Source organism: Carboxydothermus islandicus, from assembly GCF_001950325.1.
Taxonomy (GTDB): domain Bacteria; phylum Bacillota; class Z-2901; order Carboxydothermales; family Carboxydothermaceae; genus Carboxydothermus; species Carboxydothermus islandicus.
Map to the genome: position 1 here is coordinate 57,672 of NZ_BDJL01000038.1, position 57,671 is coordinate 115,342.

The following is a 57,671-nucleotide window of genomic DNA, read 5'->3' on the forward strand; positions in this document are numbered from 1 at the left end:
TCCCACCCGTTGCCTATTTAAAATGGGAGCAGCTTTAGCTACTATTAAACAAATTTACAGTGGTCGACCGTAAGTCGTATGTTACCAACCACTTACCACCAACCACATACCACTATTAAAAAAGCCGTATAGCCATCCCAAAGGATGGCAATACGGCGTTCTTAGTCTCCAGCCAGTTTATTTTGTTTTACTCCTCTACTTCCCAGTCCCGGGCACGGGTTACTGCCCGCTGCCAGCCTTTATATAATTTTTCTCTCGTTTCCACATCCATAGTCGGTTCAAAACGGCGGCTTACTTTATACTTGGCAACCAGTTCTTTCTTATCGACCCAGAACCCAACGGCCAAACCTGCTAAGTAAGCAGCACCCATGGCGGTAGTTTCAATGTTTACCGGCCGTTCTACCGGAACTCCCAGGATATCGGCCTGAAACTGCATTAAGAGATTGTTAGCAACAGCACCGCCATCTACTTTGAGAGTCTGAAGTTTAATGCCCGAGTCAGCTTCCATTGCTGATAAAACATCCCGGGTTTGATAGGCCATAGATTCTAATGCAGCTCTTACGATGTGGTATTTATTAGTACCCCGGGTTAAGCCTACAATCGTGCCCCGCGCCCGCATATCCCAGTAGGGAGCCCCAAGTCCGGCAAAGGCAGGAACGATGTATACCCCACCGGTATCGGGCACTTTAGAAGCAAAATATTCCGAATCGGCTGCGCTTTCAATAAGTTTTAGCCCATCTCTCAACCACTGAATGACTGCACCGGCAATAAAGATACTTCCTTCCAGGGCATATTCTACCTTACCGTCAATCCCCCAGGCAATGGTGGTTAAGAGACCATTTTTCGATTCATAAACTTTGTCACCGGTGTTCATCAGCATAAAGCAACCGGTACCATAGGTATTTTTAGCCATTCCCGGTTCAAAGCAGGTTTGACCAAATAAGGCCGCCTGCTGGTCTCCGGCAATACCGGAAATCGGAATAGCATGACCAAAGAAAACATTAGGATCGGTTTCCCCGTAAATGTAACTTGAAGGCTTTACTTCCGGAAGCATCGAGGCCGGAATGCCAAGTTCCGCTAAAAGTTCTTCGTCCCACTTAAGCTCCCGGATATTGTAAATCATCGTCCGGGAAGCATTGGAATAGTCGGTAACATGGACTTTTCCGCCGGTTAACTTCCAGACAAGCCAGGTATCAATGGTGCCAAATAACAGTTCGCCTCTTTCGGCTTTTTCCCGGGCACCTTTGACATTATCTAAAATCCACTTAATCTTTGTGCCCGAGAAATAAGCATCAATAACCAGACCGGTCTTATAACGAACCTTTTCTTCTAAGCCTTTTGCTTTTAACTCATCGCAAATCCCTGCAGTTCTCCGGCACTGCCAGACAATCGCATTATATACAGGCTTTCCGGTATTTCTATCCCAAACTACCGTGGTTTCCCGCTGGTTGGTAATACCAATAGCCGCAATTTCTTCAGGGTTTACGTTGTAACGGGCCATTAACTCGGCAATAACCCCGTACTGAGTGCTCCAGATTTCTTCCGGATCATGTTCAACCCAGCCCGGCTTGGGATAATGCTGGGTAAACTCCTTCTGGGCTACGCCCACGATATTGCTGTCCCGGTCAAATAAGATTGCCCGGCAGCTGGTGGTACCCTGGTCAAGAGCCAGAACATACTTTTTCGTCATGAAATTCCCTCCCGGTTTGTATTATACTTGATTAAAATACCATTTGATATAAAATCGCCCCAATTAAACCACCAATGATAGGCCCTACGATCGGCACCCAGGAGTAAGCCCAGTCAGAACTTCCTTTGCCGGGAATAGGTAAGATTGCGTGAGCAATTCTGGGGCCTAAGTCCCGGGCCGGGTTAATTGCATAGCCTGTAGGACCACCAAGGGATAAACCTAATGCCCACACCAAAATACCTACCAAAAGGGGAGCTAAACCAGATGCAGCAGGTTCTTTATTTACGCCTAAAGCAAGTACCCCGAAAACTAAAGTAGTCGTTCCAATAATCTCTGTTAGAAGGTTTGCGGGATAATTTCTAATAGCAGGGCCCGTACTAAATACCCCTAATTTTGCTCCTGGATCATCGGTTTCCGCCCAGTGGGGAAGGTATGCTAACCACACAAGGACAGCACCAATAAATGCGCCTAATATTTGAGCGACAATGTACATCGGAACTTTAGCCCAGGGAAACTGTCCAAGATAAGCTAAAGCAATGGTTACCGCAGGATTTAAATGGGCACCACTTAATTTTCCGGTAGCATAAACGGCAATAGCCACCCCAAAAGCCCAGCCAGCAGTAATCACAATCCAGCCGGAATTTTGACCTTTCGACTTGTTTAAAACAACGTTTGCGACAACACCGCCACCAAATAAGATGATAATTGCCACACCAATCAATTCACCAATAAATGCTGTCATTTTCTTTTTCCCTCCTGAAATTTTTGTTTAAAGTATTTTAGGAAACAGTGTTAGTAGCCCCCTCTTTTCTGTTATCCCCTCCTTATTTTTTTAATAAATAGAAAAGCCCTCCCTGGATACAGTAAGCCTGTACCCAATTGGAGGGCTCTCCATTTCTCCAGCCCGCATACAGTATCCATTAACATTGGCAAAACAAAAAGAGCCTTTAAGTAAAAAGCATCTCCCTTTACTTAAAAGGCTCTCCTGTTCTCCCGCCACAAATCTTCATCTGCTATTAAGTGTAGTCTAAGAAGAGTAATTTGTCAATATATTTTTACAATTCTAAAAATGTTCATTTTTTCACAATTATTAAACATTACTTAAAAACCAAAGCGCTGTTTTATTGGTACTTACCGCTGTAAAACCTTTGGACAATGCTTCCTTTAAATCCTCTTCCCCTTGAATTAGCCCTCCGCCAATCACCGGAAGGCGGGAAGTTTCTTTAATTTCCCTGATGATTTTTGCTGGAACGGTAGCTGGAAGGATTTCCACTCCATGAGGTTTTGATTCAGCAAGCTGCTTTAAGCCACTTCTAACCGCTTCCGAATCAATGATAAAAAGCCTTTGAATGGCAACAATTCCTTCTTTTTTAGCCTGCCGGGCAATTGAAGTTTTTGTGGTAATTATCCCTTCCACCCCGGCTTTGACCAAATACTTGACCGCTGCTTCATCTTTTCCCAATCCTTCAATTAAATCAAAGTGGACAATCAACTTTTTCCCGGCAGCTCTGGCATGTTTTAAATAGTCTCCCAGGGAGTTAATATCCCCAAACAGCAAAAACATTATTTTTACCGAAGGAATATTTAAAACTTCACGAAAATCTTCAGGATTTCTTAACGCGGGGATTACCTTTTGCTGGTTAATTAAATCTATTAGCACTTTTAATTTTACCTCCCTTAAGAGTCTTTCTACCATTTAAAGTTTACTACTTTTTTAAAAAAAAGCAAAAATTTTTTAAAGCCTCTATAGGTAAGATGATAATCACCAACTCAAAAAAATAAGCCCTGAAGCTTGCCATACCGTCATGCCCGATTAACTACACCTAAAAAACAAAAAGGCTCTGGTTACACCAAAGCCTTTTTGTTCAATTCTAAACCAACCTTTTTAAAATAATATTCTCGACAAGCTTAAACCTTAACTATTTCCACCCGGGTATCCAATTCACTGGCTCCGCCGCCAATAGGATCGGACAAACAAGCATTTTTCAATGTTACATCTACCAGTTGAACGGCATTGGCAGCAAAACCAGTACCCCTTCCCAAAGCAAAACCGATATCATTTTTTCCTGCCACCCATTGGGTATGCCCGTAGGGTTGAACGGCATCAATTTTTTTACCGTCAATCCAAACGGGAGATGCGCCATAAGCAAAGTGGCCGTAATTATAGCTGCATCCCACTACTCCGGGTTTAATGCCATTAGTTACCAGGGCCTTACCTTGCACTTCAAAGTTTGGAGATATAATTTTAATGGTATCTCCGGAACTAATCCCGCGTTTTTTGGCATCTACCGGATTAATCCAAACGTAATTTTCCGCCTCTATTTCCCGTAGCCAGGCATCGCTGATAGTACGGTGCTGTCCGATATGTCTTGCTTTCCAGTTAATGAAAATAAGAGGATAATCAGCATTCTCCACCTTTTTTCCGTTATAATAAGCGATTTCTTCAATCCTGGGCAGGCCGTCTAAAGGTTTACCGGTAAATGAATGTTTTCCTTTGGCCACTTTTTCGGCGTAGAAATTAACCTCAGAAGCTAATTTATACTTAAGGTACGGACCGTCATATTCATTCCCCTGCTCTTCAAATCTACCTCCCCGATTAAGAACATAGACCACCCGACGCCACTCTTCCGGCTTTACCGCCCGTTTCCAGGCCTCCAGATCAAAAAACTTCCCCAACGCTCTTTTTCTTGCCCTTTCAAAGATTAACAGTTCTTTGTCATCCGCTTCCGGTACGGGCTTTTTCCCATCATAGGCAATATTGGCCACCAGCTTAAGGTAAAAGTCCTCGGCCCTGTCCAGGGAACTCCCATCCGGAAAAGCCCCGGCTCCCACCCCCGGCAACTTTAACTCCTTGGCCAGGTCAATAAAGAAATCTTCCATCTGCCGGGCTTCAGGATAAACCCGGGTTACCGGTTGTTGAATATGGGTTTCTTTCAGGGGGAAATTAGGATAGATAACTTCAAATCCCCAGCGTTCCAGGTAAGTTAAATCAGGTAAAATATAATCGGCATAAGCAGCTGTTTCACTGATAACCACATCGGATACCACCAAAAGGGGTATAGCTTTCTGATCTTTTAAAATCTCTCTGTGGGCCATCCCAACAGGCACCGACAATATGGGAGAGAACCGATGAATAAACAGGGCCTTGATAGGATAAGGATAACCTTCAGCAGCACTGGGTAAAGCCTCATGAATATTGTTAGCGGAATACTGGAACCAGGGACGCTTGGCCGGGTAACCATCCCGCTCAAAAAGTGTTGTCTTTTCATAAACAACCTTGTTCCGTACCAGCGGAATGCCCCAGGCTTTAAATCCTTTCGGTACTTTTAACAGATCATACCTGCCCTCGAAAGGATTAAACTTCGCCCCGGTAGTCATACTGCCCCCTTTCCAGTCATAGTTACCGATCAGGTGGTTAAGGCAGTTAATAGCCCGCAGATTATAGAAACCATTGGTATGCATTGCCGGGCCCCGGTAGGAGGTAATAGCCGCTTTTTTCCCATGAGAAGTAAACTCCCGGGCCAGTTCGATAATCAGCTGCGGGTCGATTTCGCAAATCCTGGCATATTCCTCAATGGTGTACTCCATAACCCGCTCTTTAAACAGGGTAAACACCGACTTGACATGGATACCGTTAATGACCGTATCCACTTCCAATTGTCCTTCGGTAGCCTGGTCATGGGGTACAGGCTTGCCATTCTGGATTACCACAAACTGTTCTTCCGTTCCAATCCCGAGATCACTGGCCCTTAGCTTTGGCTTTCCTTTTGCGGTCAAATTGACCAAATAAGTTGCATCGGACCAGGTCGGTTCCCCGTCAGCTTTTGCTGCCTCCTTGTTGGGATTGGTTAAATATCTTAAGTCATAACGCTCGTTTTCTATAATCCAGCGGGCCATACCCAGAGCTAAAGCCGCGTCGGTTCCCGGTTTAATCGGTACCCAGATATGAGCCTTTTCAGCAATCCGGCTCAATCTTGGGTCCACCACCGCCAGCTTCATCCCTCTTTTGAGAGCATTCATAATTTTGGGCGCAAGCCAGGTAGGTCCTTTGTTGGCCACCAGCGGGTCCGTTCCCCAGACAATAAGAAACTCAGCATTATCCACATCGGCGTACATTCGCTTTTTCGGTTTTTCTGAATTAAACGATTGCACATTCCCGATTACACCGCTGACACCACAAACACCAGCATGGTCAAGACTGTTAATGCTGCCAAGGGTCTGGCTCCAGAATCGTTCTTTGAAAAAATCCCGCCGGTCACCAAAAAAGCCTACAATTTGATTAGCCTTGGGTCCCAGATCCGGATGTTTAGTGTCGATAAGCACATCTTTATACTTTGCATCAAATTCTTCCTGGGACATCTCTCCTTTTTTCACCTTTTCCCAATCGGCCATTACCTCCTCTTCGGAAACAAAGGCCCAGATGCTCTTTAGCCCTGGAGTTCCCAGATCGGGGCTGCCATAGACAATTTCCTTTAACGCTTGCTCCCAGCTAATACTTTGCCATTGCCCGCTTCCCCTGGGACCAACCCTTTTCAGAGGCGTTTGCACTCGCAAAGCATCATAAGCAGTTTGGATGCCGGCCTGGCCTTTAAGACAGGTCCGTCCACCCCTAAAACCTCGTCCCTCCTTGGCTATATCACCGCTACCTTTAGCTGCTTCATCCACAGGAGTCTTGTACGGAATCTGTCCAAAAGGTTGCATATTAAGGGGACTATAAGGATTGCCGGCTATCTTTCTAATATAAGAAGTAGGACCGTTTCCTTTAGCAGGGGTGATTACCGCTTTTATTGTACAATGGGTATTACACTGTTCACAGGTGGTATAGATAACATCTTCGGCACCGTAGTCTAAGGTTTCTTTACCCGTCCCGTGAGGATCATCTAAAAACCAGGATTCAACCGCTGACTGTTCCGACCCTAAAGCTGCAGTTGCCATTAAACCTACCCCCGTCAGAACAGCGCTGGTTTTAAGAAAACTTCTTCGGCTGATTTTAGCCGGCTTCTTTTGTTGATCCATATTATTTTCCCTCCCTTAATTCTTCAACAGTATCTATTGGTAATGCTTTAATGGCTACCGTATATAAAAACAGGCCAAAAGCCACTATTCCTAAACTACTAAGCCATTCAACCGGAGAAGGATAATAATAACCCCAGGGTAACCCCTGTAACACCGGTACAATTAAAGGGGGTACCACAATGTTAAACCGTACGCCTAAAATGCCTATTACTACCAAAATAGCCGCCAAGGTAATAGCATTTACCGATTCCTTCAGCCTGGGGTTAAAGAAAATAAACAACGGAACAACTACTCCCAAAAATATTTGTATCCCCCAGAATAACCAGGAAAACGGGCCTTGAAAAATAGTTTCGATGGTAGCCAGTTCCGTATCTTGTAGCCCATAGGCTCCAACAAAAAATTCAAAGAATTCCATACCCGCTTCTATAAGGAGAAAAAAGGCTAAGAGTCCGGCCAGGGATTTAACCATTTCCTTATCAACCTCACGTCCCATCAACTTGGTCCGGATCACATAAAACACCAGTAAGAGAGCGATACTCGCGACCAGAGCAGATACAACTAAGATTACCGGGAGAAGTCCGCTATTCCAGAAGGGCCGGGCTTTAACCCCTGCAAAAAGCATACCTTCCCCCCCTAAAACTCCGAAAATAGCAATGGGAATTCCAATTGAGCCTAAAATTTTCAACCATTTGTGGTCACGTTTTTTGGACTCTTCGCTTAGGTCGGTACTGCCAAAAGTAAGGAAGCGGGCCAGAGCTGCTTGCCACCCTGTTCCTTTAGCAACCCGAATTAAATCCTGTCGCATGGATAAATAGAGTTCAGCAATTAATAAGCCAATATAAATTACATAAAAACGAACTTCCCAGGCCAGCATGCTGGTAAAATTCCAGTAACGGAAGGTATGCCAGAAGCGTTCCATCCTTCCCAGATCCAATAAGATAAAACACAAGGCCACAACCATACTAATAATGGACACCAGCAAGGCATCCCGTCCAATTTTCTCATAGTGTTCTATTTTAAAAACGTAAAACATAGTAGACAGGAGAAAAGTGCCGACGCTTAAACCCACAAAAAAGATATAAAAGGCTACCCAGGCCCCCCAGGTCGTCTCACTGGTCAAATTAGTAGCGACCAATCCGACCCGAATTCGTTCGATAATCGCCCAGCCACCGAGTGCCATTAATAAGACGAGTACCCCATACCAGGCTTTAGTCAATCGTTCGCTGTTTTTCACCGCACTCACATCCTCCTCTTAATCGTTTACAATTATTTCAGGTAGATGACTCTGGGTTTAGTCCCCATCTCTTCTTTAAGAACAAAAGCCCTTGGGCTTGCTGCCAATTTAGAGACCACACTTTCCGGATCGTTAAGATCGCCAAAATAGCGGGCATCTCCCGGACAAACCTCAACACAGGCCGGTTCTTCTCCGCGCAACAACCGGTGATAGCAGAACGTGCATTTGCGAACATTCCCTATTGGAGATTTACCCTTCTCCCGTTTGCCCCGGTCGACACCGTATTCCGGAGCCTGCACCTCATTACATCCAACCATCTCCTGGCTGTAATCCAATCCAAAGTCAAAATACCTGGCTCCATAAGGGCAACTTATAATACAATAGCGGCAACCGATACAGCGGTCATAGTCAATAGCGGTTATCCCGTTTTCCATTTTATAAGTCGCTTTTACCGGGCAAACCTGAACACAGGGAGGCCGGTCACACTGCATACAGGGTCTGGGCACATGAACCCTGGTAACACTGGGAAAAGTTCCCCTCTCCTCCGTAATTACGATATTGTAAGTCACTCCCGGCGGAGTCCGGTTCTCTGCTTTACAGGCCACCGTACAAGCATCACAACCAATACATTTTTGCAAATCAATTACCATTGCCCATTTTTTATCAGCGCTCACTGCTTATTCCCCTTTCCAATCACAAAGTAAGCTGTTACTGTTAAAACCAAGCGTTCCAGTCTTACGAATCCCCCAAAAACTTACTTCAATGTTAGTTTTAACCGCAGTCCGGAACTGATAAACTTTAACACTCTTTTCACAAACCTTAGCAGTAATCCACACCACTAAATATTTTTGAACCTAAACGGTAAATTCCATTTTATAACTCCCCGGAGAGTTTATTTTTTCGTTTATTAGAAAAGCAAATATCATGCCAGCACCAAAAAGCTTTAAAAACTGGACAATAATAAAAAACCCCCTGACATTTTGTCATACTATCGTGTCAAAATGTCAGGGGTACAGTTTAAGTTATTTCTTTAATTGATATTCCTCAATTTTACGATAAAGATTGCGAACGCTAATTCCCAGCAGTTCGGCAGCTTTGGTTTTATTCCATTGAACCGCCTCCAAAACCTGTTTGATATATCTTTTTTCCATTTCTTCCAGAGTATAAATCTTTTTCGGTTCCTCTTCACGGGGAAGACAGCCAAAAAGGTCTTCCTTTTGAATTTTATTCCCGGTACTGAGTAGCAGCCCCCGTTCCAGGATATTGAAAAGTTCCCGGACATTCCCGGGATAATCATAACTCATGAGAGCCTTCATGGCCTCCGGAGTAAGTTCCTTTTTTACTCCGTTACCCACCTTTTGCAAAAAATACTCTACTAATAAGGGTATATCTTCTTTCCGTTCCCGCAGAGGGGGAACCCGAATCTTGATGACATTCAGCCGGTAATATAGATCTTCCCGGAAATTACCTTTAGCTACTTCTTCTTCCAGATTTCGGTTGGTAGCCGCTATTACCCTGACATCCACTTTGCGTAAACGGACATCGCCGACTCTCCGAAACTCACCGGTTTCCAAAAATCTTAACAGTTTTACCTGTAGTCCCAGTTCCATTTCACCGATCTCATCCAAAAATAGAGTCCCGCGGTGAGCGCTTTCAATTAAACCCATTTTTGTGGTTAAGGCTCCGGTAAAAGCTCCTTTTTCATAACCGAAGAGCTCGCTTTCCAGAAGTTGGGCCGGTAAGGCTCCGGAGTTGATAGCAACCAATGGTTGCTGAGCTCTATTGCTCCACTGGTGAATTGCATTGACAATTAATTCCTTACCGGTACCGCTTTCTCCTTCAATCAGCACCGGTGAGTCGGAAGCCGCCACCTTTTTCGCTAACTCCAGCACCCTGGTAATAGCCTGACTTTTACCAACAATTATTTTGGAACTTCTATCCCTGCGCAAAACTTCTTTCATTCCCAAATTTTCTTCCAGTAACTGCCTTTTCTCATATGCTTTTTGCAGGGTAATCTCCAGCTCTGCCAGATTACAGGGCTTGGTTAAATAATCATAAGCCCCAAGCTTCATCGCTCCAATGGCAGATTCTATGGTACCGTGCCCGGTAAGGATAATCACCTGAAGATTTTCATCTAATTGCCTGGCCCGTTGCAGCAGTTCTATTCCATCCATTCCCGGCATTTTAATATCAAAAATTGCTAAATGAAAAGTTTCTTCCTTTAAAAATTGGAGTGCCTCTTCACCGGTTCCCGCTCCCTTAACTTCATAGCCTTTCCGGTTTAATCGTTGAATAAGCAAATCCCGAAAATTTTCCTCATCATCAACTACCAGAACTTTAATTGTTTCCTTCATCTTTCTCACCTTCTTTCCGCTCTAACGGTAAAATAATAGTTACCGTTGTTCCCTTACCTAACCGGCTGCTAATTTGAATATCCCCTTTCATTTCTTTAATAATACCGTAACAAATCGATAGTCCAAGTCCGGTACCTTTACCCAACGGTTTTGTAGTATAGAAAGGATCAAAAACTTTCTTCAGCTCCTCCTGGGCAATGCCTGTTCCGGTGTCAATTATTTTAATTACTAAATCTTTTTCTCTTTTTTCAGTAACCAGTTTAAGCCGACCTCCCGTTGTTTCCATAGCATCCAGAGCATTACCGATAATATTGAGCAAAACCTGTTGTAGCTGGGAAAGGTCCCCTTTAACCACAGGCAAATCTACATTAAATTCTTTCTCAACCTGGATGCCGAGTTGTTTAATCCGGTGATTAACCAGGGCTAAAGTATCTTCCAGCAATTCGTTAAGATTTATATCAACCATATGACCGGCAGGTTGTCTGGCAAAATTCAACAAACTTCCGGTAATTTTTTTGCACCTTTCGATCTGTTTACAGATTACCTGTAAGTATCTCGCCAATTCCCCGGAGCTGTGAAGCTCCTTTACATCTTCTTCACTAATCCGCTCTAACAGGTCCTCAGCATAAGCCGAAACAGTAGCTAAGGGATTATTAATTTCATGGGCTATTCCAGCAGCCAGTAGACCTAAAGCTGCCATTTTTTCCGTTTGAATAAGCTCTGCAGATTTTTGCTTTATCTGTTGCGTCATAAAGTTAAAAGCATCTACCAATTGACCGATTTCATCATTGGTAGTTTTAGGCAAGACCAAGTTCAATTCGCCGGCAGCCACTCGTTTGGCCCCTTGTTCCAAGACTTCTATAGGTTTGGTAAACCGCAAAGCAAAAAGAATACTGATTATGACAACCAAAACTACCACTAAAATAGTTACTATTAGAAACTTGATTTTCAAGGCAGTAACAGGCTGATAAGCCTCACGGACCGGTATTTCCACTACTGTTGCCCAGCCTAATTGTTTAATGGGAGCATAAACCCCCAATACTTCCTCGCCGGTAAAGGATACATATCTTAAAGGTAATCTGCCTCCATTCTCTTTCCCCTCCATAAAACGGCGGACAGCAAGGCTGGAGCTTACCGGCGTTTGTTTTAAAACCTGACTGAAATCTTCATGGGCAACTAATTTACCCTCTCTATTAACTACAAAAATGTCGCCTTTTTGGTTACCGTACTTGGCCAGGACGGTATTCATAATAGCTCTTAAATTAACTTGAACATAAAAACCACCTTTAACTTCCCGGGTCAGCAAATTTTTAACAGGGATAATTAAACTGACCATAGTACGCTGGTCAGAAGTCTGATAGCTTTTGACCATCCCTTCTTTGCTTAAGAGTTCCGGGTCCACTTGGGACAGTTTTTGGGTAGTAATTACTTCCCGTTTGGATACCCGGGCAACCTCTCTTCCCCAGGCATCCAATAGACTAATATCTTCAACGGCCGGTATATCCCGTAAAAAGATATAAAGGAATTTTTCCTGGCTTTCCCGATCCTGCTGCAAAAGCGCTTCCCCGAAAACATTACCGGCAGCGGAAATTTTATCTTCTATTCCGGAAATTACCTGACCGATGTCTATAGCTATCCCCTTTACCAGATCAGTGTTCCGTTGCTGGATGGATACCAGCATATCCTGTTCGGCGGCCCGGACATTGAGATACCCCAGGGAAGCCAGAGGAACAATAGACATTATAATACCAAAAGCTAAAACCTTTACTTTTATTCGATTCCAGATATTCATCCCTAATCGCCTCAATCTCATTTAATAATCGTTTTGGCAAAATTCAATCCGGTTTCGTTAAGCTTAAGTCCCAACTTCTTTGCTGTACGCAGATTTACCACCAATTCCAGATTATCCGGTGTTTCTACAGGAATCTGCTCCGGCTGTTGGCCATGCAAAACTTTGGCTACGATCCTGGCCCCCTGGTACCCCTGGTTGTACATGGAAACTCCATAAGCTGCAAAATAACCCCGGTCCGCCTCCTGTTCAAAGATACCCATAACTGGAATCTTATTTTGCAGAGAAAGGGTTAATAAATCCTGTGTTAAAGTTTCCAGCAAAAAACTGGACAAAGGGAGAATAGCATCAAATCCCTGAAGAGATTGACGGTTCAGTTTTGCTTTTAATTCTGCCCGTGAACTTACCTCGATAGTTTTAATCTCTATCCCTAAATCTTTGGCCGTCTCTCGAACAATTTTCAAACTGGCATAACCGGGAGGTACCTTGGGGTCATAGAGAACTATAACCTTATTCACCGCCGGCAGCAACTTCTTTAACAACTCCAACCTTTTTCCGGCCAATTCCCCGTGATAATTATCTACACCGGTAATTTGTCCCCCCGGCTTAATAAAGCTTTTTACCAGACCGCGTTCTACAGAAGAAGCAACTCCAATAAATACAATAGGGATATTCTGCTCCCGGACTACCGTTTTTAAAACATCCGCTTCCACACCCCCTGCTGCAACCAGCACATCCGGTTTCTCATGGACTAACTTCTGAGCCAAAGGCAGTAGCTGTTCCCGCTCACCTTCGGCATTTAAAATAACATAGGTAACATCTTTTCCTTCGGTAAACCCCAGTTCGGCCAAACCTTGTTTTAAGCCAATAATTTTTTCTTCCCGATCTCTGCTGGCTGCCAGGATACCTACAGTCCGCTGAGTTTTTCCGGTTGTTACCCCGATTTGACAACCAGCAAAAAAAATTAACCCGGTTACTATTGATAATAGTAAGGTAATTTTTTTCACCATACCAAAAAACACCTCTTTAATAATAACGGCTTTTGACTTTATAATAGCATAGATACCGTAAAAGCAAAAAAGGGCCGTTTTAAAAGTACTTTCGACCATAAGAACAAAACCCTTAGCACCTAAGAAAAAAAGGCTCCTGGTTAATCCAGGAGCCTCAAGTACTTAATGTTATTAATTTCTTTTTTCCTTTTGCCAAATAAAGGGCCTCATCAGCAGTTTTAAAAAGCTGGTCTTTATCGTTTAAGACGTCTTCCTTCATTGAAGCAATACCAATACTTACGGAAATCTTAACCCGGCTTTGCCCAAAAGCAAAATCATAGTCTTCTATCCGGGTTTTAATGCGTTGGGCAATATTTAAAGCTTCCTGTTCTTCAGTTTCCCAAAGCACAACCGCAAATTCATCTCCACCCCAGCGAACGATAATATCTACTTTTCTGGTAACATTTTTTAGAATCTCGGCGACCTTTTGCAATACAGCATCTCCTGCAAGGTGCCCGTAAAGGTCGTTTATATTTTTAAAATTATCAAGGTCAATTAAGAGTAAGGAAATTGGGCCTTTGGTTTTTATTTTATTTAACATCTTATTAAAATAATTTCGATTAAATAACCCGGTAAGCGCGTCGGTATTTGCTTGAACGCTTACTTCTTTAAAAAGCAGACTAAGCCCTATAGCCCAAACTATCTGAAATATTAAGAAAATGTTCCAGATCAAATCTCCATCCTTCTTTAAAAAATATAATATAAATGTTAAAAGCAATCCTCCGATTAATAGTAAATTAAAGGCCAAGCTCTTTCTTCCCGTTCGCACTTCCTTTTTGCCCCCACCTTAGCAAATTTACCCCCGTACGTTTTTTATTTTAATACATAAAAAGCTTTTTGCAAATAAAATATTTATGCTATTTGCCTTCTTTTTGACTACTGTTTTTATTAAAGTGTTCCACTATGTACTGATCTACCTTTTGGCTGATTTTCAGGATAATTTCTTTATTCATGTTCATCCTGGCAGCATTATGTAAAATATTTCTGGCAACTTCAATTTTATCCACTTTACCCACCCCGCTCACTCCCTTTATTTTTTACATCATTTTACATAATTTCAGGCTATTTGCCAATAATATTTTTATGCTAATTGCAAATTTTTCTTGACAACAAATTTCGATAAAGTTATATCCACAGGGAGTGAGTAAAGTTGGAAATTGATATTAAAGCTATCGGGCAAAGAATTCGAGAAGAAAGGGAAAAGCTTGAGCTTTCCCGGGAAGAAATTGCCGAACTCCTCGGGCTCTCCGATTATTACGTAGGACAAATAGAACGAGGAGAACGACAAATGAGCCTTCCCGTCTTAGTAAACATGGCAAAATGTTTGCATTTGTCACTGGATTATCTAATCTTCGGCAAAACCACCACCGATATTGCTGGAGTTCAGGAAGAAACCGGTACTTATAATTTGCCCCAAAACATCGACCAGGAACTACTATATTTACTGCAAAAATGCTCTTATAGGGAACTAAAATTAATTAAAAAGCTCATAAAAACTATTCTTCCTTACCTGGGAAAAAATTTATAAATAGCAAAAAAGCCGGTCATTTAGAAAAAAACCGGCTTTTTAATTTACTTTTTAATTTTGACCGTCGCCGAAAGGCCCGGAACAAGCCCTTCTGGCTTTTCCAAAAGCTTAATTTTTACCGGTATCCGTTGACTTACCTTGGTAAAACTACCGGTAAAGCTATCGGCCGAAAAGAGGTTAAAAGTAGATTGGGTAGCTTTACCAATAGACTCTACCCTGCCAGATAAGACTTTACCCCCCAGAGCATCCACGTAAATTTTAACCGAACCTCCAACCTTAACCCCGCTGATCTCTTTCTCCAGAATGTTAGCGGTAACGTAGAGGTTATTAAAATCTGCTAAAGATACAGCAGCCTGGCCTGGAGCCAAAATCTCCCCGGGCTTTATCCAGACTTTGACTACCTGGCCTTTTACCGGTGCCTTTACTTCAGTAGCCTCCAGGTTTAACCTGGCAAGTTTTAAAGCTGCTTCCTGTACCTTAACCTGAGCTTCTACCGCTTTGATGTCTTCGAGCTGGGCACCGTTTAGGGCCAGATCAAGCTTACTTTTAGCTGCCTTTACGCCAGCTTGGGCAGTATTCATCTGGGTCTTGGCCGCTAACTGCTGGTACTTTAACTGGGCAATTTGTTTTAAAAGTTCATTGGCCTGGTCTTTTACCTCCTGAGGGGTAGCTGGATTTGCCAGTAATGGTTTTAAAGCATCATATTTTTTCTGAAGGTCATCTATGTCTTTACTTAGCTGCTCGTATGTTTCCTTGGCCCCATTATAGCCAGCCAGCGCTTGTTCGTATAAAGCCCTGGCTGCGTTTACATCCTCAACCCTGGCTCCTTTTAACACCTTTTTTAACTGCATTTGAGCTGCACTTAATCCCCCCTGGGCCTGCTCTAACTGAGCTTTGGCTAAATCATCCTCAAATTTTACTAAAAGCTCACCTGCTTTTACCTCATCACCTTCCTGAACTTTCACTTCCTTTACCTTACCGCCGGTTTTGCCGCCAATACTGTAAATATCGGCAGTCACCCTGGCATCATCGGTAGTAACGTAATTTTTACTGTCAAGATAAGCATAAATTCCATAACCGGCTCCTAAAAGCACTATAACCAAAACTATTGCTAAAAACTTTTTCTTCACACCCGGCACCTCCCTTTAAAATTCCGCCACAGGTAATTTTTCTTTTTCTTCCTGGGGTTTTCTTTCTTCTTTTAAAAAGAAAGTAAGGATAACCCCAAAAACCATAATAAAAGCAGTAACCAGGATCGCATCGGTAATCGCTTTAGCATACGCTACCTGATAAAGGCGCATCGCAATTACCCCCATAGCTCCTTTGACCGAAACAAGAGGTGAAACCCCCATAATGCTTAAGCCACTTTTAAGGAAATTAACGGTATCCTGAAATACCGGAGAAGCCTGATTCAACCCTTCCACCATGCGGGCAGTGTGAAAAGCTACCCGTTGCTGGGTAATTGTGGTGATAATCGCCACCCCCAGTGAGCTACTTACCTGACGTAAGGTATTATTGATGGCCGAAGCTCTCCCCACCTGATAATTAGGCAGAGCATTCATGCCAGCAGTATTTACCGGCATCATCGAAAAACCAATCCCCATCGCCCGGATGATTAATAAAGTTTGCAACCACCAGAGTTCGGTATTAATGTGCGTAAGAGATAGGCCATAGGAACTTATAATTGCCAGAGTTAACCCAAATAGCACTACCGGCTTTGCCCCAAAACGGTCAAAAAGACGTCCCGCAATAGGCATCACCAAACCAGAAGCCAACGCCGCCGGAAGCATGATAAGCCCCGTATCCATCGGCGGATAACCCCGTAAATTTTCAAAGAAAATGGGAAAAAGAAAAAGGCCGCCAAAAAGTCCCATGGTATTAATCATGGTAATAATTAAGCTCATCGAAAAAGTAGGGTTTTTTAAGACGCTTAAATCGAGAAGAGGTTCAGGACTTTTTAGCTCGAAGTAAGCAAAAAGCGTAAGGGACAAAGCGGAAAGCCAGAAAAGGAACAGTATTTTGGCCGAACTCCAGCCCCAATCGGTCCCTTTACTCAGCGCTAAAAGGAGGGCAAAAAATCCCACCGATGAGGTGATAAAACCCGGTAAATCAAAAGTAGCATGGGGCCGGCGCACCGATTCTTTTAAAAACAGCACCGCCATAACCATGCCAAAAAGACCGATGGGAATATTAATGGTAAAAATTAGCCGCCAGTTAAAATACTCCACTAAATAGCCACTCAGGGTAGGGCCTATGGCCGGGGCTACCATTACCGATATCCCCCAGATCCCCAACGCCATCCCCCGTTCTTCCTTGGGAAAGGTGTTGAAAATAATGGTCATGGACGCAGGCATCATCATTCCGCCGCCTATAGCCTGCACTACACGGGCAGCAATCATCGAGTTATTGCTCCAGGCAAAACCACATAAAGCAGAGCCCAAAGTAAAGAAAAAGAGAGCAGCAATGTACAATCTTTTATAACCGTAAGTATCCCCCAGGTAGCCGGTAACGGGAATGACCACCCCCATCACCAGCATATAACCGGTTAAAACCCACTGGATTTCTTCAGTACCTACGGCAAAAACCTGCATCATCTTGGGAATGGCAATATTGACGATGGAGGTGTCGAGGATAGCCATGAAAGTGCCTATAACCACCACAAACATGGTAAGCCATTTATTTTCTCCAAAATTATGCCGCTGGTACTCCAAGCTCTCACCCTCTTTACAGTTCAAGTTTTTGTTGTAGCTCCTTAATCTTTTTCCAGTAGTGTTCTTTAACCTCAGGTTCTATTTCACTGAGAAAAGCATTAAAAAGTTTTGGCAAGTCATGATGATGGAAAAAATGGTGTTCTGCTAAATGGACTACTACCGGATGCCTGGTCCAAATGCCAATAGTCTCGTTTTCCGCTCCTTCTTCAGCTAAAAGGAGCTCATCACCGTCAACTATTAGTTGAAACCCTGAACTACCCCTTTTTTTTAAAATCGTTTTCTCGGCTGTTAAGACCACAGGATTAAATTCCCGTAGTTCTTCCCCCCTCCCAATTAAAGTTAGTTCAACGGTTACCTGCCGTTGCCTTGCGTTTTTAAGCTCTTCCTGGTATGGTATAACCATTGCGGTGGAAGCTAAAAGTTTAATATTTTTTTTCGCTTTGCGGATCATTTCCCGAATTCTTCCGGCAATTTGCTCGCCATTTAAATGGATTACCCTTTCTTTCGCACCTGCAGGAGTTACGGCTTCCAAAGCTTTTTTCGCTTCGCTAATCTTTAAGGAAAACTCCTCTTTTAGCCGCTCCAAATATTCAGTAGGAGGTTCAGCTATATACTTTACCGGCTCCCCCTGGATCTTCTGCACCGCACCTTTTTCTATAAGCTTATTCAAGGTCTGGTATATCATTGACCGGGGAATCCCTGAATTTTTAGCCACTTCGTAACCGGTAGCTTCCCCCAAGTTTAGTAAAGCGAGGTAAGCTTTTGCTTCATATTCGCTAAAGCCCAAAGCCTTTAACTTTTCTAACAATAAAATCTCCCTCCATAGTAGTTATATGTATAACTACTTTAAAATTTTAGCTATTATTCGGAAAAAAGGCAAGAAGAATTTTTATTATAAATCTCGAGAAATTTTATAAAGTTTCTATGTTCATAAGCAGCAAATAAAAATATAAACTTATGGCAAAGAGGCTGCTGGTTATAGCCAGAAGCCTCTTTTTTTATCTTTTAAAAAATGCTCAAATAAAGGTTTTTGCTTATTTTTCAAGCTTATTGGTATAAATATTTTTTATTATTAACTTCTAAAATCCCAAAAGTTCATGTTTCTTTCGTAACATTTTTGCAATATTTAACCTATAAAATCAAAAAAAACAAAAGAAAGGATGGTATTAAATGAACAAAAAAAACCTGAGATTTATTCGCTGGGTGATTTTGGCGGTGATACTTGTTTATATTACTTTTGCCGCCTATTTACACCAAACCGCTGAAGGTACATATCCCTCCATCCACGCCCTCTGCCCCTATGGCGGTCTTGAATCTCTTTATGCTCTGCTCTTTTCCGGAAGTTTTATAAAGAAAATCTTTACCGGAACTATGGTACTTTTAGTTCTAAGCGTTCTTATCACTTTTCTCTTCCGCCGCAGTTTCTGCGGGTTAATCTGCCCCTTCGGCTCCTTACAAGAATTTTTTGCTCTTCTTGGTCAGAAAATCTTTGGTAGAAGATTTAATATGCCGGAAATAATCGACAAACCCCTTCGCAACTTAAAATATCTTATACTTCTTCTTACCCTTGGTTTTGCCTGGTATACCGGCTCTCTTTGGATGTCACCCTACGACCCATACTCTGCTTATGGCCACCTTTCGGCCGGTCTTGAAACCTTAATGGAAGAAAGCCTGATAGGTTTTATTTTACTGATAGTCACTATTGTAGGTTCTTTACTGTATGACCGTTTCTTTTGTAAATATCTTTGCCCGGCAGGCGCCTTTTACGGACTTTTAGCCAAACTTAGCCCATATAAAATTATCAGAAACGATGAGCAGTGTATCCACTGTCAAATCTGTAATAAAGCTTGCCCGATGAATATTAAAGTGGATCAGGAAATAGTTATCACCAGTTCAGAATGTATAAACTGTAACGAATGTCTAAACGTTTGTCCCAAAAAAGATGTTCTTACTCCAAAACTTAACAAAAAATCTTTATCCACAGCCGTAGTGTTACTCCTCTCTTTAGGAATTTTCTTTGGAGGTATTTCCTTAGCTAAAGCTTCCGGAATTTATACTGTAACTCCGGCTCCTGTTACCAGTGGTTCAATTCAAAGCGTAGAACAAATAAAAGGTTCTATGACCTTAGAAGAGGTGGCTAAAGGTTTAAATATAAATATTGATGAGCTATATGAGAAAGTGGGAATACCTAAAACAGTACCTGCAAATACCAAGTTAAAAGACTTATCCCAGTATGTTGACGGTGTGACACCGGAAACGGTGCGGGAAAAACTTGAAAATAAATAAAGGTATAATTCTTGACAACTCCTTAACATTTTCCTGAAAGGTTCTCATTACTTTCCTGTTATGCTTTAAGTAAGCTCCAAACGAGGAGCAAAAAATAAAAATTTTTAAGGAGGTAGATAGGATGAAAAAACAAAACTGGTTCAAAAAATTAGCAGCAGGTTTAGTAGTAGGAGGCCTTTTGCTGACCGCAGTACCGGCCACTATCTTTGCCGCCGATACCACCACCACTCCCGCGTTAGTTCAAACCATGAAGGGATACGGAGCACGGCTTGGCCAAACTTTTGGGAGTATGCGGGATTCCATCGCCAAGTTTTTAGGAATCGACACTACAACTTTAATTACTGAACGGCAAAGCGGTAAATCCTTAGCCCAAATTGCCCAGGAAAAAGGTAAAAGTGAAACTGACCTGGTAAACTTCATCGTCAAAGAAAGAACCGCTCAATTAGACCAGCTTGTCAAAGACGGGAAAATTACTCAAGCTCAAGCGGATTTAGCAAAATCCCAGATGGTTGAGCGGGTAAAAGCCAACATCAACAAAACCACTGTTGGCGGCAATGGTTATGGCAAGGGAAGAAGTATGGGACAAGGTAAAGGCCAGTTTAAGGGCCAGGGCCGCGGACAGGCAGGCAACTGCATCTATACAACCCCCGGCACTACAAACTAAATAAAAAAGCACCTTAAAGCAAAGAGGCTCCTGGGAAACCAGAAGCCTCTTACTTTTCTCCTATCTTTTAGCTTATTCGCATTTTACCCTTTTCGGTGGCAACAGCTTTTTTGGCCAGGAAAATGACACTAAAAGTTTACTCAATTAAAATTAATCCAAAACAGGTTTCCTGTTCCTCTTTATCCCGCAAAACCTCAAGGTTAAACCCCGCTGCCCGGGCAGTAGCGTAAACATCTATCCCGCAGGCTTCCATAGAAGGCCGGGCTTCCAGGGGATGCCGGCAGCGCTCTAAATTACACTCAGTGCAGAGCTTGCAGGGGCCAGCTCCCAGTCCAAAAGCTTTATAAAATCCACGTAAAAAGATCTCCCGCTCTATTTTAACCACCAGCGGAGTGGTTCTGGGAAGAGAATTGGTCATTATCAGTACCCCGTAATGGTAGCTGTTTAAAATTTCCCTGGTCTCTTTATAAGAAGGAGTCCTGGGCGGACAGCAGTGGGTAGCATTGTAGCTGTCACAGCCGTAGCGGCATTTTAAAGTAACCCAGGGAGCAGTTACTACCTGCTCGGTGGAGATTATTTTTGCATCCTCCGCTCCTAAGTCTTTGGCAATTTGGCATAATTCCAGGTAATTTTTCACCGAAACCATCCCTTTTGCCCATTTTTCCATCATTCTTTTTTTCGACAAAAAACATTAATTTCCTTTAACGAATAATCTTAAATTTTTTAACCAGTAGGTCAGTTTTTCCGACTCTGAAGTCTATTCATTTTCTGATCAGCCTAACCCGATTCAACTTTCCAGTAAAAATTGTGTTTATTAAAAAACTTTAATATAATTTCCATGAAAACACATCTGACAGAGCTAGATGATGGTTTAAATTTGGAAATGAAACGCTTACATAAGACCGCAATACCGTGGGTGATTGGAGGCTAATATGCGAATGGTTACTGTGGTCAACTTTTAGCTATTGCCATGCAGGAGATTGGTCTTAACATTCTCCTGCTTTTTGTTTACTTTTCTCTTGCTTGTACGTCTTTATAAATGAGAATGGCTTTAAGGAGGAGGGGTTAATGTGGCAGGAATTGTACCGAATTGTATATCACTATTTACTTAAACTTGGGTTATCCCATGCCGATGCGGAAGATATAGCACAAGAAGTCCTATTGTCTACATACCTACATTTAGACAGCATCCATGAAGGAAATTTGAAATTTTATGTTTTGGCCACGGCAAAAAATAAGTACATTGACTTTTTAAGAAAGAATAAAAGGGAATTCACTGTACCATCTCTTGGCGAATTTGATGTAAACAACTTCTCAGAAATTCATCAAATCGAAAATAGAGAAGTGATAAAAAAAGCAATTTGTAAGCTTAATCTTACCGAGCAAAAACTTTTTTATATGAAGTACTATTTAGGAATGACAAATCCTGAAATTTCATCTTTGCTTAAAATTAGTCCCGATTCAGTTAAGACAATGCTGTGGAGATTAAGAAAAAAGGTAAAGGAATATTTAAAAAAGGAGGAAGAAAATTAAATGGCTGAATATGAAAATTTTGAAAATGTTAATAATAACATACATTTTGACGAAAAAGCTTTTTTACGTAAAGCTCGTTTTATAAGCATCCTTCGTATTACATTAATTTCTTTAGGAGTAACAATTGGTATATTTGTATTGTCCTTTGTAATTCCAGAAATAATGCTGCAAAATCAAGAAAACCGCATTGATAGTATCTATCCAGAACTTCTTAAATTCAGCGAACCCAACACCTTTGTCCTTTCAGGAGAAAGTTATAATGTTAGATTGTTTGGCCGCCAAAAAAAATATTATCTATTAAGATTGATAGGCAATAAACCTTATCCGGCCGGAGCAATAACTGTTGATTTTGATGTTTGGGGTGGAGAACAAATTAAGGGAAACCAAGCCTTTACTCTCCCAGAAAGAGAAAAAGAATATCTTGCACCCTATGCTGTACCAAAATTAAAATTTTTCCACCCAGCTGCAAATTACGAAAAAATTATTAGAGAATTTAATACGCTGGAAAATGTCCCAAAAGATTACTCTGTGGAAATGGCCCTCTCATTCAAGAAGCCTTTAACACTTGATGAAATGAAAACCATTATACCTGGTGATTTAAAGTTAATGTGGGGAACTGTATGTGTTTTTTCAGAAAAAGATTATGCGAAAAACAGTTATCTTTCCGAAAGATTGGTTGGAAATCCCTACCTTGATAAAACCAATGGAGAAAAACAATTACTCAAAGAACTTGAATGGCTCAGCAATATTCCTAGTCATCATGCGAAGAATCTAAAAAGAACCGTAAGCTACTTGAAAGAAAATGGTATTAAATATTATGGGGTAGTTGTAGTAGGAAATCCAGATACCCTTGCAAAATTATCTTCCAATCCAATGATAAGAGCTGCGGTTTTAGGCGTAGTAACAAGACCATAGTAGTATCATGATAATCGTAGGAACAACTCTTTACCTTAAACCTTTTCTTGACAAATGTATAAACATTGTATAAACTTAAATTGAAAGTGAGGCGATTTTATGTATACTACCATTCAAAAGTGGGGCAACAGTCATGCCCTTAGGATTCCTAAGGCTATTTTAGAAAAAGTTTCCCTTCAAGAAAACGATAAAGTCGAAATAATTGTAGACCAAGATGCAATCCTCATCCGTAAAGCCAAACCTAAATATAAAAATCTCGATGAACTTTTTGCTAACTATCAGGGAAATTATCACTGTGAAGAAGTCGATACCGGTTCACCCGTTGGAAATGAGGTGTGATAATGGCCTATATTCCCCGGCAAGGCGACATCATCTACCTTGATTTTAATCCCCAGGCCGGCCACGAACAGGCCGGAAGAAGACCAGCTTTAGTCATCAGTAACGAAAGTTTTTACAAATATACAAAATTAGCAGTAGTTTGTCCTATTACCAATACAGACAAAGCCTTTCCACTCCACGTTCCGCTTGATGACCGAACTTCCACTACCGGAGTGATTCTTTGCGAACACATAAAATCATTAGACCTTAACGCCCGCAAGGCAAGTTTTAAAGAACAGTTACCTGCCGATTTGTTAGAAGAGGTTTTGGAACGTATTCAGCTTTTTTTTTAAATATATTTTTCGTAGGGGCAGCTCCTGCTGCCAAAATCTTTTTAGCTGGCTAAAGCTAGCCCATACATTGGCATCACGTCGACAGGAGTCGACCATACCAATAATAACGCCGGCAGGAGCCGACCTTACTATTATTTAAAAACGGACTTCAACCCGAAATTTTAAAGTCAGCAACTCCAACTTCTAATAGACAATCCCTACAGTTATATGATTTTAAGTTTTTACTTTTTCGAATAAATTATAGACGATTACTCCAACCATACTGCCGATTACGTTTAGTATTACATCATCGATATCAAAATTTCCGATGCCGGTAATCAGCTGGATTATTTCAAATAATAAACTTAAAATTAAAGAAATCAAAATTATTTTTTTAAATTTATTACCCTTATCTAGTAATCTGAGTAAAAGAAAACCAAGGGGTATAAAAGCAGCAATATTAGCGATAATATTTATCCTGCTTATACCTGATTTTGACCAATTAATTACATAGTAGCATATGGTTTTAAAGGGGATAATGTTGCTGTGTAAAAGTCTTATTTTTAAAGTGGAAAAATCAGTTTGTTTAACTGTACTTAATATCACCACAAGCGGATATTTAAAAAGAATTACCTTGAATAAAACCGCGAGATAAATAATGAAAACAAATCTTAAGATATATTCCTGCTTTTTATTAATTTATACCACTCCTTTATTTAAACCCTACTGACTCTACAGAAAAAGCTTTCGTCCATTGGCTTTTAACCACTCTTTTTTCTCCTTATAATCATGCAAAAAATATCCGACCCTTTGCCAGAACTTTGGCGAATGGTTTTTGTATTTTAAATGGCAGAGTTCATGGACTACGATGTAGTCAATAACCCCAATTGGTGCCATGATTAGCCGCCAGTTGTAGTTGATATTCCCTTTAGAAGAGCAACTCCCCCAGAGGCTTTTCTGGTCTTTAATCCGGATATTATTAGGGTATAAATTTAGCTTTTGTGCATAATAGTTAGTTCGCTCCAAAAGTCTTTCCCTGGCTCTTTGTTTATGCCAGGCGGTAATCTCCTGGCGTACTACCTCCGGCCAGGTACTTTTATCTATGCTTTCCGGTAGATAAACCATAAGCCGGCCGCGATAAAGGCGCACTTCCGGCCTGGTAAAATTCCCTGTTATAATTTTCAGCCGGATATTTCGCCCAAGGTATAAAAAACTTTCCCCGGAAACGTACTCTTTGGGCAGTACCGCTTCCCGCTGCCTCTGCACCTGCTTTAACTTTTCACTAATCCAGCGGGCTTTTTCCAAAACCACCTTTTCAACAAAATTATCGGGAACTGAAAAGGTGGCAGTCACCACCACTTTCCCTTCCGGCGATATAATAATCCCGATGTGCTTTTTCTTTTTCCGAATCACCTGATAGGTAATAACTTCATCCCGGTAGCGTATTTGCGGCATAATGACCTACCTTCTAAGGTATATGATATTTCAAAAATTATTACTTTTTCTTTGTAATTTCCCTAAAGTCAGCTGTTGTATATCTTCTAATCTCCATAACTTTTTGCTCCTTCTAAATTACAACTCCCTATGGCCACTTTAAAGTTTAGAAAATATATTCTAGTATAGAACGATTTTAGAGGGCAGCTCAAGCGGTTTCTGCAGCTGTTTAAAGTTTTTTGGCTATTATGACCCGGGCAGCGTGGCGGTGAGGAATACCGCTGGAATTGCAGTCAAAAATATATTCATAGGTGTCAAGCATAATCCAGTCCTGGTAATAACTTTGGAGTTCTTCCCGGCCGTATAAATATTCGTTTTTACCCCAGTCGGGGGCTATCTCCACCTCCGGATGCTCAATAAAGGTAAAAAGGACATGGAGCCCTCCCTCCCGGGTGAAAGCTTTAAAATGCTCAAACTGTCGTTTTCTATTTTCTGGTTTTAAATACTGAAGCGTACCGATAGAATAAATAATATCTACTTTTTCCGGCAGTATCAGTTCGTTTATGTTCGCTTCTAAAGTCGTTATCGCTACTTTTTCCTTAAGTGCAAGTTTTTGCGCCTTTTTTAACCCCGCCGGTGAAATATCTACCGCCAGCACTTGAAAACCTTCCTTAGCAAAAAGACGCTATCCCTACCTTCTCCCGCCCCTAAATCTACCAGCAGTAAATCTTTCCGCAAAGGCTCGGCAATGTAATACAGCACTTTTTTTGCTAAATCATTGGGCTCGGTTCCCCAGTAATACTCCTCCTTTAAGTAAATTTCCTGCAGTTGTTCTTTATCCAAAGCTAACGCCTCCTAAAAGTTTTTAAAATCATTTTCTTTGTGGAGAAGATTTTGAGCTTTTTTCTTCTTTCCATTATAATTAGTTTAAGAATTTTATGGCACAATGGTTGGGAAGTGATCTTTTGGTTTTTCATCCCTATGGACAAATAATTTTTAGTTCGGTAATCGTTTATCTCTTTATTGTTTTGCTAATTCGGCTCTTTGGAAAGCAAGAATTAGCCCAGCTTTCAATATTTGACCTGGTTTTTATAATGTTAATCGGAAATGCTGTGCAAAATGCCATGGTCGGCAGTGATACAACTTTATCCGGAGGCCTTGTAGCTGCTGCTTCCCTCTTTTTTGTAAACTACCTTGTTAAATATATAACCTACCGCTTCCCAAAGTTTGGCAAAATGATCCAGGGAGAAGCAGTAATGTTAATTTATCAGGGTAAAATAATCAAAGAAAATATGGCCAAAGCTAAGATCTCTTTAAAAGAAATAGAAGAAGCCATCCGCGAACACGGTGTTTCTTCCATAGAAGATGTCGACTTAGCCGTTTTAGAAATTGACGGCAGCATAAGTGTTCTCTCCAATGAATTTAGACGGAAAACCTCAAAAAAACGTAAAGCTCCTGTCTATATCCGTTTGCTTAATTGCACTAATCAGCATTAAAAGCGGATATTTAAAAAGAATTCTTTTGATTAACGCTAAAAGATAATCTAAAAAAAAGCTTAAAAATATCTATTCGCTGAATCTTCATCCGAAAACAGTTTACCGGAATCATTCTGCTGCTCTCATGGTACCTATCGGTACCGCTTTATGAAAGAAAAGAATTTTAATCAGGGCGAACTTCTATCTTACTTATATATTTGGATATATTGAGCAGGAAAGTTCAGAAAAAAAGCGAATTTGTTAGTTAATAATAAGTTATAAAAACTTTCAGCACGGATTAGGTAGCCGGTACCTGAGGAAAAATCTTTGCAATATTGAGTATTTTCCTCTTGCAAAAAACACCTTACTTCGTTTTTCTTAAAATCAATACTCCCAAATAAATTTACAATCTCGGCAAGTGTAACCTTCCTAGTATTTATGCAAAGCCAGCTCTTACTGACAATTTTCTGGTAAAACCACCAAAATTATAATTCTTCAAATTCATTTATAAATAAGTCCTCTCCATATTTCTTTTTTCTTTTTTCAGCAGTTCTGTAACAATAATCATCATCCCTTGGTGAAATAGCAATAATATTCATAATTTTTTTGTCTCTTACAAGGGTATACACAACCCTGATTCCTATGCCTTTGTATTTTATTTTAAAAAAACCTGTTAAATTATTCCCCTGTTTTTTACCAAGGGGTTTGCCATATCCTCCTTCACTTTGAGGAAGAGGGTTCGAACTAACTTTTTCAATACCAGCATATACAATAGTTCTGATATTTTTATCTAATTTATATAAATCCTTCTTCGCCTCTGGTATGAAAGTTATACGCCACATCTTACTCAATCTCCACAGTTTCCGCTAACTTTCTTAATTCTTCTCTTGATAGTCCGTCCTCTTTAAGAATGTCTTCAAAGGATATAAAATTTTCTTCTTTTAAGTTTTTTGTCCTTTCAATAGCCAGCTGCAGAAGTTCTAAGTCCTCCTGTGCTTCCATTAGTTCATCATACTGGTCAATAGGAATTATAACCGCCTGAGGTTTATTGTTTTTTATTACTATATAATGCTCTTTCTTATTGGCAACTTCTTCTATTATTTTCGATGCCTTACCTCTGCCCAAGTCACTAACCGAAATCATGTGTGAAACCAGTTTTTTAAGGTTAGAAAACCTTTTCCTTCTCACAGTTGCAACACCATCTTTTAACATGGTTTATTCCTCCTTACTATTTTATTCTTAGCTTAATTTAAGTATACAGATTTTACCAAAGTTTTTCAATTATTTTTTACTGAAATTTTTAATGAAAATTTTATTTTTAATATTTGCTTCTTTCTACTACTTATATATCAGGGCAGGCTTTCACCTGCTAAAAAAGCAGGCTTACGCCTTCCTTGCGCTTTTTTCCCTTCAATATTACAGCGCCCTATCGACACTTTAAACTGGTGAAATTCAGCAATCATTTATATTTTTCTTTTTTCCTGCCAAAAAGAAAAATCGGCCAAATAATATTTGGGCCGATTTTTTACAAATTATATTATTTACATAAATCGTTTAACATTTCTTCATAGGTTTCTTTGGAAATTTCGCCTCTAGCATATCTTTCCTTTAAAATTTCTTCATGGGTTTTCCCTGAAACGACTTTACTAAGAATATCATTGCCGGTTAGGTTTTTATAATTTTTATAAATAAAGTAAACTATAACAGCTCCAAACAGAAAAATAAAAAACATCATAATTTACACCTCCCATCTAATCAACAAATTTAGCCAAACTGGAATTTTCCTTTATTTCTTGAGGTCTTCTAATGCTTTTAAATATTCTTCTCTATTTATTTCACCTCGGGCATATTGTTCTTTTAATATTTCTTCTGCTGTTGACCGCCGGTTGGAAAGGGTTAATGAACTGCTATGATTATTTACAGCTAATCGTTTAAAGATAACTATTGCTACAACTATAACTACAACTATAACTACCATTAGGATAAATAGATTTATAAGAAAATCACCAGGGAAATATCCAAATCCATAGCCATAGCCATTACCATACCCATTACCGTAACCCGGAAAAAATCTCCACATCATTGCTATCGCCTCCTTTTAAGCCCATTATAAAGTTGGATTGTTTCTAAAGTGTTGCATGATTATTGCAATTTAATCATATTTCCGTTTTTTAAAAGCTCCCGTCCCCAAAAACGCCAAAAAAAGGATAAGTAGCGTAAGTCCTTCATTTTCAGGGCTTCGCACTTATCCCTTTACTATTCTTTATACTTTTTCCCTTAACCCTCGATTTGCTCAAAATGCCTTTCTCTCATAAAGAGGACCGACAAGGACCATGAACTCAGCAAGATGATTAAGGTTAAACCGGACAATAGAGCAACCAGAAGGTAGGTAGGGGAGGATTGGTTCAAATCCACGATACCCCAGAAGTTATGTTTCTTTCCCAGATTATGTACCATTGGTACGACCGCGACCACAAGGATGGCAACCTAATGTTATTTTTAACCGTGTAAATCATGATATCCTCTAAGGAAGGTGTTTCGTAAATCACTTGATATAGTGCTGATTGATTTTAGTAGCTCTGGGGACACTTCCGAAATTTGCAGCCCTGGCAACTATTATTCCAGCTCCCGTTTTAAGGGAGCTGTTAATTTAAAAAAAACCTTTATCAAACACCTTTGCATTTTCTTCAAAGGAACAACTTTTAATTGTGCTTCATAATAATCGAAATGCTAATCTTTATATGAGTCAATGTAAATTACTTAATAATCGTTAGTGCCTTTTCTAAATATTCATTCCAGTATTCATCGTCAGTTTCTATATCATGCATCCAATAGTACATCATAATTAATTCCAACTCTTGCTTATGACCTCTAATAAAAGCTTTATTGGACACCCTTGTATATAATGAATCTAAATTAAATAGATTCTTTTTCTGCTTGTAGTCATAATCATAAGGAAAATAAGGATTATCAGATTTCTTTTTATGCGTTGCAGGCCATTTCTTATAGTCATCAGAAAATTTAATAACATATGTGTATGCAAAAGCTGGAATACTTACATTATATTTTGCTTGAGTCTTCTCAATCCAGTCACTTATTGATTGAGTGAAAAAAGGGAGTTCATTGTATTTCATCGCTGAAATACTTTTGACTCTATGATAATCCTTAATAAATAGGAATAACATTTCGGTCTGATCTTTTAAAAATGGATATTTTTTTATCAATTTAGAATAACATTCATATGAAGCGCTTCTAAATTCACTCTCAGTACTATAGAGCAAAAATATGTCGTTTTCATCAAGAATTTTGCCTATAATTCTATGCATGTATTTCCCATATTCATCATATATATTTACAAGCCAATCTTGAATATCTTTATCATATTCCCGTAATTGCTTCCGAAAAGCATCAAGTCTTTCATTATTGAGAATTGTTTGATTCTCAACCTCAGTAATATCTAAGTAATTATTAAAATATTCAAAGATATAATCCACACATAGCTTTATATTGTCAATTCTTTTCTCAACATCGAATTCATTTAGCTTATCTTCTTTTTTTCTTTTAGCAATGTATTCTTCAATTGTCAGCATACCATGCACCTCATACAATTAAATTTCTGTTATTTAGCAAATTATCTTCTCCAAAACCCTCGGAAATTTTTCAAAATAAAACAGCGGTTTAGCCTTTTTAGACCCCAAATATTTTGCTATAATTTTTGCAAAATATTTGGGGTGATTTATTTTGATGATTTTTTACGATTTTGGCTTATCTGTCCGGGAATATGCTCACCGGGGCAAAAAGAATGATTTCCCTGAGGTTGACATTTGCCCGCATTGTAAGGGGCATATTCGACTGCTGCGGCATGGGTTTTATAATAGAAATACCATTACTAATAATAATATTTTTTACATCCCTATCTGTCGTTTGAAATGTCCTTTCTGTGGTAAAACCGTATCTCTTATCCCTTCCTTTTTGTTTCCCTATTTACAGCATACCATTACTACCATTTTGGTTAAACTTAAGAATTTTTTCTGTTATCGAAAATTCACGGGATACCGCCAATTGATAGAGTTTTTAAGTCAGAGGTTCATGAAAAATCTGCTCCTCATTGAAATTTTTTTCCGGGATATTGGCTTTAGGGGTGTTTTCCCTTTTAAGCTAAAAGAAAAAGCCATAAAGTTGGTGGAAATGCTCCTGGCTTTTGCAAAGCCCCCCTCCGAAGAAGGGGCAACGGACATTTTCCGCTTAACTTTATGGCAAATTAATTCTATCCTTTTTTATCCTCCTGAAAACTATTTTTTTAGTGTGTTGGATTTTCCAAGTAGGTTAATCAGTTAAATTCCGTATCAATACTTTTTTGCATTTCCTCCAAATTTAATTCTGGCAATTTCTTCGTCTTTGATATTTCAAACATTTCTAATTTCATATAATCATGGTTAATAATTTTCCAATTACCTTTTTCTTTTTTCAGTTCAAAAGTATTTATCCCGGAACTAATAAACGGAGGATAAGCTTGCTGATTATCAATTTCCAATACTAAAATTACCTCAGCTTTATTATTTTTTACTTCAATTTTCTTATAATTAAAAGTTACTGGAAACCGCCTTTTTTCCACATAACCATATTTCTTTTCATCAATATATTTTCTTCGTGCCACAAGACTTTTTAAAGCGATTACTTTATTTTGATTTTGAATCTTTGTCATATCTAAAAATGGTGTAATATCTTTATATTCTAACTCTAAATAAGCTTTATACTGGGTATCATAAAATTTCTCTATTGTTTCCTTGATCTCGATGTCATAAGAATAGCCGTATATACTTGTATTTTGACTTATAATCATAAATAAAAATAATAAAGAAAAAATTAAATATCTTTTTGAAATATTCTTCATAATTTCCCTCCTTTTTTCATTTTTAGGAATATATTCCCGCTTATTACTATACGATAATCTTTTTTATATGTCAAGATAATTTTTGAATTTTTCTGTAAATTTAAAATAAAGAGCCACCATGTTAAATCCCCGTTTCTGGTAAAAACGAATCGCCTTTAGATTATCATTGGTAGTGATAAGCCAGACTCTTTTACATCCTTGCTTTTTTGCCTCACTTAGCACACAATCAATTAGTTTACTGCCTATACCCTGATTTTCTTTTAAACTATCAAGGGATACGATTTCACACTCCCCGTTTTCTATATGATAAGTTATTAATCCCTCTATTTTTCCCTCATTTAAAGCTACAAAACCCGGAAGTTTATCTACATAATGCACCTTACCTTTAGCTACCATTATCGGCGCACCCCAGTGCTCGGTAAAAAAATTAAAAACTTCTTTTCTTATGGTTTATCAATAGGTTTAATTTCCATGGTACCACTCTTTTATCTAAGTTCAATAAAAACTGTTCTTACCTAATAAATTCACTTTTTTCTGAATGGGTATGCACTCGAAGAATCCCTACTATGTCAAATGTGAATTGGAAAATGCCCTATCTAAAAAAAGCCAAGCAGAAATCAGGACAAATATTTTTTCCTACAGTTCCCCTTTTAGCCCAATAACATCTGCTACTTTCTGCATACCTTTTAAAGTTTCTTCAATTAATTTATCCAATTCCATCCCCAGCATTTTTGCCCCCTCTTCAATAACCTCTCTATTTACTCCTGCGGCAAAACCCTTTTGCTTCCATTTTTTCTTTACCGATTTTACCTCGAGATCCAGGATACTTTTACTTGGCCGCATAAGAGCAGTCGCAGTAATCAATCCCGTTAATTCGTCAATTGCATATAGTACTTTTTCCATCCTTTCCACCGGTTCAACATCAGTACAAATCTTCCAGCCATGGCTTTCTATTGCCCGAATGTAATCTTCCGGCCAGTTTCTTTCGGTCAATATTTCTCTTACTTTCTTACAATGTTCATCAGGATACATTTCATAATCAAGGTCATGAACTAATCCGATAATTCCCCATTTTTCCTTATCTTCTTCGCCAAAAAGTTCGGCAAAGTGCAGCATTACCGCTTCAACCGCCAGAGCATGTTTAATCAAACTTTCACTTTTGTTATACTCTTTAAAAAGTTTAAATGCTTCTTCCCTGTTGGGAACAATTTTTTTCATTACCTACCCCCCTCTTTCCGGCTAAAATTATCTTGGTAATTGTTAAGCCTTGGATATCTTAAATCTAATTATATTAAGTCTTCATCTTATAATAAGTCTTCATCTTAAGGTTCTTCGACAAAAAACAGTGAGTTTCCTTCCTTATCTGGGGCCTTGAAATTGGTAGTTAATTACGAGTTACGCAAAACTTTAAGGTAATAAATTATAAAAGCGCACCTTTTGGTGCGCCTGTAAGTTAAACTCTTTTAATATACTGGCCGGTACGGGTGTCAATTTGCAGTACATCGCCCACTTCCACAAAGAACGGAACCTGAACCACGTAGCCGGTTTCTAAAGTTGCCGGTTTGCTGCCACCGGAAGCAGTATCTCCTTTAATTCCCGGAGGGGTGTCGATTACTTTTAGCTCGACAAAGTTGGGAAGTTCCACCCCGATAACCTTGTCTTTGAAAAACAGTACCCAGAGGTTGGTGTTTTCTTTAACGTAATTAATGGCATCGCCAAACTGCTCTCTGGTCAGCGGAAACTGGTCATAGGTTTCCATATCCATGCAGTAGAAGTTATCGCCATCATTGTAGAGATACTGCACTTCCCGACGGTCTACGTGGGCTTTGGGAACTTTTTCACCGGCGTTAAAAGTTTTTTCAATTACGGCACCGGTCATTAAGTTCCGAAGCTTGGACCTGACAAAAGGGCTACCTTTTCCGGGCTTAACATGCTGAAATTCAATTACCTGATATACCTCCCCATCCAATTCAATGGTAAGCCCTGTACGAAAATCGTTGGTTGAAATCATCCCAAAACCTCCTTAATTCTAAATTTTATTTAAGAAATCTTAGAGTATAATTAAATTTTTAGGAGAACGGGTTAAAACTTCAAAGCCGTTTTCGGTAACCAATACCGTATCTTCTATCCGTACCCCCCCGCTACCGGGGAGATAAATACCCGGCTCGATAGTTACCACCATCCCCGGCTGTAAAACCGCCTTCCCTTTAGGAGAAAGTCGTGGACCTTCATGGATATTTAAGCCTACCCCGTGGCCTAAACCGTGGCCAAAATACTCGGCATATCCTGCTTTGGCGATAATATCCCGGGCCACCCGGTCCACATCTACCGCCAGCGCTCCAGGACGGACGGCTTGTAAAGCCGCTTCCTGAGCCTGAAGAACTACATCATATATTTCAAGCATTTTTTCCGAAGGTTCCCCTATCGCTACTGTCCGGGTAATATCGGAATGATACCCCTGATATTTTGCCCCAAAATCCAGAGTAACCATTTCCCCGGAAATAATTTCTTTCTCCGATGCCACTCCGTGGGGCAGGGCGCCCCGCTCCCCTGAGGCAACAATAGTTTCAAAGGCTATATCTTCCGCTCCCGCTTCCCGCATAAACTTTTCTAACTCCCAGGCCACTTCCTTTTCGCTCATACCCGGAGTTAACTTTTTTAAAAGGTGGTTAAAGGCCGCATCGGCAATGGCACAGGCTTTTTTAATAACTTCCACTTCATCTTTATCCTTAATTTCCCGGAGTTCATCCACTATTTCCGGTAAACTTACCAGATTCACCCCTGAAGCTTTTTCGGAAATTTCCCGGTAGTCTTTAAAGGTCAGGGCATCTCCTTCAAAATGCAAAGTATCGATTTTTAATTTCTTTAAAAGCTCGGCTACATGGGAATAAATCGTGTCTTCGTGTTTTTCTATAATAAACCCCCGGCACTGTTTGGCCGCCTGTTCTACATAGCGAAAATCGGTAATAAAGTAATTTTTCTCGGGAGTAATCAACACCGCACCGGAACTTCCGGTAAAGCCTGCTATGTAGCGCACATTTTCTCTTTTGGTGATAAAATAGGCGTTAATTCCTTCTTTTAAAAGCTTTTTTCTAAGCTTTTCCACCCGCTCCATCTTTCTCCCGCCTTTTTAGATAATCAATTAACGCTATTAACCCAAGACGATAGCTATCCACCCCGAAGCCGGCAATGTAGCCGATACAAGCACCAGCGGTAACCGAATGTTGCCGGAACTCTTCCCTTTTATAAAGATTGGAAAGGTGAACCTCCACCGCCGGCTTTCCTACCGCCAGCAAAGCATCTCTTAAAGCAATGCTGTAATGGGTATAAGCACCGGGATTTATTAAAATCCCGTCTATTTCCCGGTAATACCGGTGAATAAGGTCTATTAACTCCCCCTCGCCATTTTTCTGGTAAAAAATAATTTCCACCCCGTGATTTTCGGCAAAATCGGTAAGGTACTTTTCTATTTCTTCTAAACTTACCTTGCCGTAAATTTCCGGTTCCCTAATTCCCAGAAGATTTAAGTTCGGCCCGTTTAAAACCAGTATTTTCATTTTTTCACCCCAATCCTTGAAAATTGTAACATAATTTTAAATAAAAAAAAAGCCCGGTTAACTGATTTGCCGGGCACCACCTTTCTTGACTTGAGGAATGAAGTCTTGGTATACTTTTTGAGCAATTTGAGTAGCCTCATCTGGAGGTAAAGGTTTGCTAAAATAATAGCCTTGAACTTTGTCACAACCACATCTTATGAGATAATCAAGCTGTTCTCTTGTTTCTACTCCTTCAGCAGCTACACTAAGTTTCATCCTGTGGGCTAATAGAACAGCCGCATCTATAATAGCTTTATTTACATCTTTCGTTATCTCATTCACAAATGACCTGTCAATTTTTAAACCATCAACCATATATTCCTGAAGGTATCTTAAAGAGCTGTTTCCCGCTCCGAAATCATCAACGATTATTTTAACCCCCGCTTCCTTTAACTTATAAAGATTCTTCGCTGCTATTTCCATCTCTCTTACCAGGACAGTTTCAGTAAGCTCCAGTTCCAGGTATTGGGGATCAAGCTCAACTTCTTTTAATATTGCAAGCACGTTGTTCGCAAAATTTAGTTGCTCTAACTGATGTACTGAAATATTTACCGCAATACTTAATCCGGAATATCCCATGTTAAGCCATTCTTTCATTTGCATGCAAGCTTTCCTTAAGACCCACTCACCTAAAGGTATTATCTGCCGCGTCTCTTCAGCAATAGGAATAAAGTGGTTGGGACTTAGCAACCCTTTTTTAGGATGCTGCCATCTCACCAGGGCTTCCATGCTTGTTACTTTACCGGTCCTTACATCTACAAGAGGCTGGTAATAGAGAAAGAACTGCTCTTTTTCCAAAGCCATTCTTAAATCACTTTTTATTAAATTGACCAAATCTACCTCACTCTTCATGACTATATCAAAATACTGGAAATTATTTTTTCCTTTTCTCTTAGCTTTGTACATGGCTATATCCGCATTTTTAAGTAATTCTCTCTCGTTTTTGCCATGGTCAGGATATATGGCAATACCTATGCTTACAGTAACATACAACTCATGATTACTAATCTTTATTGGTTGATTTAGCAGCTCTAATATCCTACTGGCAACTATAACTGTATCATCAAGATTATTTATATCTGGCATCAAAATGGCAAACTCATCGCCGCCTATTCTGGAAACTATATCTGTATGTCGTACACCCATAATCAGCCTTTTAGCAATTTTTTTCAACAGCTTGTCCCCCAAGAGATGTCCAAAAGAATCGTTAATATTTTTAAAGTTATCAAGGTCCACAAAAAACACTGCAAGTTTCTTGCTACACCTTTTGGCATCCATCATCGCAACTTTTAGCCTTTCCATAAAAACATTACGGTTTGGCAAACCTGTTAAAGAGTCATATAAAGCCATGTATTCCAACTTGCTTTCCATTTCCTTTTTTAAAGTAATATCCGTGTGAGACCCTGCCATTCTTATGGCCTTACCTTCTTCATCCCACAAAGCTTTCCCTCGGCTTAAAATCCATTTATACTTGCCATTTTTTGTTTTAATTCGGAACTCGCATAAGTAAAATGGTGTCTTTTTTTCAAGGTGATTACGTAGGCTATTTATAACTTTTTTAATATCTCTGGGATGAATAGCCTTAAGCCATTTTTCGTAGTAGTTGTTTATTACTTCACTTTCAGAATCAAAGATATCTTTCCACTTCTCAGATACATATGCCGTATCGGTAACCAAATTCCAGTCCCATAGCCCATCACTTGCTCCTTCAACCGTTAATTTGTAACGTTCTTCCCCTCTTTTCAGCTCCTTTAACTCTTCTTCCTGAGCCAGAAGCTTTTCATTTATTGCAAACAGTTCAGCTTGTTTTGCCATTAATTTTTCGTTAACCGCAAGAAGTTCTTTGTCGGCTTTTTCAAGCCTTTTTTCTATGTTTTTTAAATCTGTAATGTCCACACCTGTGGAAACGATATACTTGTTCCCTTCATCATCACAAATAATATGGTTATGCCACATAAGGTAAGTTATTCTACCATCTTTCAATACCATCTGACTTTCACATTTGTAGTAAAAGTCTTTATCTTCTGAATCATCCAGATGCTCTATTATGAGGTTCACCAAATTTTGGGGAATTATTAAACTTACATCTATCCTGTCTTTTTGTTCAGCAATTTTTAAATCAATTACTTCCTGGGTATAGCGATTGAACCAAACCACTTTCCCATCCAGGGTCCAAACTACTATTGGCATCTGCTCTTTTTCAAGAATTCTCCATAAAAATTCTTCCTCCATTTTAAGAAAGGTGTTACCCATTGTTTATATTAATTCCTCCTCATCTTCATTTTCTACACCCACTAACATCAAGTGCAATCCGTAGTTTACTACTACTTAGAAAAACTCTACATTACTTAGTAAATTGCTTTCCTGCGCTGGTAAAGAACCATTAATTACCTTTTGGTGAAGATCTCGCTCTTCTTCTGAAGTATACAAAGCCTCAATTTTGCTTAATAACTCACCCTGTTCTCCGTTTTGGAGATACTCATCAATTATTTTTAAACTTTTAATTACATTGTTTAAGCGCTGAGCAATAATATCTTGAAACTGAAAGTTAACAGCTCCCTGAAGAATGACATCCTCTAAATCATTTAAAGCAACTTCAGCACTTTTAAATATTTCTTTGGTCTTTTCACCCCATTCGCGACTTATCCTACCGCTTTCACTTATTTTACTATTAGCAGCTCTAAGTTGAGTTAAAAAATAATCTTCTAATTCCCCCAGATGTTCTGTTAATTCATCTACCTTTTTCTCAAATACCTTATTATGCTCAGCTAAATTTTCAATGGCTTCGGAAGTTTTACTTATTAAAATTTGGATTTCCTGAGCCACAACCGTAAAACTGTTACTGGACGTTCCCAGCCTCGCTGCCTCAAGGGAAGCATTTAAAGCCACTACCCGGGTTTTTCGGGTTACGTTTTTTAAAAGTTCTACCAATCTTTCCTGTCCATCCTTCCCCCAAAATCGGAAGATTCCGTCAACTTTTTCTACCAAAGTGTGCAAGTATTCTTCGACCTCTTTTAATACCCGCGCATTTTCATCTACTACTGCACCTATTGCTTCAATACTTTTCCGGTTTAACTCTAATACCTCCTGAAGGGATTTGGCTATTGTTTCTTTACTATTTTTGACCATTTTCATGCTAACTTCAGCAGCTTGTCCCATTTCTAATACTGCTGCTTCGCTTAAATTAATAACTTTCTCGATTTGCTTTTCCAATATAACAAAAGACTCTCGAATTTCCATAATATTTATGTCATTTTTTTGACTATCGTTCTTTTTTTCTTTTGCTAATACTCCTCCCCCAAACATCCCACTAAACACCTCCCGAAAACATTTCTTGCCACAAATCCTTCAATAAGGTAATATTTTCTATTTCTTACCTGTAATTGTACTATATGTACAATTTATTTTCAATAGTTTACACAAATATTGCATAGTTAATTATATGTCAATTAGTTATTCAATTTTGTATGAGAATGCACAAAAAAGAAATTTTTATTAGCTTTTAAGTTCCTTATCTAAACCAATTGTATGTTTTTTTAGTAAATAATTAATAAATCTTATGTAAAAGAACAAAGCGACACTCCAGAAGTTTTTTAGGACATTTAGTCTAATTATTTAAGGCTAAAAAATATTCCTGAAGAGATTTTACAGTGAGGTTTTATCAAAAAAAGCCTATCCAAATACGGATAGGCTTTAAATGATTATGGATCCCATTTATAATTCGCCCAAAGTAGCAACTATTTCATAAAATCCTTGCTCTCCGCAATAGGTAAAAGCACCGGAAATTAAGGAAAACATCTCTAAAAAAGTATGAAACTCTACTCCCAAATTCCCGGAAAGATGTGCTGCAACATAAACAACAATAATGTAAGCTAAAAATACCCAGAATCCACTCCAGCCAAGGTAGAGGGGTAATAAAAACATGGGAATCAACAAAAAAACCCACAGGGATAGCTCATCCCCCAAACGCGATGGTAACAGGATAAAAGCGGCAATGGTAAAAATAACGTTTATTAAAAAAACAATCTTTGCGCTCAGGGGAAAACCCAGCCGGTCTTTGGGATTTGTTATTAATTTGCCGCTTTTTTTCTCCATATAATTACCTCTTTTTCTCTTTTTAAATATTTTACAATTTTTTCAGAAAAGTTTCAATATTGCGAAATGTTATTGTTATCACATGTTTCCTACTTATATTAGTAATTAACAATTATCTAATATTACTTTACGAAAATTTTTTACCCAAATTTATTAAAAAAACCTATCCTAAAAGGGATAGGTTTATGTTCAAAACTAATCGGCATAATTTAAGCCACTTAGATACTCCCGGGCGGATTTCCCGGTAAGTTGGACGGTATCATAGCCATCAAGGTAAAGCCAGCCGGTTTTACCTTTTTCATCTTCTAACAGGCACCAGTGCTCATCATCGGTTATAAGAATAGTAGCTTTCTCTCCCGCCGCAAACTTAATTAGGTCTTTCCTTTCTCGGTCTTTATAAAGATAAATATCCTGAATTACTGTAACATCTGCTCCCATGTAGTACCATTTCTGTTCTGTCCGTTTTAAGAAACCGTCTCTTAATTCATAGGTCACCGGATAAAACCAGGTATGGAGTAGCTTTCCACGAACCATGGCTTTAATCCCCCCGGGTACTACCTGGTATTCCGGCCCACCATAAACAACCCCAAAAGGTAAAATTTTAGTACCTTCCATTCGTAAGATTAGGGCTTTATAATCGTTACCCGGTCCGTCTTCCGGGATTAAAAGCTCTTTAACCTTATCATCCGGATTTAAATCAATAAGATAAACATTCCCTCGCAGATTGTCCCCTTCACCGTTATATATTGTATTTCCAGCTTTTATGGTAAAAGTATCAAAAGAGCCTTCATTTTTATACATTTTAACTGCAACTCTTTCCTTTTGCCCGTCACCGTTTAAGTCGGTATAAAAATATTCTCCTGTGTTGGCGGTAATTTCTCTTTCCCGAAGCTTGGAACAGTCATAAAGTAAATAACCGAGATAGAGGGAAATAATTAACAAAAATAATACTCCAAAGGCATAAACTCTTTTTAGATCCATCTTACACTCTCCCTTTTAATTTGCTAAATAACGGCTAACTGCCGCGCTGAATTCCTCCCAGCTAAATTCCCCATAAATCACTGGCTTCAAAATTTTTCTCTTCTGCCCGCTCTAGTAATTCAACCAAACCAATCATATCCCCGGACAGCATTTTGGCATAGCCTGTTGCTAAATTTTCACTTACAGATTGATACTTGTTATTTTGTAAAGCCAATGTATAAACAATTACTGCAAAGGTTAAAATAATCAGTAAAGTAGTAATCATCAAGAAGGTTTTTAATTTTTCAAAACTATCCATTCTACTTAGCATAGAACACCTCACTTTGCAACAATAATTTTAGAATTTATTTTTCTGAGCTCATCAATAAACTTGTCCTCATCCACCGGTGAAATAATTACTTCATCATAATTTTTCCCAAAAACAATAGCCAGACGGTCTAAAGAAAGCGCTACAGAAGATACCGGACTGCGCGTTTTATAAATTTTAGTAATTTCTTTAATTGGAATTTTCGCTTTAAGAGGGCCAGATTTTATTACCAGAAAGTCTTCTTCTATTTTATAACCGGTACTGAACCAAACCCAACCCCAGAATATTAAAATTATTGAAAATATTAATATCGTAACCCAATCCAATTCAGAAATTGCAACTATAAGCCCAATAGTTAATCCACCCCATATTAATCCCCCAAAAATCACGCTTTTTTTAGATGGAAAATACATAACCCACCACCTTTGGTCATCTATCAAAAACAACTCCTCCCCCCAAATTCTTACATTTATACTCATGATAAATTTATAATATTTTCTTATTTTTTACAACATTTTGCAAAAACTTTCCTGGTAAAATTTTAAAGCCCCTGGTCTTAACTTTAAACCAGGGGCCAAATAAACAACATTTTTAGTTTTAAGCCAAGCCATTTAAAATTTCGCAGGCTTTAACGGTGTGCTTGCACAGTACCGCCGTCGTTACCGAGCCTACCCCACCGGGAACCGGAGTAATCTTATCGACAATCGGCTCTACTTTTTCAAAATCAACGTCGCCACAGTACTTACCAGGGTTGTCCGGATCCTCGTTAATCCCTACGTCAATTACCACCATTCCGGGTTTGACATAATCTTCTTTTACCATCTTGGCCCGGCCTACCGCCGCCACCAAAATATCCGCTTCCCGGCATACTTCCGGTAGATTCTTGGTGCGGGAATGGCAGATGGTAACGGTAGCATTCTCCCGCAGAAGAAGAATGGCCGCCGGTTTGCCCACTACCAAAGAACGACCAAGGACAACCGCTCTCTTACCCTCCAAAGGTATGTTGTAATATTTAAGTATTTCCATGACCGCCGTAGGCGTACAGGGCGGAAAGCCGGTAGGGTCATCGGCAAAAACTTTACCGGCACTACCTAAAGTAAGGGAATCCACGTCCTTTTCCACGGGAATCAGGGAGCGGATTTTCCGCTCGTTTAAATGTTTGGGCAGCGGGCTAAACATGAGAATACCGTGAATATCCTTCCTTGCTCCAATTTCGGTAATAGCTTTTTCAAAGGATTCCTGGTCAATGTCCTGAGGATATTCAAACACCTCGTATTCCATACCGATGGATTCACAGGTTTTCTTGGCTCCGCCCTCATAGTAGAGGTCATCGGACCGGGCTCCTACCCGGACAATACCAAGCTTTGGCACAATCCCCTTAGCCTTTAAATCGGCTACCCTTCCTTTTAACTCCTCTTTAATTGCATCGGCCACCGGTTTACCAGTAAGTCTTTCTGCCATTTTTTCTCCCCCTTTGCTACTAATTACCTCAAATTAATAATGAATTATTTTTTAATTTGATTTATCACTAACTCCAGAGTCTCATCGGCAATTTTGCTGCCTTCATTTAGTAAATGCTCCATTTCCGCTTTAGTTTTTTCCACAAATTCCTGGTCCTTGATGGTGTTCAGGTTAATTAAAACATTGAGCATACCGCTAATAAGGGCCGATTTAAGGAAAACCACCCCGCAGCCTACATCGGAAATAGCCAGTTTGGAGCCAATCTGACCCATGCGCTGGTGGATTTTAATCCCCTCAAAAGCCTTACGCATAATTTCCATAGGCACCGAGCAAGCATCCTTGGAACACTTCTCCAGGGTTTCTTCTTTGATTTTTTTCTGCTCTTCCGTTTCCGCCGGAAGACCATAGGCTTTGGACAGAGGCTCAAATACTTCAGCATCTTTGTCAACCAGGCTCTTTAGCTCTTCAATAATTTGGCTTCCCCGGGCGATGAGTTCCTTTACTTCATCCTCAACATCGGCGTACTTCTTTTTGCCCACCGTTAAGTTCCCTACCATGTTGGAAAGAGCCATACCAATAGCTCCACCGAGAGCAGCCGCTCCACCGCCACCGGGCACAGGAGCTTTAGAAGCTAAAGCTTCTAAAAATTCGTTACAGGTTTTGTCAAGCATCGACATGAATTAATACCCCCCTTTAACTTTTTGTTTCCCTGTTTTTAAGATGCACTTAGCCACCAAAAGATAAACCTTTTAACTATATACCGCTTCCTTCCCCCCTTACCCATTGGCTTAATTTTCTTAAAATGTATTTCTTTTGAATATTTATAATCTTCCCAAAATATAATTTTAACCGTTCCCCTTTATTTACCCAGATTAACATCAGTAACAGTGTTTTATTTCGGCAGGTTTTCTTTTTTTCCTGCCCAACTGGTCATAAAAAACCTTAATGTTTGCCAATAGTTTTATCGTTAAAACAAAAAACCACCCGGTTTACCGGATGGGCTTAAATCTCTCCCAGGAGGCAGTAAACATTTTTTCGTTTAAAAACCATGTTCTTTTTTGTAAAAAATATAATAAATCAAACCAAATGGAGGAAAACAAAATGCTGCAAAAAATTCCCAAAATAGAAAGGTCAAAAAACTCCAGTTATGTTTACGACAATCTATAAATACAAATATTCCTATGATGGCTATCAGTCCAATAACCATGATACTGAATAGACCTTTAATAAGATCATAGCTCATACAATCAAAACGTCCCTTTTTCCAAACTGAAGGTGGGACTCCCTCAAACGTAAACCACCTTATTTTTTCATGATTTTCACCATTTTTTGGATAGCCGCTAAATACATTTCTTTATCTTGAGGATTACTGTATCTATTATCATTGATTGTTCTTTCAAGCTGGTATAGTTCCTTTAGCTCTTCTTGTAATTGTTTTAATTTTTGAAAATTTCTTTCTTCAACGATTTTTTCAAGGTTGCTAATATAAAGTTCCATTACATCTAATAGATTAAAAATTGGCTGCTGTAATTCCGGAGTTATTATTTTATCTAAGTACTCTTTATTAACCGAAACTATTTTCCCAAAACTTCCGGGCCTTCCCAGTAAAAAAGCATCAATTCTTCCCTTTAAGTAATCTATATCCCTTTCATTTTTAACTTCCGAAGCTTTCTTGATAATCTGCCCAAATTCAAAAAGTCTTACCGAATAATCGTGATTAAATGTCCCATAAACATATCCATAATATTTTGAAGAAAGGTCAAGTAATTTAGATTCAGTTGGAACTTTATTTGTAGTACAACTTATTAAGAAAAATGGCAGTAAAAAAGCCAGAAAAAAGACTTTTTTCATTTAATTTCACCCTTTCTAAAAAAATTTGTAACTTCAACTCATAATTGGAGCTAAAGGTGGCCAATTAGCGTTAAAATATTTCCTGTTACCCTCATTTATTTCATTAAATCTACTCCAACCAATTGATGGCCATTTACTAAAAATTTCACTTCTTTAATATCTTTAATTAATTTCTTATTGCTCTGAAATGTCTCAATTATTTGTCCAGATCGAATTAAAAAATCATACCTTTTCTGTTCGGCAAAATTTTCGTTAAAATTTATAAATAACACTTTTTCTTTCTTATAAATATTAAGTACACTAGTACCCGGTATAAAGTAATTAAAATATCCTTTTTCTTTTTCTTCTTTATTAGGGCCATTTAATAAATATTATTAATTCATTGGCAATAGCGGTAGTTTCTCTTGATTTTAAGTTTACTTTCCGGTACACTTTTTCAAGTCTTTCACCATATTTAGGTGTATATCGTGGAAAAAATAATGCAACTTTTACACTTTCATCAGATTGGTTTTTATATATAAAGATGCTTATTATAAATAATGTTATTAAAATTGATAGCAGGATATAGCTTTTCTTTAATTTCATAATATCACCGCAATTCCAAGTATTTGTAAACCACAAAAAAACAATATCTATTTTTATTTCAAAGTTATTTTAAATAAATTTTTATAACTAAAAATATAAAGATTATTGGGATTTTCGCTGTCGAAAATAATTTCTTCCAAAATTCGCTCACTGTTTTCTAACGATGCTATAATCTTGGCTTTATTCTCATAAATTTGATATAAACTAATTTCATAATGTGATTTGTTTATTTCCTTTAAAGTTAACACAAAAATTTTTTTAGTATCATCTCTTCCATTAATTGCCAAAATCTCTTCTTCTTGATGTATTGCAGGAAGTTTTACTTCTTCAATTTTTCCTTCTCTCAAGCGATATAAACCTCTACCATCGATAAAATAAAGATTTTTTAAATCTACTGGATCAAAAGCAATGCCCCGGGGCTCACCATATAAAAAAACATTTTGCCAATGTTTCCCTCCATCTAAGCTTTCCCAAAGCCCATTACGTGCGGTAATATAAATTTGTTTTTCGTTTAGGGAATTAATAAATAATTGGGTAGCATAAAAAATTTCCTGCACAGAAAATTTGAAATTCCAATGTTCTCCACCGTCTCGGCTAATAAAAACTTTAACCCCTTTAGGCTCTTTATTTTGAATAAGATAACAAGTATCAGGGCTTTTGGGGTCAAAAATTATTTTTTCAACTCTGCCTTGAAAAATTTTATGCCATTTTCCCCCATCCTTACTTTTATAAACTCCTTTTTCTCCGGTATAAGAAATAAAATAAATCTCCTTGTTATTTTTTGGGTTAATAAAAAACTGACCAAATTGATTTGAAAATTGTACCACCACGTTATAATTCTTTAAATCCTTACTTTCGTAAAGGGATATGAACTTTTTCGGGTAATCCTGCCCTTGCTGGGCAAAAACCGTAGTTCCACCTATCCAGAAAGGACGAAAAAACCCTTCAGGCAAAGGATATTGAGTTATCTTTACCTGAAAATTATCAATACGGAATAAGTTTTTCTTGTTTCGCTCCACATTCGGCCAACAACCACTTAAAATAGTGGTAATTATAAAAAAAACCATCGTTTTCTTTAAGATTGACCCCATTTATATTTACCCCTTTACGGCATTCGCACCGGTTCTTACTGCTGCCGGTGCTGTTAACTTTAATTCATTCTACTTTTCAATATATAAAATAGAATCTCCATAACTTATTCCGAATTTCCCCTTATGTCCTTTGTCTAAGACAAAAGCTTTTGAATCTATTGAGGTCGTTTGCAAAAGCTTTGCCAAGCTATTTGTCTTAATATTATAAATGAAGGCATTATGACTTATTGAATCAATAAGGAGAATTCTGTCCCCTTGGATTTTATATGAAAAAAGATTTTTTACATATTTCGAAAAATCAATTTTATAAAATTTCCCGTTCTTTTTATTAAGCATAAATAGCTCCTGATTAAAATATTTCCCTCGAAATATCACAAATTGTTGATTCCCCTCTACGCTAAAGGGTTCGAATTCCTCTGGTATTTTTATCGATAATGTATCTTTTTTATTACCTAAGCCCTCACTATGGAGATAAACATTACCGGCAGCATCTTTTTGAAGATAGGTTAAGTAATCTTCATTAATAATTGCCCGCAAATATGTATGTGGTATATAAATGTTGTTCCTCTCTTTCGTTGTATTATCATTGAAGTTATAAATCTTTAGTATTAATTCAGAAGTGTTTCTCTTATCTGGTTCAAACCATGTTAACAAATTATTATTAGCTTCAATAAGTAATGGAGCAAAATTTATTTCGTAAATTTTTTCAAACTGTTTTTTGGTCAGGTCATACTTTATTATTCTGGTATAATTACCCTCTTCTTCCCAAAATAAATAGTTTCCTGAAACCGAAAGTTCCGCAAGACCATGTAGCCCTTCCTTAGTTTCATACAAAACATTACATTGATGATTTTTTAAATTACAGCTAATAACCTGTGTTTTTTTTACTTCACCAAAATTTCCATAGAAATCTACGGATACATAAACATTGTCACCATCAAAACAGTAATCTCCCATCGATGTATTGTTAGGCAGGTTAAGATCACTTAACGTTATCTTATTAAAATGATCAAGAACTGTACCTTTAGATAATCTTGGAGTTACCAAAATGAGATCATTCAGATTAAATTCGTATTTTCCATCTATATTTTTTGTTTTGTGATTAGATAGCAATATAAAAAAAAAGAACGATATTATTATACTGGTAAAAACAATTATAAGTTTTTTCGTCATTTCTTTAATTCTCCTTTTTTATGTTATTTAGCAAATTATCTTCTCTAAAATTTCCAAAAATTTTTCAAAATAAAGCTGCATGCTGAGGTGGTTAGGTTAGCAGCTCAGGATGCTGGTTTCTAATCGTGCCCGGTCGCACTTATGCGGCCGGTTTTCTTTTTGGCATTATTGTTTATACAGAATAGAAAAATCTATCCGAACCAAAATTAATTTTTTGTATAAATCCATGCTACTTATCAGACGGCTTAACCCTTTGATTTTATTTTTTCTAAATCAATAATATATATGGTTGTAGTTAGATCTATCTCATTAAATGTTGCCACAAGCTTACCATTACATTCAATAATTGAATCAACTCTTATTTCGAGCGGTATCCATTCCAATTTATCCATAGAATATAATTCTAATAAATTTTGACTGTTCATTACCAGTATATATTTTTTTCCTAAACTAAACCCGTTTATGTAACCAGACGAAATACTTGTGTACAAATTATTTTTAATATCATATTCTTCAAATTTATGAGAAGTCCAATCCCTAATATTATTAAAATTTAGGGAATAAATTTTATTCCCGGCAAATTTCGCATATCCCGGGTATAAATATTTCGACTCATAGGTTTTTATCTTGTATGTTTTTAAATCATAAAACTTATAATATCCTTTACCATCGTACGAGTCCGTCCAAAGTATTTTGTTGTCATTAATGTAAATAAAATTGTTATATAAACCAAGTTGTCTAATTTTACTAACAACCTTTGTTTTGTGGTTATTTAAATTATATAACACTACTTTTCCGTTAAAATACTTGCCATCGTAGCGGGTGGGTTCAACCCAGGCAATAAAATCCTCATACAAAAAAGGTGAAATTGGGGTAAGTCCCTTAAAGGCCAATTTTGCAATTAATTTTATTTTTCCTGTTTTTAAATTCTTGACATAAATTCGGTGAAGCAACCCGTCTGCAGTTGAATCGGTCCAGATAAGCCATCTGTCATTGATCATAAGATTTTGTACCGAAGGATCATCAAACTCCGAAGTAAATATTTTTTCCGTTTGCTTCGTTTGTAAATTATATTTAATGATATTTTTTGTAAATTCTGTATTATCACTTACACACATATACAAATCATTACCCACTAAAACTACATCTCCGATTCTTCCAAAAGGAGGTTTTAGTGTTATAATCGCATCAGCATAAGGATTTTTGTTTTCTTTTATGGTTTCGTTGTCTACTATATTAGATTCTCCTGTTGCCTTATTAGACGGAGGATTTTGATGCACAAATTCCTTTTGAGAGCATCCGCTCCCTACAAAGATAAATATAATAAATAGAAAAACTACTATTATTAGAAATCTTTTTTTCAAATTTATCCACCCCAAAATTTATAACATCGCTTGACGTGCAATTGATTGAGCCCAAGCTTTTGAGCTGTTAAAACCACAATAGCTTGTATAATTATGTCAATCACAATACAGTAGGTTAGTGCATAAGTTGATTGTGCAATATCGAAATTTGCTACCTGAAAGGTCTTTTCATCTCCTTTATACTTAGCCAATACATATTTTGTCGCCAACTCTTTTAAGTTTTTTTCTAAGTCACTTAGTTCTGGACTTTCCGATTTATCAGCTTTATATACTTTGTTTTTAACCGTTCTATTATCGGTAACCGGTTTTTTTGTGGTATTTTTGGTTTCAGTACAACCGGTAATAAGGCTTAGTAAAATTAATGCTACAAAAAAATAATATGCTCTTTTTTCAATAACCCACATTTTTATTCCACTCCCCCAATAAACTTCCCCTGAATCCTTCGTTCTACCTGCTCTGGAGATGAAATGTAAGAAATGCTTACTTTAATGGACTCAAACCCAAAATTATTTGGAATATTTTTGAAAATTTTTGTTTAATACCATTAAAATTCTGGTATAATAAAAAGAAAATCCGGTGGTTTATTCTTTCACTTTAATTACAGGTGATTTAGATGAAAAGGAATTTGAATGATATTAAAGGGCAAATTGAAGAATTAAAAAAATACTGTGAACAAAATAAAAACATTTTAGCACTTTATATTTTTGGATCTTATGGCACCGAGCTTGAACGTATCAACAGCGATATTGATTTTGCAATGTTATTCAAAAATAGCCCTTCACTTTTTGAAGAACTCGAGATTGAATCTGACATCAGCCAGATTTTCGGACGGGATAATATTGATCTTGTCAACTTAAACAAAGCCCCATTAGATATTTGTCATCAAGTATTATATACAGGAGACCTTTTATATTGTACTGATGAAATAGCCCTTGCAGACTTTAAGGAGAAAGTTTTTAATGCTTTCGGAGATTATGGAATTACATTAAAAAAATTTTATGATGATTATATGAAAGGACTTTATTAATAAAAATGGAAGTAAAAAAGCCAGGAAAAAAGCTTTTTGCATTTAATTTCTCCGATATAACTAATATAACCCCAATAAATTATAAATTTTCTGCACAGACAAGAATAGCCAATAATCATCAATCAATAGACTTGATATAACCCATAACACTAAACCCAAAAAGGAAGCTATGACGCTTTTTTTGAAGCTTGTAATTAAACCTAAAGAATGACCAAACGTTAATGAAAGTAAAATCCATACAATGCTTAAAAATAACAACCGAGAAAATCCCGTTAAATAGCTAAAGTTATAAAAAGCAAAAATTGCCAACCAATACCAGCGATACTTCACACGAATTCCCAGCATTATTCCAATTATCCCTACAATAATACTGATGTAAAATAAAAAAATTTCTAACTTCACTGTATATCACCTTCCCTTATGGACCTTTTAGACCGCTGGCTAGGTGACCAAACCCCCACCTTACACCTGTGGAACCACTACCTTCAATTACATTATCAGGAATGTATTCCCTTTTATTACTATACTCACATTTTTTATTTTTCATCAAGATAATTTTTAAAAAATTTTTGTCAATTAAGAAAATTTTCTTCATCTGCACTAAAGGCTACTACTGCCTTCGCCGTTCGGGATTTTTACCCGTGAGGCAGCACCCATGCCGGGCGCACATTATGCCAATGGCCAGGCAGTGAAAAAACTGCCTGGCCAAAGCTGAGCGCAAGTAGTTTGCAGATGCAAGGTCTAAAAAGGTCTAAAATTGAAGTTATATGTTGGGGTGTGAATAGCAGTTAAGCTAAGTTAAACTGTAACCGAAAGTAGCAGGGAGTCTTACCCTCTGAATATAAGAAAAAGAATTGCAGCAAAAATCCCGGCAACTGGAAGCGTTACCACCCAAGAAAGTACCATATCTCTAACCACACGCCAGGAAACTTCCCCTGATCCCTTCTTGAGTCCGAATCCGATAATTGCGGATGAAATAACATGGGTCGTTGATACAGGAAGACCCAGTTTAGACGCTGTACTGACAAGTAAAGCAGTAGTTAAATTAGCCCCTAATGCTTCACGGTCGTCCATTTTTGTAATTTTTTCAGCAAGCAGATGTGTCACTGGTAGACCTTTAACATAACTGCCCAGTGCCATTGCAATTGCAGTAATGAAAAATAAAGGCGTAATCGTCGACGCATCAAGCCCAGTTGTTACCGTGATAAAGAAACCGAGGGCCACAATTTTAGGCGTATCATTTACTGCTCTTGCAAACGTAGCAAACATACTCGATAAGAAATGTACTGAACGCAGATAACGACCTTCAGGCAGTTTCATAATGATATTCCATAAAGTATAAGCAATAGTGATCGAAATAACAGGACTGGCTAGTAACGGAATGACTACCTTGCTGTACAACGCTCCCCACTTGATGTGCTCAACCCCAAGAGAGAGAACTCCTGCTCCTATGATAGCACCAGTAATCGCGTGAGTAGTTGAAACAGGCATCGAAATTCGCGTAGCAATAGCTACCCATAGAATTGCTCCTATTAAGGTAGCCAGGGCAATAGATGAGGGAAAATTGGTTTCATCTAAAAGACCTGATGAAAACAATTTAACCATTTGCCGACTTGCCCACGCTGATGTCAATCCCCCGATTAAAGTTGCAATAGTGCCACTCATGATAGCTGTACGGTAATTTGTAACCCCGCCACTGATAAGGGTAGAAACACTTTTGGAAATATCGTTACCCCCGTTCTCAAAGGCAAGCCATGCCATTAATGCTACACCAATTGAAGCAAGCCATCCACCATGTAAAATAAAATGAAATGCAAGAGCAACTAAAATCATCATAACACCTGTAATTAACCAACTAAAAGGTATTGCAGAATGCTTTTGACTTGTTGTAATAATAGGGTCTGCACTACTCATGTTAAATACTCCTTCCAGAAAAGATTTTGTAGATCATACCCCATGGGGGTATAACAGTATTTATATTATCTACTCATGAAATAAGTGTCAATACACTATTCTTTCCTGATTTTACAGAGGTAAAACGGATTTCATAGTTTTACCATGAGAAATATAAAGTTGGCTATATCAACGTGGGGAATCTTTATTATGTAATTTATAAATCTGATTGCATGACCTTATATGAGGTTCGTGTTCCTCGGGCCGGAGGTTGCCGCTGGTCACCAATAGCTTTCACCTCGCTTTGTATAATCTAACGGCTACTACTACCTCTGCCGTTCGGGACTTTTGCCCGTGAGGCTGCACCCGTGCCGGAAACACGACAAAAAACCCACCCGGTTTACCGGATGGGCTTAAATCTTTCCCAGGATGCAGTAAACAAAAAAGCTCCCACTTGCGGGAGCTTTTACTTTCAATGGTCGGGCTGGCGGGATTTGAACCCACGGCCCCTACCACCCCAAGGTAGTGCGCTACCAAGCTGCGCCACAGCCCGACATTCACTGGAGACATCTTATATTTTAAAGAGAAAACAGCTACATGTCAAGTGCACAGAACCTTTTATCTTATTCCAGGTATAGTAAATAATGCTTTCCGGCATTAAAGGGAATTTCCAAGAGTTTTTCTAATAAAGCAAATCCGTATTTGGCAAGGTAGTAAAAAATATTATACACCCGCTCCTGCCAATCATTTTCGGGCAGGAAGTTTGTTTTTAGATACCGCAATTTTTCAATGTATTTACTGTTCTTTTCTCGATGGTATTTTTGCGCCCGCTCCTCCAGGTACTTCACCTGGGCCATAACCCTTCCTAAGTTTTCTCCGGTAAGCTTTTGAAAATCCGCCCCTAAGGGAGCAAGTTTTTCCTGCATGGTCCGGTAAGCCGAATTGATACTTTCTTTTAAGGTATTAAAGGTATCGTCAATTCCAAGGTTGTCGAGCTGCGCTAATACCCGGTGGAATACCCCTTCGTAATCTTGATAAATTTCCTGCGGTAAAAGGGCAAATTCTTTTAAAGCTTTCTCCACCCGCGGTTCAATTAAAGTTGCTGTAAACCGGGGGATAATTACCGGCATTTTGGTACCCATTATTTCATACACTTCTTTTAACATGCCGTAGTAACCGACTTCTCCGGGACCGGCCACATATGCCAGTACCGGAAAAACTAACGACTGGATTGAAGTCCTGACTACCAGGTTCGGACTTAACTTTTCCGGGTTTGTTTCCATAAACTCCAAAAACTCTTCCCGGGTAAAGCTTACTTCTCCGTCCCGGCTTACCACCTTTTCCCCGACCATTTCCAAAGCAATTCTTTCGTCGTTTTTAAAGATAAACATATTGCAGTGGTTGGGACAGGGGTCAAGCTGCGGCTCAATTCCAAAATTTTGCTGTTCGGTATATGCTTTAAATAAAGCCTTTTCAATAGCATCTCTCTTTAAAAAAGCATTTTTAAGATAGTCTATGGTAACCCTTTTAAATTCCGGGTTTAGGCCATCGTAAACTAAAAGACCGTATTTACCAAAAAGTTTTAACATTAAGCGGGCAAAAGCCTGGCCTAAATTGGCTGAATGATAAGCTTTTTTAATTTCCGTAAAAACTTCTTCTTTGTAATCAAAATTGGGTAAAAGGCTCTCGAACTTCTCGATAGCTTCAACAGTTTCAGGTTTTGCTGGCCTCAGTCCAGCCGGGATTTTTCGTAAGTCGCCAAACTCAATTTTTATTTCCTGTGGCCCCTCCTTTCCGGGGAAGTAGAGAAAATTTACCTCCTCCACATCGTGGTCTTCACTGCCAATCCAAAAGAGGGGCACAACTTCGTGATTTAGCAATTCGCTTAGTCGTTTTGCTTCAATAATTGCATGAACTGCTTTATAGATGGTATACAAGGGTCCCGTTAAAAAGCCCGGCTGCTGCCCGGTTAAGACGATAAATGCTCCCTTTTTGATTTTGTCGAGATTTTCCACAACCTTTTGGTCAAGTGCAAAATTTTTCAGGTAAGAGCTTAATAAATTATAGAGAGCTTCCGGATTACTCTTATCTTTTAAATAATCTGCCCTATCATAAAAGCTTCGGGTATTCCAGGGGTTGTAATGGTAAAACCTGAATACTTTGTCGTACCCGGTTAAATAATACCTGACCAGATTTTTGTCGTAACCTAAATTTATTTCCTCGTACCGCATTGCCTGCTCCTCTGTTTTTCTTTTATCTTACCACAGTCTTCTTTAAAAGTTAATTGTCGCCCTCCGGCCAGCCACATACTCCAAAAAGTTACTTAAGATTGGCGCCATTTTGGAAAACTCAATTAAAAAAGCATCGTGGCCGTGAGGAGAGGAAAGTTCCCAGTAATAAGCCTCTTTTTTGGCTTCCCTCAATGCTTCTACAATTTCCTTTTGCTGATAGGTTGGGTAAAGAAAATCGGTGTCAATACCAATTGCTAACAGGGGCGTTTTCAGCTCCTTTAAAATTTCCCGGTAGCGTCCCCGCCCCCGGCTTATGTCATGCAAATCCATAGCCTTTAAGAGATACAAATAAGTATTGGCATCAAACCGCTTTACTAATTTATCTCCTTGATAGTAAAGGTAATTTTCAATTTCAAAGCGGGAAGTATGGCTGAAAAGCTCCTGGTCCGTTTCATAAGTATGGGTTCGCCCAAAACGGTACTGCCAGGAAATATCGCTTTTGTAGGTTATGATCCCAATCATCCTGGCCAAAGCTAAACCTTTTTTTGGGCCCTCAAACCCGTAATAATCACCACCCCGCCACTCGGGATCGGTCATGATGGCTTCCCGGCCTACCGCATTAAAAGCTATACCAAAAGGGGAGAGGCGGGCACTGGTAGCAATGGCCACAACGCTTTTTAACATCTCAGGATACATATAAGCCCACTCTAAAGCCTGCATGCCCCCCATGGAGCCGCCCACCGCTGCCAGGATTTTCGTAATCCCCAGGTGGCGCACCAGCATGTACTGAAGATTAACCATGTCTCTAATGGTGATAATGGGAAAGCTCATGCCCCAGGGCTTCCCGGTAGCGGGATTGATTGAAGAAGGCCCGGTAGTCCCGTAACATCCCCCCAAAACGTTGGAGCAAACGATAAAGTATTTACTGGTGTCAAAAGGCCTTCCCTGTCCCACCATGGGGTCCCACCAGCCGGCCACTTTGTCTTCAGGCCGGTGTTTTCCCGCTACATGGGCATCTCCAGTTAGGGCATGTAAAATCAAAATCGCGTTATCTCCCCGCTCGTTCAGTTCGCCGTAAGTCTCATACGCTACCGTTACCGGAGAAATTTTTTCGCCGCATTCTAAAGTTATTTCCGGAAAAGTAACCTTCTTGGTTTCCACAATACCAACCGAGCCGTTCATTTTTCCTCCTACACCTGTGCTAAAGCATTATCTAAATCCTGGATTAAATCATCAACGTCTTCAATGCCAATGGACAAACGAATTAAATCTTCTGTTACTCCGGCCTTCAAAAGTTCTTCACTGTTTAACTGGCTGTGGGTGGTAGAAGCGGGATGGATGATTAATGATTTGGCATCCCCCACATTGGCAAGATGGGAGAAAATTTTTACCCCTTCTATTACTTTTTTCCCGGCTTCGCGTCCACCTTTTACCCCAAAAGTAAGCATTGCCCCAAATCCGTTTTTAAAGTATTTCTGGGCCCGGTTATAGTGAGGGTGGTCGCTAAGGCCCGGGTAATTGACAAAGGTAACTTTCGGGTGCCCTTTTAAGTACTCAGCAATTTTAAGAGCATTATCCGAATGCTTTTTCATTCTGAGCTCCAAAGTTTCTACTCCAAGTAGTATTAAAAACGCATTAAAAGGAGAAAGAGATGCGCCAATATCCCGTAAAAACTGAGTGCGGGCCCTGGCAATGTACGCCGCTGCCCCAAACTTTTCGGTATAAATCATGCCGTGATAGGCGGGATCAGGAGTGGTAAACTGGGTAAAACTCCCGGCTGCCCAGTCAAAATTTCCTCCATCGACAATGATGCCGCCTATCGCCACCCCGTGGCCCCCGATAAATTTGGTAAGAGAGTGGATAACAATATTGGCTCCATATTCAATGGGTCGGAAGAGGTAAGGAGTTGCAAAAGTATTGTCCACCACCAGCGGTATTTTATAGCTCTGGGCAAGCTTGGATAAAGCTTCAAAGTCGGGAATGGTAAGTCCGGGATTGCCGATGGTTTCCACATAAAGGGCCCGGGTTTTGGGAGTGATTAATTTTTCAAATGATTCCACTTCAACATTTTCTGTAAACTTGACATTTATGCCAAAGAATTTAAAAGTATTGGCTAACAGGGTATAAGTTCCGCCATAAAGATTGGAAGAAGCAACAATTTCATCCCCGGCAGAAGCAAGATTCAAAAGGGCAAAGGTGATTGCCGCCTGACCGGAAGCAACCGCTAAAGCTCCAATACCCCCTTCGAGAGCCGCAATGCGGTTTTCCAAAACTTCGGTGGTTGGGTTGTCAATGCGGGTATAAATGTAACCGCCACCTTCCAAATTAAATAATGCTGCAGCATGCTCGGTACTTTCAAAGACATATGAGGTGGTTTGATAAATGGGAACCGCCCGAGCTCTGGTTTCCCTGTCCGGTTTTTGTCCGGCATGCAGCGCTTTTGTAGCAAATTTCATTGCAATCTCTCCTTTCTTTCCGCCTAATTTAGGGACGTCCGCCTAATTTAGGGACGGTTCTGATATTTGCGTCTATACGCCTAAAAAAAGAACCGTCCCTGATTTTGGTGTTTAAATAAAAAAACCTCTTCCGACAAGAAGAGGCTTTGGTTTCCTCCTCTTATCTCTCAGGATTATCCTCCTGCAGGATTTGGCACCTTTGCCTGAAAGGCCGGTTGCCGGGCTTCATAGGGCCAGTCCCTCCGCCGCTCTCGATAAGAGTGTTTCGCTATTCGCTATTTACTTGAAATTAATTCTATAAAGGATAAAACTATTTGTCAATTACTTAGCTCAAATTTTTTATGAATGGCATTTACCGCTCTTTCCACCGCATCTTCAGCGATAATGCAGGAAACCTTTATTTCGGAAGTACTGATCATCTGAATATTGATATTTTCTTCATAAAGGGCTTCAAACATCTTGGCTGCTACCCCGGGATAGGTAACCATTCCAGCGCCAACAATCGACACCTTGGCCACCTTTTCATCATAAGTATACCCTCTGGCGGAAAGCTTTTTGACTACATCTTCCAAAATTTCTACAGTTTTTGCCAGGTCATTTTTTCCAATGGTAAAAGATATATCGTTTTGTCCTTCTTCTTTTCCGGCGCTCTGGATAATCATGTCAACGTTAATGTTATGGGCGGCCAATTCGGAAAACAAGCGATACGCCACCCCGGGCTGATCGGGAACGCCAAAAACCCCGATTTTAACCACATTTTTATCATGGGCAACTCCCGTTACAACACCCTTTTTCTCCAAATCTTTTTCCTCCTTTAAAACCGTACCTTCGTTATAATTAAAGCTTGACCTTACGTGAACTTCCACTTTATAATTCCGGGCAAAGTCGACCGAACGGGGCTGCAAAACCACCGCCCCCAAACTTGCCAGTTCTAACATTTCCTCGTAGGATATCTCTTTAATTTTCCGGGCATCGGGCACAATCCGGGGATCTGCCGTATAAACCCCGTCCACGTCGGTATAAATTTCGCAAATATCAGCCTTCAGGGCCGCTGCCAAAGCCACCGCCGTGGTGTCGCTTCCTCCCCGGCCGAGGGTGGTAATATCGCCCTCTTGATTTACTCCCTGAAAGCCGGCCACCACAGCTACCTTACCGGAATTTAAACAAGCGATAACTCTTTCCGGGTTAATTTCGGTAATTCGCGCCTTGGTGTGTACTTCATCGGTATAAATACCGGCCTGCAACCCGGTGAAAGACTGGGCTGGTATCCCTATTTCGTGTAAAGCCATAGCCAAAAGAGCAATGGAAACCTGTTCCCCCGTAGATAAAAGCATATCAACTTCCCGGGCCGGAGGGTTTGGACTTATTTCTCCCATAAGATCTAAAAGTTCGTCGGTGGTATCTCCCATGGCAGACACCACCACCGCCACCCGGTGTCCTGCCCGATAATACTCGGCAACCCTTCGTGCCACATTTTTTATTCTCTCGGGATTAGCTACGGAACTGCCGCCGTATTTCTGAACTACTAACAATCTCCTTCCCCCTTGTAATTTATTAAGTCAATAGCTCCCCGATTTTCCGGACGGGTATAGATAATTTCAGTTTCCACATTAAATTTTAAAAACGCTTCTTTTATTACTCTGCCTACCGCCTCACCCTCTTTAGCTAAAGCAATTACCGTAGGCCCGCTTCCGCTTAAAGCTACTCCGTAAGCTCCGGCATTCTTAGCTTCCTCTACTACCTGATAAAAGCCGGGTATCAGTTGACTGCGGTAGGGTTGATGCAAATAATCTTCCATGCCTATTTGTAAATATTCATACTTTTTTAAGCAAAAAGCAGCAATTAAAAAGGAAACCCGATTAACATTTAGAACCGCCCGGGAAAAGGGAATTTCCGCCGGCAGTATCTGCCGGGAATCGGCGGTTTTTAACTGAAACCTGGGTATAGCAACCACTACCTCTACCTCGGGAACGGGAAGCTTAAGATATTTTACTTTATCCCGGTCGAAACCGGAAATCACCACCCCGCCAAGAAGAGCCGGTGCTACGTTATCGGGATGGCCTTCTAACTCCGTAGCCAGCCGTAAAAGTTCATCGCTCGGCAGCGGATTCCCCAGGTAAGCATTCGCTGCTACCAAACCACCAACAATAGCAGCGGCACTGCTGCCAAGTCCCCGGGCTAACGGTACTCGATTTTTCAGGGTTAATTTTAAATTTCGGGGCGTTTTTCCTAACTTCTCAAATACTTTAGTTATAGCAACGTAAACAAGATTATTTTTATCCCTGGAAATTAATTCAGCCCCATCACCAAAAACTTCTATTTCCAGTTCCTTTGGCGA

The 57,671-nt window shown here is 39.2% G+C and carries 60 protein-coding genes, 1 tRNA gene, 1 pseudogene and 1 riboswitch (1 of these 63 only partly in view); of the genes and pseudogenes, 10 read left to right on the forward strand and 52 right to left on the reverse strand.

Going from position 1 to position 57,671, the window contains the following annotated elements; translation table 11 throughout:
* Positions 1–187: 187 nt before the first annotated feature.
* The 11 genes from glpK to ciss_RS06830 all read right to left on the reverse strand — a co-directional run bounded on the left by glpK (position 188) and on the right by ciss_RS06830 (position 14,148).
* Positions 188–1,690: a glycerol kinase GlpK gene (glpK, locus tag ciss_RS06780; protein WP_075865530.1), complete on the reverse strand. Its 1,503-nt coding sequence runs from the start codon at positions 1,688–1,690 to the stop codon at positions 188–190.
* Between the two features lie 31 nt (positions 1,691–1,721).
* On the reverse strand, positions 1,722–2,432 hold the full coding sequence (locus ciss_RS06785) for an MIP/aquaporin family protein (RefSeq protein ID WP_075865531.1): 711 nt from the start codon (positions 2,430–2,432) through the stop codon (positions 1,722–1,724).
* A gap of 348 nt (positions 2,433–2,780) precedes the next feature.
* The gene (locus tag ciss_RS06790; protein WP_077177498.1) at positions 2,781–3,350 is read right to left on the reverse strand and encodes a glycerol-3-phosphate responsive antiterminator; all 570 of its coding nucleotides are present in this window, start codon (positions 3,348–3,350) and stop codon (positions 2,781–2,783) included.
* A 248-nt stretch (positions 3,351–3,598) separates the two neighbouring features.
* A complete protein-coding gene (locus ciss_RS06795) occupies positions 3,599–6,706 on the reverse strand; it encodes a molybdopterin-dependent oxidoreductase (protein ID WP_075865533.1) in 3,108 nt (1,035 codons plus the stop codon).
* 1 nt (position 6,707) lies between these two features.
* A complete protein-coding gene (gene nrfD / locus ciss_RS06800) occupies positions 6,708–7,949 on the reverse strand; it encodes an NrfD/PsrC family molybdoenzyme membrane anchor subunit (protein ID WP_235837266.1) in 1,242 nt (413 codons plus the stop codon).
* A gap of 23 nt (positions 7,950–7,972) precedes the next feature.
* On the reverse strand, positions 7,973–8,614 hold the full coding sequence (locus ciss_RS06805; RefSeq protein WP_075865535.1) for a 4Fe-4S dicluster domain-containing protein: 642 nt from the start codon (positions 8,612–8,614) through the stop codon (positions 7,973–7,975).
* A gap of 348 nt (positions 8,615–8,962) precedes the next feature.
* Positions 8,963–10,294, reverse strand: a complete 1,332-nt coding sequence (locus ciss_RS06810) for a sigma-54-dependent transcriptional regulator (RefSeq protein ID WP_075865536.1) — start codon at positions 10,292–10,294, stop codon at positions 8,963–8,965.
* The gene (locus ciss_RS06815; protein WP_075865537.1) at positions 10,278–12,086 is read right to left on the reverse strand and encodes an ATP-binding protein; all 1,809 of its coding nucleotides are present in this window, start codon (positions 12,084–12,086) and stop codon (positions 10,278–10,280) included. The genes ciss_RS06810 and ciss_RS06815 overlap by 17 nt, the downstream gene beginning before the upstream one ends.
* Before the next feature lie 17 nt (positions 12,087–12,103).
* A complete protein-coding gene (locus ciss_RS06820) occupies positions 12,104–13,093 on the reverse strand; it encodes an ABC transporter substrate-binding protein (RefSeq protein ID WP_075865600.1) in 990 nt (329 codons plus the stop codon).
* Positions 13,094–13,247: 154 nt separating this feature from the next.
* Positions 13,248–13,805 carry a GGDEF domain-containing protein gene (locus ciss_RS06825; protein WP_166503998.1) on the reverse strand — a complete coding sequence of 186 codons (558 nt, stop codon included), beginning with the start codon at positions 13,803–13,805 and terminating at the stop codon, positions 13,248–13,250.
* 184 nt (positions 13,806–13,989) lie between these two features.
* Positions 13,990–14,148, reverse strand: a complete 159-nt coding sequence (locus ciss_RS06830) for an aspartyl-phosphate phosphatase Spo0E family protein (RefSeq protein ID WP_075865539.1) — start codon at positions 14,146–14,148, stop codon at positions 13,990–13,992.
* Between the two features lie 134 nt (positions 14,149–14,282).
* Between ciss_RS06830 and ciss_RS06835 the strand changes: the two genes are divergently transcribed.
* Positions 14,283–14,660 carry a helix-turn-helix domain-containing protein gene (locus ciss_RS06835; RefSeq protein WP_075865540.1) on the forward strand — a complete coding sequence of 126 codons (378 nt, stop codon included), beginning with the start codon at positions 14,283–14,285 and terminating at the stop codon, positions 14,658–14,660.
* Between the two features lie 44 nt (positions 14,661–14,704).
* On the opposite strand, the gene ciss_RS06840 is transcribed toward ciss_RS06835, so the two are convergent.
* From ciss_RS06840 to ciss_RS06850, 3 genes are read right to left on the reverse strand one after another with little or no spacing between them, the layout of a single operon-like run.
* Positions 14,705–15,790 carry an HlyD family secretion protein gene (locus ciss_RS06840; protein ID WP_075865541.1) on the reverse strand — a complete coding sequence of 362 codons (1,086 nt, stop codon included), beginning with the start codon at positions 15,788–15,790 and terminating at the stop codon, positions 14,705–14,707.
* Between the two features lie 15 nt (positions 15,791–15,805).
* Positions 15,806–17,371 (reverse strand): DHA2 family efflux MFS transporter permease subunit, encoded by a 1,566-nt coding sequence (locus ciss_RS06845; RefSeq protein ID WP_075865542.1) that lies wholly within the window; start codon positions 17,369–17,371, stop codon positions 15,806–15,808.
* 13 nt (positions 17,372–17,384) lie between these two features.
* Positions 17,385–18,179: a TrmB family transcriptional regulator gene (locus ciss_RS06850; RefSeq protein ID WP_075865543.1), complete on the reverse strand. Its 795-nt coding sequence runs from the start codon at positions 18,177–18,179 to the stop codon at positions 17,385–17,387.
* Between the two features lie 362 nt (positions 18,180–18,541).
* On the opposite strand from ciss_RS06850, the gene ciss_RS06855 reads away from it, so the two are divergent.
* On the forward strand, positions 18,542–19,657 hold the full coding sequence (locus ciss_RS06855; protein ID WP_075865544.1) for a 4Fe-4S binding protein: 1,116 nt from the start codon (positions 18,542–18,544) through the stop codon (positions 19,655–19,657).
* Between the two features lie 121 nt (positions 19,658–19,778).
* Positions 19,779–20,321 carry a hypothetical protein gene (locus tag ciss_RS06860; protein ID WP_075865545.1) on the forward strand — a complete coding sequence of 181 codons (543 nt, stop codon included), beginning with the start codon at positions 19,779–19,781 and terminating at the stop codon, positions 20,319–20,321.
* Positions 20,322–20,457: 136 nt separating this feature from the next.
* Here ciss_RS06860 and ciss_RS06865 read toward each other — a convergent pair whose 3' ends face one another.
* A complete protein-coding gene (locus tag ciss_RS06865; RefSeq protein WP_166503999.1) occupies positions 20,458–20,958 on the reverse strand; it encodes a DUF2284 domain-containing protein in 501 nt (166 codons plus the stop codon).
* A gap of 431 nt (positions 20,959–21,389) precedes the next feature.
* On the opposite strand from ciss_RS06865, the gene ciss_RS06870 reads away from it, so the two are divergent.
* The 4 genes from ciss_RS06870 to ciss_RS06885 all read left to right on the forward strand — a co-directional run bounded on the left by ciss_RS06870 (position 21,390) and on the right by ciss_RS06885 (position 23,440).
* On the forward strand, positions 21,390–21,854 hold the full coding sequence (locus tag ciss_RS06870; RefSeq protein ID WP_075865546.1) for an RNA polymerase sigma factor: 465 nt from the start codon (positions 21,390–21,392) through the stop codon (positions 21,852–21,854).
* Complete coding sequence (locus tag ciss_RS06875) at positions 21,855–22,769, forward strand: sigma factor regulator N-terminal domain-containing protein (RefSeq protein ID WP_075865547.1); 915 nt, start codon at positions 21,855–21,857, stop codon at positions 22,767–22,769.
* A 99-nt stretch (positions 22,770–22,868) separates the two neighbouring features.
* Positions 22,869–23,108, forward strand: a complete 240-nt coding sequence (locus ciss_RS06880) for an AbrB/MazE/SpoVT family DNA-binding domain-containing protein (RefSeq protein WP_075865548.1) — start codon at positions 22,869–22,871, stop codon at positions 23,106–23,108.
* A gap of 2 nt (positions 23,109–23,110) precedes the next feature.
* On the forward strand, positions 23,111–23,440 hold the full coding sequence (locus ciss_RS06885) for a type II toxin-antitoxin system PemK/MazF family toxin (protein ID WP_075865549.1): 330 nt from the start codon (positions 23,111–23,113) through the stop codon (positions 23,438–23,440).
* Positions 23,441–23,653: 213 nt separating this feature from the next.
* On the opposite strand, the gene ciss_RS13835 is transcribed toward ciss_RS06885, so the two are convergent.
* The 4 genes from ciss_RS13835 to ciss_RS13460 form a co-directional block, all read right to left on the reverse strand.
* Positions 23,654–24,118 (reverse strand): VanZ family protein, encoded by a 465-nt coding sequence (locus ciss_RS13835; protein ID WP_075865550.1) that lies wholly within the window; start codon positions 24,116–24,118, stop codon positions 23,654–23,656.
* Between the two features lie 33 nt (positions 24,119–24,151).
* Positions 24,152–24,874 carry a M48 family metallopeptidase gene (locus ciss_RS06895; protein ID WP_075865551.1) on the reverse strand — a complete coding sequence of 241 codons (723 nt, stop codon included), beginning with the start codon at positions 24,872–24,874 and terminating at the stop codon, positions 24,152–24,154.
* 208 nt (positions 24,875–25,082) lie between these two features.
* On the reverse strand, positions 25,083–25,511 hold the full coding sequence (locus ciss_RS06900; RefSeq protein ID WP_201787776.1) for a class I SAM-dependent methyltransferase: 429 nt from the start codon (positions 25,509–25,511) through the stop codon (positions 25,083–25,085).
* Complete coding sequence (locus tag ciss_RS13460) at positions 25,499–25,696, reverse strand: hypothetical protein (protein WP_201787777.1); 198 nt, start codon at positions 25,694–25,696, stop codon at positions 25,499–25,501. The genes ciss_RS06900 and ciss_RS13460 overlap by 13 nt, the downstream gene beginning before the upstream one ends.
* A 95-nt stretch (positions 25,697–25,791) precedes the next feature.
* Between ciss_RS13460 and ciss_RS06905 the strand changes: the two genes are divergently transcribed.
* On the forward strand, positions 25,792–26,349 hold the full coding sequence (locus ciss_RS06905) for a DUF421 domain-containing protein (protein WP_075865552.1): 558 nt from the start codon (positions 25,792–25,794) through the stop codon (positions 26,347–26,349).
* A 464-nt stretch (positions 26,350–26,813) separates the two neighbouring features.
* On the opposite strand, the gene ciss_RS06910 is transcribed toward ciss_RS06905, so the two are convergent.
* The 5 genes from ciss_RS06910 to ciss_RS06930 all read right to left on the reverse strand — a co-directional run bounded on the left by ciss_RS06910 (position 26,814) and on the right by ciss_RS06930 (position 29,918).
* Entirely contained in the window at positions 26,814–27,170 is a 357-nt protein-coding gene (locus ciss_RS06910) for a type II toxin-antitoxin system RelE family toxin (RefSeq protein WP_075865553.1), read from the reverse strand.
* A gap of 1 nt (position 27,171) precedes the next feature.
* The gene (locus tag ciss_RS06915) at positions 27,172–27,540 is read right to left on the reverse strand and encodes a type II toxin-antitoxin system Phd/YefM family antitoxin (RefSeq protein ID WP_075865554.1); all 369 of its coding nucleotides are present in this window, start codon (positions 27,538–27,540) and stop codon (positions 27,172–27,174) included.
* Between the two features lie 325 nt (positions 27,541–27,865).
* A complete protein-coding gene (locus tag ciss_RS06920; protein WP_075865555.1) occupies positions 27,866–28,063 on the reverse strand; it encodes an SHOCT domain-containing protein in 198 nt (65 codons plus the stop codon).
* 51 nt (positions 28,064–28,114) lie between these two features.
* Positions 28,115–28,411 carry an SHOCT domain-containing protein gene (locus ciss_RS13465; RefSeq protein ID WP_075865556.1) on the reverse strand — a complete coding sequence of 99 codons (297 nt, stop codon included), beginning with the start codon at positions 28,409–28,411 and terminating at the stop codon, positions 28,115–28,117.
* Positions 28,412–29,084: 673 nt separating this feature from the next.
* On the reverse strand, positions 29,085–29,918 hold the full coding sequence (locus tag ciss_RS06930; protein ID WP_075865557.1) for a hypothetical protein: 834 nt from the start codon (positions 29,916–29,918) through the stop codon (positions 29,085–29,087).
* Between the two features lie 154 nt (positions 29,919–30,072).
* On the opposite strand from ciss_RS06930, the gene ciss_RS13840 reads away from it, so the two are divergent.
* Positions 30,073–30,666 carry a DUF6431 domain-containing protein gene (locus ciss_RS13840; protein WP_369689031.1) on the forward strand — a complete coding sequence of 198 codons (594 nt, stop codon included), beginning with the start codon at positions 30,073–30,075 and terminating at the stop codon, positions 30,664–30,666.
* Here the strand turns inward: ciss_RS13840 and ciss_RS06940 are convergent.
* From ciss_RS06940 to ciss_RS07045, 20 genes and pseudogenes are all read right to left on the reverse strand, one after another.
* The gene (locus tag ciss_RS06940) at positions 30,659–31,222 is read right to left on the reverse strand and encodes a hypothetical protein (protein ID WP_075865558.1); all 564 of its coding nucleotides are present in this window, start codon (positions 31,220–31,222) and stop codon (positions 30,659–30,661) included. The genes ciss_RS13840 and ciss_RS06940 overlap by 8 nt on opposite strands.
* A 63-nt stretch (positions 31,223–31,285) precedes the next feature.
* Complete coding sequence (locus ciss_RS06945; protein WP_075865559.1) at positions 31,286–31,618, reverse strand: GNAT family N-acetyltransferase; 333 nt, start codon at positions 31,616–31,618, stop codon at positions 31,286–31,288.
* 240 nt (positions 31,619–31,858) lie between these two features.
* Positions 31,859–32,440, reverse strand: coding sequence for an HDIG domain-containing metalloprotein (locus ciss_RS06950; protein WP_075865560.1), 582 nt, complete (start codon positions 32,438–32,440; stop codon positions 31,859–31,861).
* Positions 32,441–32,675: 235 nt separating this feature from the next.
* A complete protein-coding gene (gene efp / locus ciss_RS06955; RefSeq protein WP_075865561.1) occupies positions 32,676–33,233 on the reverse strand; it encodes an elongation factor P in 558 nt (185 codons plus the stop codon).
* 39 nt (positions 33,234–33,272) lie between these two features.
* Positions 33,273–34,337, reverse strand: a complete 1,065-nt coding sequence (locus tag ciss_RS06960) for a M24 family metallopeptidase (protein WP_075865562.1) — start codon at positions 34,335–34,337, stop codon at positions 33,273–33,275.
* Positions 34,315–34,779, reverse strand: a complete 465-nt coding sequence (aroQ, locus tag ciss_RS06965; protein WP_075865563.1) for a type II 3-dehydroquinate dehydratase — start codon at positions 34,777–34,779, stop codon at positions 34,315–34,317. Before aroQ ends, ciss_RS06960 begins: the two co-directional genes overlap by 23 nt.
* A 57-nt stretch (positions 34,780–34,836) precedes the next feature.
* Positions 34,837–37,071 carry a GGDEF and EAL domain-containing protein gene (locus tag ciss_RS06970; RefSeq protein ID WP_075865564.1) on the reverse strand — a complete coding sequence of 745 codons (2,235 nt, stop codon included), beginning with the start codon at positions 37,069–37,071 and terminating at the stop codon, positions 34,837–34,839.
* A 75-nt stretch (positions 37,072–37,146) separates the two neighbouring features.
* Entirely contained in the window at positions 37,147–38,124 is a 978-nt protein-coding gene (locus tag ciss_RS06975; protein WP_075865565.1) for a methyl-accepting chemotaxis protein, read from the reverse strand.
* A 408-nt stretch (positions 38,125–38,532) separates the two neighbouring features.
* Positions 38,533–38,913: a hypothetical protein gene (locus ciss_RS06980; protein ID WP_075865566.1), complete on the reverse strand. Its 381-nt coding sequence runs from the start codon at positions 38,911–38,913 to the stop codon at positions 38,533–38,535.
* Between the two features lie 195 nt (positions 38,914–39,108).
* Positions 39,109–39,894, reverse strand: coding sequence for an SH3 domain-containing protein (locus tag ciss_RS06985; protein ID WP_075865567.1), 786 nt, complete (start codon positions 39,892–39,894; stop codon positions 39,109–39,111).
* A 61-nt stretch (positions 39,895–39,955) separates the two neighbouring features.
* Positions 39,956–40,204, reverse strand: coding sequence for a hypothetical protein (locus ciss_RS06990; RefSeq protein ID WP_075865568.1), 249 nt, complete (start codon positions 40,202–40,204; stop codon positions 39,956–39,958).
* 8 nt (positions 40,205–40,212) lie between these two features.
* Positions 40,213–40,641 (reverse strand): PH domain-containing protein, encoded by a 429-nt coding sequence (locus ciss_RS06995; protein ID WP_166504000.1) that lies wholly within the window; start codon positions 40,639–40,641, stop codon positions 40,213–40,215.
* 157 nt (positions 40,642–40,798) lie between these two features.
* Positions 40,799–41,662 carry a bifunctional 5,10-methylenetetrahydrofolate dehydrogenase/5,10-methenyltetrahydrofolate cyclohydrolase gene (locus tag ciss_RS07000; RefSeq protein WP_075865569.1) on the reverse strand — a complete coding sequence of 288 codons (864 nt, stop codon included), beginning with the start codon at positions 41,660–41,662 and terminating at the stop codon, positions 40,799–40,801.
* 44 nt (positions 41,663–41,706) lie between these two features.
* Positions 41,707–42,339 carry a cyclodeaminase/cyclohydrolase family protein gene (locus ciss_RS07005; protein ID WP_075865570.1) on the reverse strand — a complete coding sequence of 211 codons (633 nt, stop codon included), beginning with the start codon at positions 42,337–42,339 and terminating at the stop codon, positions 41,707–41,709.
* Between the two features lie 625 nt (positions 42,340–42,964).
* Positions 42,965–43,513 (reverse strand): hypothetical protein, encoded by a 549-nt coding sequence (locus tag ciss_RS07015; RefSeq protein WP_075865572.1) that lies wholly within the window; start codon positions 43,511–43,513, stop codon positions 42,965–42,967.
* 95 nt (positions 43,514–43,608) lie between these two features.
* Positions 43,609–43,869, reverse strand: a pseudogene (locus ciss_RS13845) (GerMN domain-containing protein); the annotation flags it as partial.
* Positions 43,870–44,151: 282 nt separating this feature from the next.
* Positions 44,152–45,189 (reverse strand): WD40/YVTN/BNR-like repeat-containing protein, encoded by a 1,038-nt coding sequence (locus ciss_RS07030; protein WP_075865574.1) that lies wholly within the window; start codon positions 45,187–45,189, stop codon positions 44,152–44,154.
* A gap of 69 nt (positions 45,190–45,258) precedes the next feature.
* The gene (locus ciss_RS07035) at positions 45,259–46,362 is read right to left on the reverse strand and encodes a hypothetical protein (RefSeq protein ID WP_075865575.1); all 1,104 of its coding nucleotides are present in this window, start codon (positions 46,360–46,362) and stop codon (positions 45,259–45,261) included.
* A 245-nt stretch (positions 46,363–46,607) separates the two neighbouring features.
* Positions 46,608–47,726, reverse strand: a complete 1,119-nt coding sequence (locus ciss_RS07040) for a hypothetical protein (RefSeq protein ID WP_235837267.1) — start codon at positions 47,724–47,726, stop codon at positions 46,608–46,610.
* A gap of 2 nt (positions 47,727–47,728) precedes the next feature.
* Positions 47,729–48,130, reverse strand: coding sequence for a hypothetical protein (locus tag ciss_RS07045; RefSeq protein WP_075865576.1), 402 nt, complete (start codon positions 48,128–48,130; stop codon positions 47,729–47,731).
* Positions 48,131–48,339: 209 nt separating this feature from the next.
* Between ciss_RS07045 and mntA the strand changes: the two genes are divergently transcribed.
* A complete protein-coding gene (gene mntA / locus ciss_RS07050) occupies positions 48,340–48,753 on the forward strand; it encodes a type VII toxin-antitoxin system MntA family adenylyltransferase antitoxin (protein ID WP_075865577.1) in 414 nt (137 codons plus the stop codon).
* Positions 48,754–48,813: 60 nt separating this feature from the next.
* On the opposite strand, the gene ciss_RS07055 is transcribed toward mntA, so the two are convergent.
* The 8 genes from ciss_RS07055 to thrB form a co-directional block, all read right to left on the reverse strand.
* Positions 48,814–49,155 (reverse strand): hypothetical protein, encoded by a 342-nt coding sequence (locus ciss_RS07055; protein WP_075865578.1) that lies wholly within the window; start codon positions 49,153–49,155, stop codon positions 48,814–48,816.
* 426 nt (positions 49,156–49,581) lie between these two features.
* Entirely contained in the window at positions 49,582–50,667 is a 1,086-nt protein-coding gene (locus tag ciss_RS07065; protein ID WP_075865580.1) for an inorganic phosphate transporter, read from the reverse strand.
* 455 nt (positions 50,668–51,122) lie between these two features.
* Positions 51,123–51,199: transfer RNA gene (locus ciss_RS07075), tRNA-Pro, on the reverse strand.
* 70 nt (positions 51,200–51,269) lie between these two features.
* The gene (bshC, locus tag ciss_RS07080; protein WP_075865582.1) at positions 51,270–52,877 is read right to left on the reverse strand and encodes a bacillithiol biosynthesis cysteine-adding enzyme BshC; all 1,608 of its coding nucleotides are present in this window, start codon (positions 52,875–52,877) and stop codon (positions 51,270–51,272) included.
* 42 nt (positions 52,878–52,919) lie between these two features.
* A complete protein-coding gene (gene metX / locus ciss_RS07085; protein WP_075865583.1) occupies positions 52,920–54,059 on the reverse strand; it encodes a homoserine O-acetyltransferase MetX in 1,140 nt (379 codons plus the stop codon).
* Positions 54,060–54,067: 8 nt separating this feature from the next.
* Positions 54,068–55,333: an O-acetylhomoserine aminocarboxypropyltransferase/cysteine synthase family protein gene (locus tag ciss_RS07090; RefSeq protein ID WP_075865584.1), complete on the reverse strand. Its 1,266-nt coding sequence runs from the start codon at positions 55,331–55,333 to the stop codon at positions 54,068–54,070.
* A 157-nt stretch (positions 55,334–55,490) separates the two neighbouring features.
* Positions 55,491–55,594, reverse strand: a riboswitch (SAM riboswitch).
* Positions 55,595–55,650: 56 nt separating this feature from the next.
* The gene (locus ciss_RS07095; protein ID WP_075865585.1) at positions 55,651–56,865 is read right to left on the reverse strand and encodes an aspartate kinase; all 1,215 of its coding nucleotides are present in this window, start codon (positions 56,863–56,865) and stop codon (positions 55,651–55,653) included.
* Positions 56,859–57,671: the 3' portion of a homoserine kinase gene (thrB, locus tag ciss_RS07100; RefSeq protein WP_075865586.1), read on the reverse strand. The gene runs 102 nt beyond the window's last position; the window shows 813 of its 915 coding nt (coding positions 103–915); its start codon lies off the right edge, out of view; its stop codon occupies positions 56,859–56,861. The genes ciss_RS07095 and thrB overlap by 7 nt, the downstream gene beginning before the upstream one ends.

What these genes read in the sequence shown, in the direction of transcription:
- ciss_RS06960 (WP_075865562.1), bottom strand. Translation starts at nt 34,337, where the DNA reads ATGGAGCGGGTGGAAAAGCTTAGAAAAAAGCTTTTAAAAGAAGGAATT.
- ciss_RS06855 (WP_075865544.1), top strand. Translation starts at nt 18,542, where the DNA reads ATGAACAAAAAAAACCTGAGATTTATTCGCTGGGTGATTTTGGCGGTG.
- aroQ (WP_075865563.1), bottom strand. Translation starts at nt 34,779, where the DNA reads ATGAAAATACTGGTTTTAAACGGGCCGAACTTAAATCTTCTGGGAATT.
- ciss_RS07015 (WP_075865572.1), bottom strand. Translation starts at nt 43,513, where the DNA reads ATGAAAAAAGTCTTTTTTCTGGCTTTTTTACTGCCATTTTTCTTAATA.
- ciss_RS06880 (WP_075865548.1), top strand. Translation starts at nt 22,869, where the DNA reads ATGTATACTACCATTCAAAAGTGGGGCAACAGTCATGCCCTTAGGATT.
- ciss_RS06975 (WP_075865565.1), bottom strand. Translation starts at nt 38,124, where the DNA reads ATGTTTGGGGGAGGAGTATTAGCAAAAGAAAAAAAGAACGATAGTCAA.
- ciss_RS06950 (WP_075865560.1), bottom strand. Translation starts at nt 32,440, where the DNA reads ATGAAAAAAATTGTTCCCAACAGGGAAGAAGCATTTAAACTTTTTAAA.
- ciss_RS06905 (WP_075865552.1), top strand. Translation starts at nt 25,792, where the DNA reads ATGGCACAATGGTTGGGAAGTGATCTTTTGGTTTTTCATCCCTATGGA.
- ciss_RS07090 (WP_075865584.1), bottom strand. Translation starts at nt 55,333, where the DNA reads ATGAAATTTGCTACAAAAGCGCTGCATGCCGGACAAAAACCGGACAGG.
- ciss_RS06990 (WP_075865568.1), bottom strand. Translation starts at nt 40,204, where the DNA reads ATGCTAAGTAGAATGGATAGTTTTGAAAAATTAAAAACCTTCTTGATG.
- ciss_RS07005 (WP_075865570.1), bottom strand. Translation starts at nt 42,339, where the DNA reads ATGTCGATGCTTGACAAAACCTGTAACGAATTTTTAGAAGCTTTAGCT.
- ciss_RS07065 (WP_075865580.1), bottom strand. Translation starts at nt 50,667, where the DNA reads ATGAGTAGTGCAGACCCTATTATTACAACAAGTCAAAAGCATTCTGCA.
- ciss_RS06915 (WP_075865554.1), bottom strand. Translation starts at nt 27,540, where the DNA reads ATGTTAAAAGATGGTGTTGCAACTGTGAGAAGGAAAAGGTTTTCTAAC.
- ciss_RS13465 (WP_075865556.1), bottom strand. Translation starts at nt 28,411, where the DNA reads ATGATGTGGAGATTTTTTCCGGGTTACGGTAATGGGTATGGTAATGGC.
- bshC (WP_075865582.1), bottom strand. Translation starts at nt 52,877, where the DNA reads ATGCGGTACGAGGAAATAAATTTAGGTTACGACAAAAATCTGGTCAGG.
- metX (WP_075865583.1), bottom strand. Translation starts at nt 54,059, where the DNA reads ATGAACGGCTCGGTTGGTATTGTGGAAACCAAGAAGGTTACTTTTCCG.
- mntA (WP_075865577.1), top strand. Translation starts at nt 48,340, where the DNA reads ATGAAAAGGAATTTGAATGATATTAAAGGGCAAATTGAAGAATTAAAA.
- ciss_RS07045 (WP_075865576.1), bottom strand. Translation starts at nt 48,130, where the DNA reads ATGTGGGTTATTGAAAAAAGAGCATATTATTTTTTTGTAGCATTAATT.
- ciss_RS06885 (WP_075865549.1), top strand. Translation starts at nt 23,111, where the DNA reads ATGGCCTATATTCCCCGGCAAGGCGACATCATCTACCTTGATTTTAAT.
- ciss_RS06930 (WP_075865557.1), bottom strand. Translation starts at nt 29,918, where the DNA reads ATGCTGACAATTGAAGAATACATTGCTAAAAGAAAAAAAGAAGATAAG.
- glpK (WP_075865530.1), bottom strand. Translation starts at nt 1,690, where the DNA reads ATGACGAAAAAGTATGTTCTGGCTCTTGACCAGGGTACCACCAGCTGC.
- ciss_RS06920 (WP_075865555.1), bottom strand. Translation starts at nt 28,063, where the DNA reads ATGATGTTTTTTATTTTTCTGTTTGGAGCTGTTATAGTTTACTTTATT.
- ciss_RS06785 (WP_075865531.1), bottom strand. Translation starts at nt 2,432, where the DNA reads ATGACAGCATTTATTGGTGAATTGATTGGTGTGGCAATTATCATCTTA.
- ciss_RS06815 (WP_075865537.1), bottom strand. Translation starts at nt 12,086, where the DNA reads ATGAATATCTGGAATCGAATAAAAGTAAAGGTTTTAGCTTTTGGTATT.
- ciss_RS06870 (WP_075865546.1), top strand. Translation starts at nt 21,390, where the DNA reads ATGTGGCAGGAATTGTACCGAATTGTATATCACTATTTACTTAAACTT.
- ciss_RS06875 (WP_075865547.1), top strand. Translation starts at nt 21,855, where the DNA reads ATGGCTGAATATGAAAATTTTGAAAATGTTAATAATAACATACATTTT.
- ciss_RS13840 (WP_369689031.1), top strand. Translation starts at nt 30,073, where the DNA reads ATGATTTTTTACGATTTTGGCTTATCTGTCCGGGAATATGCTCACCGG.
- ciss_RS07030 (WP_075865574.1), bottom strand. Translation starts at nt 45,189, where the DNA reads ATGGGGTCAATCTTAAAGAAAACGATGGTTTTTTTTATAATTACCACT.
- ciss_RS06910 (WP_075865553.1), bottom strand. Translation starts at nt 27,170, where the DNA reads ATGTGGCGTATAACTTTCATACCAGAGGCGAAGAAGGATTTATATAAA.
- ciss_RS06970 (WP_075865564.1), bottom strand. Translation starts at nt 37,071, where the DNA reads ATGGGTAACACCTTTCTTAAAATGGAGGAAGAATTTTTATGGAGAATT.
- ciss_RS06940 (WP_075865558.1), bottom strand. Translation starts at nt 31,222, where the DNA reads ATGAAGAATATTTCAAAAAGATATTTAATTTTTTCTTTATTATTTTTA.
- ciss_RS06810 (WP_075865536.1), bottom strand. Translation starts at nt 10,294, where the DNA reads ATGAAGGAAACAATTAAAGTTCTGGTAGTTGATGATGAGGAAAATTTT.
- ciss_RS07035 (WP_075865575.1), bottom strand. Translation starts at nt 46,362, where the DNA reads ATGACGAAAAAACTTATAATTGTTTTTACCAGTATAATAATATCGTTC.
- ciss_RS06860 (WP_075865545.1), top strand. Translation starts at nt 19,779, where the DNA reads ATGAAAAAACAAAACTGGTTCAAAAAATTAGCAGCAGGTTTAGTAGTA.
- efp (WP_075865561.1), bottom strand. Translation starts at nt 33,233, where the DNA reads ATGATTTCAACCAACGATTTTCGTACAGGGCTTACCATTGAATTGGAT.
- ciss_RS06795 (WP_075865533.1), bottom strand. Translation starts at nt 6,706, where the DNA reads ATGGATCAACAAAAGAAGCCGGCTAAAATCAGCCGAAGAAGTTTTCTT.
- ciss_RS06945 (WP_075865559.1), bottom strand. Translation starts at nt 31,618, where the DNA reads ATGGTAGCTAAAGGTAAGGTGCATTATGTAGATAAACTTCCGGGTTTT.
- ciss_RS06985 (WP_075865567.1), bottom strand. Translation starts at nt 39,894, where the DNA reads ATGGATCTAAAAAGAGTTTATGCCTTTGGAGTATTATTTTTGTTAATT.
- ciss_RS06980 (WP_075865566.1), bottom strand. Translation starts at nt 38,913, where the DNA reads ATGGAGAAAAAAAGCGGCAAATTAATAACAAATCCCAAAGACCGGCTG.
- ciss_RS06820 (WP_075865600.1), bottom strand. Translation starts at nt 13,093, where the DNA reads ATGGTGAAAAAAATTACCTTACTATTATCAATAGTAACCGGGTTAATT.
- ciss_RS07000 (WP_075865569.1), bottom strand. Translation starts at nt 41,662, where the DNA reads ATGGCAGAAAGACTTACTGGTAAACCGGTGGCCGATGCAATTAAAGAG.
- ciss_RS06895 (WP_075865551.1), bottom strand. Translation starts at nt 24,874, where the DNA reads ATGCCGCAAATACGCTACCGGGATGAAGTTATTACCTATCAGGTGATT.